The following is a 48,915-nucleotide window of genomic DNA, read 5'->3' on the forward strand; positions in this document are numbered from 1 at the left end:
ACCGTTGTTGACGCCGGTGCCATTGGTCGAGTTACCCGAGACGTTGGTCGAGCCGTTGCCGTCTGTAGTGATCGAGCCATTACCGTTATCTACGCCGGTACCGTTGGTGGTATTGCCCGAGATGTTCGTCGAGCCGTTGCCACTGGTGTTGATGGTGCCGTTGCCGTTATCGACGCCGGTGCCGTCCGTCGTATTGCCGGAGATGTTGGTGGAACCGTTACCGTCGGTGGTAATCGATCCGTTTCCATTGTCGACACCCGTTCCGTTGGTGGAATTCCCGGAAATGTTTGTCGAGCCATTTCCGCCGGTGTTGATGGTGCCGTTACCGTTATCCACCCCGGTGCTGTTGCCGGAACCACCCGAGATATTCGTCGAGCCATTGCCGCCGGTGTTGATGGCGCCGTTGCCGTTGTTGACGCCGGTGCCGTTCGTCGAGTTACCCGAAACGTTGGTCGAGCCATTGCCGCCAGTATTGATGGTGCCGTTGCCGTTATCGACCCCAGTACCATCGGTCGTATTGCCCGAGATATTCGTCGAGCCATTACCACCGGTGTTGATGGTGCCGTTACCGTTGTTGACGCCAGTGCCATTGGTCGAGTTACCCGAGACGTTGGTCGAGCCGTTGCCGTCGGTAGTGATCGAGCCATTACCGTTATCTACGCCGGTACCGTTGGTGGTATTGCCCGAGATGTTCGTGGAGCCGTTGCCACCGGTGTTGATGGTGCCGTTGCCGTTATCGACACCGGTGCCGTCCGTCGTATTGCCGGAGATGTTGGCCGACCCGTTGCCGCCCGTATTGATCGTACCGTTGCCGTTATTGACGCCGGTGCCGTTCGTCGAGTTGCCCGAGATATTGGTCGAGCCATTACCTCCGGTATTGATGGTGCCGTTGCCGTTATCGACACCGGTGCCGTCCGTCGTATTGCCGGACACGTTGGTCGAGCCATTGCCGCCCGTGTTGATCGAGCCGTTACCGTTGTTGACGCCGGTGCCGTTCGTGGTGTTGCCCGAGATATTGGTCGAGCCATTACCTCCGGTATTGATGGTGCCGTTGCCGTTATCAACGCCAGTACCGTTCGTGGAGTTACCCGAGACGTTGGTCGAGCCGTTACCGTCCGTGTTGATCGAACCGTTGCCGTTGTCTACGCCGGTGCCGTTGGTCGAGTTGCCAGAGACATTGGTTGACCCATTGCCACCGGTATTGATCGTACCGTTGCCATTGTCTACGCCCGGGCCGCCGGTCGAGTTACCCGAGATATTGGTCGAGCCGTTGCCACCGGTGTTGATGGTGCCATTGCCGTTATCGACGCCGGTGCCGTTGCCGGAATCGCCTGTGACGTTGGTCGAACCATTTCCACCGGTATTGATGGTGCCGTTGCCGTTGTTGACGCCGGTGCCATTCGTGGTGTTGCCCGAGATATTGGTCGAGCCATTACCTCCGGTATTGATGGTGCCGTTGCCGTTATCAACGCCAGTACCGTTCGTGGAGTTACCCGAGACGTTGGTCGAGCCGTTACCGTCCGTGTTGATCGAACCGTTGCCGTTGTCTACGCCGGTGCCGTTGGTCGAGTTGCCAGAGACATTGGTTGACCCATTGCCACCGGTATTGATCGTACCGTTGCCATTGTCTACGCCCGGGCCGCCGGTCGAGTTACCCGAGATATTGGTCGAGCCGTTGCCACCGGTGTTGATGGTGCCATTGCCGTTATCGACACCCGTGCCATTACCGGAATCGCCTGTGACGTTGGTCGAACCATTTCCTCCGGTATTGATGGTGCCGTTACCGTTGTTGACGCCCGTGCCGTTGGTCGAATTGCCAGAGACGTTGATCGAACCGTTACCCTGGGTGTCAATCGTCCCGTTGCCGTTATCAACGCCGGTGCCATTGGTGGTGTTACCCGAGATATTCGTCGAGCCGTTTCCACCCGTGTTGATCGTGCCATTTCCGTTGTTGACGCCGGTTCCGTCCGTCGTATTACCGGAGATATTGGCCGATCCGTTGCCGTCGGTGTTGATCGAACCATTGCCGTTGTTGACGCCGGTGCCGTTGGTCGAGTTACCCGAGACATTGGTCGAGCCATTGCCGGCCGTATTGATGGAGCCATTGCCGTTATCGACGCCGGTGCCGTTGGTCGAGCCGCCCGTGACGTTGGTCGAGCCATTGCCGTCGGTATTGATGCCGCCGCCGTTGTCTACGCCCGAACTATTGGTCGAATTGCCGGTGACATTGGTCGAGCCATTGCCGCCGGTGTTGATCGAGCCGTTGCCGTTACCGACGCCCACACCATTGGTCGAGTTACCCGAGATATTGGTCGAGCCGTTGCCACCTGTGTTGATGGTGCCATTGCCGTTATCTACGCCCGGGCCGCCGGTCGAGTTACCCGAGATATTAGTCGAACCATTGCCCTGGGTGTCGATCGTGCCATTGCCGTTATTGACACCCGTGCCATTAGTCGATCCACCGGTAACGTTGGTCGAGCCGTTGCCGTCGGTATTGATGCCGCCACCGTTGTCTACGCCCGAACCATTGGTCGAATTGCCGGTGACATTGGTCGAGCCATTGCCGCCCGTGTTGATCGAGCCGTTGCCGTTATGGATGCCGGTACCGTTCGTCGAGTTGCCCGACACGTTGGTCGTGCCGTTGTCGGTCGTATCGATCGTCCCATTACCGTTATCTACGCCAGTACCGTCCGTGGTGTTACCGGAGATGTTGGTCGAGCCATTGCCATCGGTGTGAATCGACCCGTTACCGTTATCGACGCCGGTACCGTTGGTGGCATTGCCCGAGATATTGGTCGAGCCATTACCTCCTGTGTTGATCGTGCCGTTGCCATTACCGACACCCGTGCCATTGGTCGAGCCACCGGTGACATTGGTCGAACCGTTGCCCTCGGTGTTGATGCCGCCGCCGTTGTCTACGCCAGAACCATTGGTGGAATTGCCGGTGACACTGGTCGACCCATTGCCGCCCGTGTTGATCGAGCCGTTGCCGTTGCCAACCCCCGCGCCATTGGTCGAATTGCCCGAGATATTCGTCGAGCCGTTGCCCTGGGTATCAATCGTGCCATTGCCGTTATCAACGCCAGTACCGTTTGTCGAGTTACCCGAGACGTTGGTCGAGCCGTTGCCGTCGGTATTGATGCCGCCGCCGTTATCGACCCCCGAGCCATTGGTCGAGTTGCCCGACACGTTGGTCGAACCGTTTCCGGTCGTGTTGATAGTGCCGTTGCCGTTATCTACGCCAGGGCCACCCGCGCTGTTGCCGGAAATATTGGTCGAGCCGTTACCGCCCGTGTTGATCGAGCCATTACCATTATCGATGCCGGTGCCATTGGTCGAAGTGCCCGTGACATTGGTCGAACCATTGCCCTGGGTATCAATCGTGCCATTGCCATTATTGACGCCCGTGCCATTGGTCGATCCACCCGTGACGTTGGTCGAACCGTTGCCGTCGGTATTGATGCCGCCGCCGTTGTCTACGCCAGAACCATTGGTGGAATTGCCGGTGACATTGGTCGACCCATTGCCGCCCGTGTTGATCGAGCCATTGCCGTTACCAACCCCCGCGCCATTGGTCGAGTTGCCCGAGATATTGGTCGAGCCATTGCCCTGGGTATCAATCGTGCCATTGCCGTTATCAACGCCAGTACCGTTTGTCGAGTTACCCGAGACGTTGGTCGAGCCGTTGCCGTCGGTATGGATGCCGCCGCCGTTATCGACCCCCGAGCCGTTTGTGGAGTTGCCCGACACGTTGGTCGAACCGTTTCCGGTCGTGTTGATGGTGCCGTTGCCGTTATCTACGCCAGGGCCACCCGTGCTGTTGCCGGAAATGTTAGTCGAACCATTACCACCGGTATTGATCGAGCCATTGCCGTTATTGACACCGGTGCCATTGGTCGATCCGCCCGTGACATTGGTCGAGCCGTTGCCGTCGGTGTTGATGCCACCGCCGTTATCGACGCCCGAGCCGTTGGTCGAGTTGCCTGTGATATTCGTCGAGCCATTTCCGCCAGTGCTCACGGAGCCATTGCCAGCCACCCTAATCCCGGTACCGTTTGCTGAGTATCCAGTAATATTGCTCGTGCCATTATCGGAAATACCGATATTTCCGCCGAGGTATACGCCATCACCCTCCGACGAATTTCCGCTAATAACGGATGAACCGTTTCCACCAATATCTATTTCACCGCCCTGCCTGACGCCGTCGCCATTGACCGAACTTCCGGAAATATTCGATGAGCCATTGCCCCCAATATTGGCCCCCGAGCCCAGATCCACACCGGCACCATTAGCAGAATTACCGCGGATGTTTATCGATCCGTTTTGTGCTACATCGATGCCAAAGATGTCCCCTCCAGGCTGCACGATGCCGGAGCCATTTTGCGATTCACCGCTAATCGACAAAGACCCGCCATCACCAACGGTATTTCTTCCACTGAGATTGACTCCATTACCGTCAACCGACGTCCCCCGGACGTTTGCCGTACCATTCCCTGTGATATTTAATCCCGTCGGGACTCGCCCAGGCCTATAGAACTCCTCGACTCCAGTGCCTCCTCCAGTCGCCGTGCCATTAAGATCGAGTTTACCGTTGCCACCGACATTGATTACTGTCCCGATCGAAATCCCCGCGACATTTGCGCCACCAGTCGTACCGGTTATATTTAAGCTACCGTTGCCCGACAACGATTCAGCCGTTGTACCGTTGCCGCCTTGCAGAAAAACGCCATAGGACGATCCGGAATTTCCTTCGATATTCAGCGAGCCGTTCCCTGATATCCCAAGATTGGCGTACATCCAGACCCCAGTGTAACCGGAAGAATTGCCCGACACATTCCCACGCGCCCCGTCGGATATGTTCAGATTTGCGCCATAGTGGACGCCCTGCCGATTCCCACCGTTGCCTTGAATATCAAACGTGGCGCTTCCCGAAAACAGATGCTCGCCCGAGGTGTAGACCCCCCCCTCACGACCAGTTCCTTGCACAATTAGCGTGGCGTTGCCTGCGGCATTGACGTTGCCAATCCGGGCACCCGCATCATTCGTGGAAGTGCCGCTGATATTCAGCGCTGCGTTTCCCGTGACGTTGAGATCGAGCACATCTGCGCCCACACCATTGGTGCTCGTGCCGCTGATATTCAGCCCTACATTTCCTGTGGCGTTGAGATCACGTACATATACGCCCGAACCATTGCCGCTGGTTCCAGTAATGTTCATCCCGACGTTGTCACCGGACAAACTTACTCTTTCGATGTGAGCGCCAGTACCGTTGGCACTGCTGCCATGGATATTGATTGATGCGTTGCCTGTAGCCCGGATATATCCCCCATCATCCTCGACAAGGGGCCGCATCCACTCGACCCCCGCCTGCTGCCCTTGCGTTGCACCCCGGATATTCAGCCTGGACCCTTCGGATACGTTGATATCCGTGGCGTAGGCGTAGACGCCTTGGCCCACAACGGAACTGCCGTTCAAACTCAATGACCCACCATTGGTCACCTGAAAAGCTTGCCCGGCCCGGTAGTAAAGCCCGGTGTCCACGTTGTACCCCGAAGAGATGCCCGCCAGATTCGTGGAATGGCCTTCAAATGAAACATCGGCACCGTCGATATTCATCCTAACCAAATGGTCGATACCGAAGCCGTTTTGAGATGTGCCGCGCACATTCAGTGTCCCACCGAGCACTGCAAAATCGGCCGTGTTTGCATACAGCGTGCTCCCAATGATCACGCCATGGGCATCGACCGAAGTACCAGTAATATTCAGCGTTCCTGCCCCGGTCTTGGTGGTATTCGCCCCCCCCCAGAAAACGACACCAGCGCCAGCATTTGCGTTGCCGGTGATCTCGCCACTGCCGACCGATAAATTGCCATCGAAATACACGGCGTCGGCCGTCCCGCCCGTCGTGTTACCCGATACCCGGATATCCCCGCCGTTCAGATCGATGGTGGTACCGCCGTTCTGCCGGACCAGTCCGTTCGAGCCTCCCATCGCGGCCGTCAGATTCAGATTCAGCTGATTGGACGTCGAGGTGATATTCCCGTTCAGCGTGATGCTGCCGTTGGCGGCCAAGGTCAGGTTGGCTGCGCCGCCAGCCGTCTTGCTGATATCCGCACCGCCTTGCTGCGTGATATTTCCGGTAGCCGTGCCCGAACTGGCGGTGGTGATCGTGACGTCCGTACCGTTGTTCAGCGCGTTGTTGATCGAGGTGTTGCGGACCGTTGCCGTGTTGTTGGTGCCCGCGTCGAAACCGCCGGACAGGTTGCCGTTATAGCCGGCATCGGCACCCGTGCCGATCGTGATGTCGGTCGGGTCGATCAGCCAGTGGCCGGATTTGCCGTTCGGTGCCGCAGCGGTTACCGTGCCTTGCACGTTGAGCTTGTGGCCCGACGTTTCAACGAAACCGCCATCGCCATTGAGCGCGCCAGCGTCAACGCGCGCGCCGCTATCCACCTGCGTGAAGTTGGCGAACGCCACGCCGTCCTGCAGCAGCCTGGCCGCGTCCGTGCCGGCCAGCTTGCCCAGGCTGTCGCCGCCCAGCACCACCTTGCCGCCCGCTGCGTCGCCCTTCACATCGATCGATGCATTGCCGAACAGGCCCACACGGTCCCCGGACAGCACCACGGTGCCGCCCTTGCCGCCTGCCGCCGTGCTGGACGCATCAATGGCGCCGGTCATCGTCACGTCGCCGGTTTTGCCCGCATCTGCCACCACCGTGCCGGCGCGCACCACGCCGCTCAGGTTCACCACCGTCTTGAGCAGCGTGTCCTTGCCGCGCGCGGTCAACAGCACCGTGCCGTCCTGCGCGCGGATGTTGCCGCTGTTTTCCACCAGCGCATTGGCGGTGGCGTTAGTCAGCGTTACCGAGATGCCCTGGCCGTTGTTCAGCGCGAACGTGGCGCTGTCGCCAGCCGCCAGCACGACCTGCCCGCCAGCACCGGCATTGATCGAACCGCTATTGCGAACCTGATCGCCGATCAGCGTGACAAAGCCGGCGGCGTTGATGTCGCCCTCGTTGATGACCCCTGCCTGCTTGCCCGTTGCGCTCAGCGCCAGCGGGTTGCCCGCCATGAAGGCGTTGGCATCGATGGACTTGGTAGTGGCCAGCAGCGAGCCCACGTTGACCACCGCGCCCCGGCCGAACAGCACGCCGTTGGCGTTCTGGATCAGCACCTGGCCGTTGGCCAGCAGGGAACCCTGGATGTTGGACGGCACCCCGCCGGTCACGCGGTTGAGCGCCTGCGCCTGGGCGTTGGGCTGGTTGAACTGGACGGTGTTGCCCTTGCCGATGTTGAAGGTGTTCCAGTCGATCACGGTGCGCTGGCTGCCCTGATCGATATGCATGGTGTTGCCGTTCGGCTGGGAAATCGTGCCCTGGCCGGCCACCACGTTGCCGTTGGTCGGCAGGGCCTGTGCGAAGGCCGGGCCGGACTCCAGAATCAGCATGGCCAGCGCGATGGAGGTCATCGCGGATACCACGCCAAACTGGGCACCATTCGCGTCGCCACCCCCCTCGCCCGGGCGCTTGCCCTGGCTCTTCACGTTCTCCGCAACGGCCACCAGCATGCCGAGACGCTTGCTGAATACGCGACGATACCGATTCTTGTTCATGGACTGATCCTAAAAATTGATTGCACGGCATCCGTCCCGCGCGGCGCGGTGACGGATGAGAGCGCAGGCATTGCGGTCGGCATCGCCATGGCGATGCCCGGCAGGCAAGCTCTGCGATGTCTCGTTTCCGGGATTCGGGACCGCGGGCGCACTGGTGTGGTGGTTGCCGCGTCCATGACCTTCTGGCGTATTCGCCAGAACGCCTTTTTGCGATTCCTCGCTTCGGATCGTATGGAAGACGGCTTCGCTGCGTAATCGCAGAATTCCTAAAGTTCGGTATTGCGCGGAAAACAATGTCGTCGTGCGGGCCTTGCTCAAAGTGCAAGGCGCAGAAGATAGATCGTAATTCGACGAAATTCGGCCAAATGCCACTGCACTGCGCCAAATTCGAGTTAGTTCCATAGGCGGATATCTGTCTATTCAGCAGACTCGTCAGATTGCCTTTTCGCAGTCAGCCATTTCTGGATATGGCGCACGGATCGGGCGATCCGATTCAGCGGGAAACGGAAATGGAAGTTTTTCCATCCTGCACGGGATGCAGAAAATCTACGCTCTAATTTGCGCTGTCTGGGCAGTGGCCTCGCACGCCGAGACTTGAAAGTCGCGATCTGAGAGATCGAATACTTGCGGCGATATATCGGCGCTAGCAGTAGCCGGCCACTCCATGCAATTGGCGGATGGCGCGTTGTCGCCAGGCCAAATCACACCGGGACATTCCGGGGAATCGCACTATGACCACCATTCGCGTCATGCTGGCTGACGATCATCCGTTCATTGTGTTCGGCCTGCGCGAAATGCTGGGCAAGCGGCTTGGCTTCCGTGTGGTGGCCGAAGCGGCCAATCCGCAAATGCTGCTGGAAAAGCTGGCACGCATCGAATGCGATGTGCTGATAACCGATTTCTCGATGCCCTGTGAAAATGCGCCGGACGGACTTGCACTGCTGCATTCCATTCGCACGCGGTTTCCGAAGGTGCGGATCGTGGTGCTGACCATGCTGGAGAATCCCGCCCTGCTCGGCTGCATGCGCAAGGCCGGGGCGCTGTCGTTGCTGAACAAGCGCGACGGCATGCAGGAGCTGTCCAATGCCGTCATTGCCGCCTTCCAGGGTCGCGAGCATTTGAGTCCATCGGTCAGGCAGGCACTGGCCAAGCTCGGCACGGCAAGCCCGGAAGCCCTTGCCATCGGCCGGCTCAGTCCGCGCGAGATCGAGGTGCTGCGGCTCTATGTAGGCGGCATGACCACCTCGGACATTGCCCGCCACCTGAACCGCAGCATCAACACCGTCAGCACGCAGAAACACAGTGCCATGCGCAAGATTGGCGTGAAGAACGAGGCCGAGTTGTTCGACTACGCGATCGAGCATGGGCTCAAGGGATAGCCGATTTCTTAAAAGAAAGCGGCCACTCGAAAAAAACCCCCGAGCCGCGACGGACCGGCCTGGGGGTGGGAACGGGATACGCGGTCGAGGGGTCAGACCGCGATGCCAAAGGCCAAAGGGGCCTTCGACGCAAAGGCTACCGGGGCGGCGGCAGATCCGACATGGAAGGATTTCGAAAATCCGCGATGGATCTTCGGCAAGCCCCCGCGATGCCGCGCGCCCGGCCTGATCGATGATATGCCGCAAACGCTACATTTGAGCCGTCAACGCGCCATGCTGTAAACTACGGCCCTTCCGTCGCTACGGGCTCGGCCGTTTGATGCCTTTCAGGCACACCGGCCATCGCCATTGTCGAAGTGGTGCGGCGGAAATCGGATATTTCTCAGGGCCTTGCGCCCGCCCCTGGCTTGCCTGCGCCTTGCCCGCAGCATTCGCCTTCTGACTTCGACCCTCGATCCGGGCCCTGCGCCGCTGGCAGCATCTGGCGGCCGCAACCCGGATAACGCCCCGTGCGCCTTCGCCAGAAGGGCTGCCGCGCGGGACTGGACCCCCTCAGGTAGTTGCCTGAACCGACTCTTCCCGACGCTCGCGCGCGCCGGGCGGATCCGTATTCCGGAGGACAATTCGTGAAGAAACCAGCCAGCCTTTGGCTGCTAGCGGCCGGGCTGTTGCCTTGTGTTGCATACGCCGACCCCGGCGTGACCCTGTATGGCGTCGTCAGCTCGGCGGTGCGCTATACGTCGAATATCGACGCCCACCATCACGATCAGGTGGCGCTGGTATCGGGCGGCATGGTGGGCAGCCGTTTCGGCCTGAAGGGCTCCGAAGACCTTGGCGGCGGCAATCATGCAATCTTCCAGCTCGAATCGGGCTTCGGCAGCGATACCGGCCAGGCGGCCTACAACAGCTTCTTTGGCCGCCAGGCCTGGGTGGGCCTGAGCGGCGACTGGGGCAGCCTTACGTTCGGCCGGCAGTACAACGCGCTGAACAACATCGGCTGGGCCTTCGATCCGCTGGACCAGGGCTGGGGAAATTTCTGGTCCGATCCGCTCTACATCGGCGGCGACATCTTCTTCCAGGACTACCGCATCAACAACAGCGTGGTCTACCAGCGTACGGTGGGGCCGTTTTCGGTGCAGCTGGACTACGGCGCCGGCGAGCAGCCGGGCAGCATGAACCATGGCACCACGCTCGGTGGCGGCGTGAAGTACAGCCAGGGGCCGCTGGCGCTGGGCGTGGCCTATGATCAGCGCCGCAGCGACGACGGCAGCAATACGGTGCGCAACTATTCGGTGGGCGGCTCTTACACGATCGGCAAGGCCACGGGCTACGCCGGCCACATGGGTCGGCGCGAATCGGCCAGCGGTGCGCGCTACAACATCTCGTTCGTCGGGCTGGGATACCAGGCGACGCAGGCGCTGCACCTGTCTGGCGCCTACTACCGCTACCAGCAGTCAGGCGACGTGACCACGCAGTTCCAGGACACGCCGGTGCACCTGGGTGGCGGCAATGCCGACAGCGTGGCCTTCGTGGCCGACTATGCGTTCTCCAAGCGCACCAGCGTGTACCTGGAGACCGATGTCGTGCATGCGCGCGGCGGCACCGTGGGGCGCGAGACCGAATACTGGGCCGGCACCCCGGTGACCGATGTCAGCCGCAGTACGCGGGTGGGCGCGATGATCGGCATGCGCCACCACTTCTGAGGATCGGGCTCAGCCGCCCTGGGTGCTCTTCTCGCTGGCTTCCCTGGCGATCTCGCGGATGGCCTGCTCGAACGCCTCGACGGGCTGGCCGCCCGTCACCAGGTAGCGGTTGTTGAAGATCACCGACGGCACCGACTGGATGCCCATGCCCTGGTATTCGCGCTCCTCGTCACGGACTTCGTCGGCATAGGCATCGCTGTCCAGCACCTTGCGGGCCTCGGCGGGGTCCAGGCCCACCGACTGCACGGCCTCGATCAGCACGTCGTGGTTGCTCGGGTCCTTGCTGTCGCCGTGATAGGCCTGCAGCAGCGCCTGCTTCAGCGGCAGCTGCTTGCCCTGCGTGGCCGCCCACTGCAGCAGGCGGTGGGCATCGAACGTGTTGTAGATGAAGTTGCGCGGGCCGAACGTGAAGCCCACGCTGGCGCCGCGCTCGCGGATCATCTTCTGGGTCTCGGCGATCTGTTCCGGCGTACGGCCGTACTTGCGGGCGATGTAGTCCAGCACCGGCTCGCCTTCCGGCCCCATCTGCGGATTGAGCTCGAACGGGTGCATGACGACCTCGGCATCCACCACGTCGCGCGTGCGCTCGACGGCCTGCATCAGCGACGACAGCCCGATGGCGCACCACGGGCAGGCGATATCCGAGACAAAGTCGATCCGGAGTGATTGAGTCATGGCTTTCTTCCAGTGGGCGGGTAGGGGACAAACAGGTTGAAGGCCGACAGGGTAGCCCGATTTGCCGATGGCTGCAGGCGTCCGCGCAATCACCCCGCGCCCTATACTGGATCAGGCGCGCCCTCCATGCGCGCCAGGAGGCCTGCCATGGGACGCAAATACATTGATTGCCGCGACTATCCCAGTGATACCAACTGTACGGTCGCACTGAGCGCCGACACCGAGGACGAACTGCTGGAAGCCGCGGTGCAGCACGCCGTCCAGGTGCATCAGCACCAGGACACCCCCGAGCTGCGTTCGCAGCTCAAGACCCTGTTCAAGGAAGGCGCTCCGCCGGCCTGATCCGGCCGATGCGCCGCTGCGCCGCCGCCCCGGCTGACGCGGAACGCAAAAAAGGACAGACCGTGCGCAGGGCACGTCTGTCCTGTCAAGAAACCGGCCCCAGCCCGAGTCCGGCTACAGATGCCTCAACGGCCCGCGCCGGCCCCGGCTGGCACGGACTGCATCGGCATCATGTTCAGGTTGGCGTTGTGCATGACCCATAGCGATCCCGACACGACAATGGCGATCAGGAACACCGTGCACGCGAAGATCGCCGTGTTGCCGCGCTGGCCCTTGCGCGGCCCCAGGTGCAGGAAGAACACCAGCTGCACCAGCAACTGGGTGACGCACAGCGCCACGATCAGCGCCAGGCCCGCGCGCGGCGGCAGCACCCGGCCCATCACCGCACCGAACGACAGGAAGGTCAGCACCAGCGACAGCGCATAGCCGATCAGATTGCTGCGCAGGCTGCCGTGGGCGTGGGCGTGTTGTGGATGGGACATCAGAGGAACTCCCGCAGATAGACGACCGTGAACACGAAGATCCACACCAGGTCCAGGAAATGCCAGAACAGGCTCAGGCAGGCCAGGCGGCGGCGCACCACGGCGTCGAGCCCGAACACCTGCACCTGGTTGACCATCACGATGATCCACAGCAGCCCGGCGCTGACGTGCAGGCCGTGCGTGCCCACCAGCATGAAGAACGCCGACAGGTAGGCGCTGCGGTTCGGGCCCGCGCCTTCGTGCAGCAGTTCGCGGAATTCGTAGACCTCCATGCAGACGAAGGCCGCGCCCAGCGCGAAGGTCAGTACCAGCCAGCGGATCACGGCCTGCGGGTTGCCCTGGCCGTCGCGGCCTTCGTGCAGCTTCACCATCGCCACGCCGAAAGTCAGGCTGCTGGTCAGCAGCAGCATGGTCTCGCCCAGCACGAAGCGCAGGTCGAACAGTTCGCGGCCCGTGGGGCCGCCCGCCGTGCCGTTTAGCAGCACGCCGAACGTGGCAAACAGCGACGCGAAGATCAGGCAATCGCTCATCAGGTAGATCCAGAACCCCAGCTTGAGGGTGGATTCCGTCTGGTGGGCGTGATGGGCGTGGTCGTGGGCGGCGTCGTGCGCGTGCGCGTGGGCGTCCGGCGCTGCGCCGGGCGGCAGTGCGGCGGCGTCGCCCCGCAGTTTCAGGGTGGTGATGGTCATGATCAGTTGGCCCCTGTCAGGTTCGCGGCGGGCTGCGCGCCCAGCAGCGCAAAGCGGGCGCGCTCGATGCGCTCCACTGCGGCGGCCGGCACGTAGTAGTCCACGTCGCGGTCATAGGCGCGGGCGATGAACGTGAAGATCATCGCGGCCAGGCCAAAGCCGGCCAGCCACCAGATGTGCCAGACCAGCGCGAAGCACAGCACCAGCCCGAACACCGACACCAGGAAGCCGGTGGCCGTGTTGCGCGGCATGTGGATGTCCTCGTACTGCGTGGGCGGCACGTAGGCCTTGCCAGCTTGCTTGTTGTCCCAGTGCTGCTCCAGCGACGTGATCCGCGGCACGTGCGCGAAGTTGTAGAACGGCGCCGGCGAAGCCGTGGCCCATTCCAGGCTGCGGCCGTCCCATGGGTCGCCGGTCACGTCCATGTTCTGCTTGCGGTCGCGCACGCTGACGAACAGCTGCCACAGGATGGCCAGGATGCCGCAGCCGATGACCACGGCGCCCACCAGCGCCACGATCAGGTACGGCTGCCAGTCGGGGTTGTTGTAGTGGTTCATGCGGCGCGTCATGCCCTGCAGGCCCAGCGCGTACAGCGGCATGAAGGCCAGGTAGAAGCCGACCAGCCAGCACCAGAACGCGACCTTGCCCCAGAACTCGTTCAGCATGAAGCCGAACACCTTCGGGAACCAGAACGTCATCGCGGCCAGGCAGCCGAACACCACGCCGCCGATGATCACGTTGTGGAAGTGGGCAATCAGGAACAGGCTGTTGTGCAGCACGAAGTCGGCGCCCGGCACCGCCAGCAGCACGCCAGTCATGCCGCCCACGGCAAACGTCACCATGAAGCCGATGGTCCACAGCGTGGACGAGTGGAAGCGGATGCGCCCCCGGTACATCGTGAACAGCCAGTTGAACAGCTTCACGCCGGTGGGAATCGAGATGATCGACGTCATGATGCCGAAGAACGCGTTGACGCTGGCACCCGAGCCCATCGTGAAGAAGTGGTGCAGCCAGACGAAGAACGACAGCACGCCGATCGACGACGTGGCGTAGACCATCGACGTGTACCCGAACAGCGGCTTGCGCGAGAACGTGGAGATGATCTCCGAGAACGCGCCGAAGCAAGGAAGGATCAGCACGTAGACCTCGGGGTGGCCCCAGATCCAGATCAGGTTCACGTACATCATGGCGTTGCCGCCAAGCTCGCTGGTGAAGAAGTGCATGTCCAGGTAGCGGTCGGCGGCCAGCAGCGCCAGCGTGGCGGTCAGCACCGGGAAGATGGCGACGATCAGGATGTTGGTGATCAGCGCCGTCCACGTGAACACGGGCATTTTCATCAGGTTCAGGCCCGGCGCGCGCATGCGCAGGATCGTCACGATGAAGTTGATGCCGGTCAGCGTGGTGCCCAGCCCCGATATCTGCAATGACCAGATGTAGTAGTCCACCCCGACCGTCGGGCTATACCCCAGCCCGCTCAGCGGCGGATACGCGACCCAGCCCGTGGCGGCGAAGTCGCCGACGAACATCGACATCATGACCAGCACCGCGCCCATCGCCGACATCCAGAAGCTCAGCGAATTGACGAACGGATAGGCCACGTCGCGCGCGCCAATCTGCAGCGGCACGATCACGTTCATCAGGCCCAGGATGAACGGCGTGGCCACGAAGAAGATCATGATCACGCCGTGCGCGGTGAAGATCTGGTCGTAGTGGTGCGGCGGCAGGTAGCCGACCGCCTCGCCCACTGCAATGGCCTGCTGGGTGCGCATCATGATGGCGTCGGCAAAGCCGCGCAGCAGCATGACCAGCGCCAGGATGATGTACATCACGCCAATGCGCTTGTGATCGACCGAGCAGATCCACTCGCGCCACAGATAGTTCCACTTGTTGTAGTAGGTGATGGCGCCCAGCAGGGCCGCGCCGCCAAGCATCACCACGACCAGCGTGCCCATGATGATGGGCTCGTGCAGGGGGATGGCGTCGAGAGAGAGTTTTCCGAACATGATGATTAGCGCTCCAGGGTCGTCTGCTGCGCCGGGAGCGGCGGCATGTTGACGCCGGCAATGGCGCCGAGGGTCACCGGGCTGTCGGCGCGGCAGATGTCGCCATTGCTGGCCATGTACTGGTCCACCACGCCCTGGAATAGGCGCGGCTCGACCTTGGCGTACACCGTGACGGCGTCCTTGCTGCTGGGCTGTTCCAGCTTGCGGTAGGTGGCCGCGTCGAGCGTGTTGCCAGAGGCGCGGGCGCGTTCGATCCACGCGTCGAAGTCGGCGCGCGACGTGGCCACGGTGCGGAAGTGCATGTCGGAGAAGCCAGACCCGCTATAGGCGGCCGACCGGCCATCGAACACGCCGGTTTCGTCGGCGATCAGATGCAGCTTCGTCTGCATGCCGGCCATCGCATAGACCATGCTGCCCAGGCGCGGGATGAACAGCGCGTTCATCGTGGACTCGGCCGTGATGCGGAAATTGATTGGCGTACCCACCGGGATGGGCAGCTCGTTCAGCGACGCCACGCCGTACTGCGATAGATAAACAGCCATTTCCAGTCGAGCGCGACGACATCCACTTCCACCGGCGTCACCTTCGATTCCAGCGGCCGGAACGGATCGAGCTTGTGGGTGGTGTCCCAGATGATGACGCCGAGCAGCGCCACGATCACGCACGGGATGCCCCATACGACCACTTCGATCTTCGTGGAATGCGACCAGCGCGGCGCGTACTCGGCCTTGGTGTTCGTCTCGCGATAGCGCCAGGCAAAGACAAGCGTCAGGATGATCACGGGGATCACCACCAGCAGCATCAGCGCCGTGGCCAGCACGATCAGGTTGCGCGTCTGCACGCCGATCGACCCGCTGGGGTTCAGCAGGTCCCACGAACAGCCGGTCAGGATCAGGGGTGTGATGGCATATAGCCATGCACGGGGGGCACGCAGGGATGGGGGGCGCCGACGCGGAGGTCTGGGGTCGGCCGGTTGTTCACGCATTTCAACACCTTCTTACAGGGGCACAGGCGGGGTGGCCCAGACAACATCCCGGTATTTGTATGGATTTGCCTGAGTTGCGCGGCATGCTAAGGCAAGACAACACCCATACAAGATGAGGCTTGTCTTGCGTACAACAAATCCGTCGATGCCTTCGAACCTGGAAGACAAACCCGGCTGGATCGGCGCCTTCGCCGCTGCAGGCGGCCCGCGTTACGTCCAGATCGCCGGGTTCCTGGAACGCGCAATGGCCGATGGCGTGCTGGCCCCCGGCGACCGCCTGCCGCCGCAGGGCGAACTGGCGGCGCTCCTTGGCGTGGATCTGACCACTGTGACCCGGGCACTGGCCGAGGCCCGACGGCGCGGGCTGGTGGAGCCGCGTGGATCGCTCGGCACTTTTATTGCGGCGCCGGCGTTTGAACTGGCCCAGGCCGTGGACCTGAGCATGAACGTGCCGCCGCCGCCGGAAGGCATCGATTTCGCCGACATGCTCCGGCGCGGCCTGGCGCAGGTCACGCTGCGCGCCGATGCGAACCTGCTGATGACCTACCAGCTCGGCGGCGGCACGCTGCCCGACCGCGTGGCCGGCGCCCAGTGGCTGGCGCCGATGCTGGGCGATGTCCCGCCCGATCGCGTCATCGCCAGTCCGGGCGCACAGTCGGCACTGGCGGCGCTGATGCTGTGCCGGACCACGCCGGGTGCGGCGATTGCCGCCGAGCCGCTGATCTATCCGGGTGTACGCGGCGCGGCCGCCGAACTGGGGCGCCACGTGGTGCCCATCGCCACCGACGACGACGGCATGCGCCCCGACGCGCTGGACGCCGCCTGCAGCACCGGCAATGTGCAGCTGATCTACCTGAACCCGACGCTGCAGAACCCCACCACGCACACGATGCCCGCGGCACGCCGCCACGAGATTGCGCGCGTGGCCCGGCAGCGCGGCGTGCTGATCGTCGAGGACGACCCCTACTGGCTGCTCACGCCCGACGCCCCGCCGCCACTGGCGGCCATCGCCCCGGCGCAGACGGTCTACATCGCCACGCTGGCCAAGTGCCTGAGCCCAGGCCTGCGCACCGCCTACGTCGTGGCACCCGACCGCGATCTGCAGGAATCGATCCTGGCCGCGCTGCGCGCGATCACGCTGATGGCATCCCCCATTGCCACGGCACTGGCCACGCAATGGATTCGCGACGGCTCGGCGGCCGACCTACTGGCCGGCATCCGCACCGAAGCCGCCGCGCGGCAGCAGATCGCCCGGCAATGGCTGGCGGCCAGCGGCCCGTACGCGCCATCCGGCATCCACGTCTGGCATCCCTTGCCCAGCTACTGGTCATCGGCCGGCTTCAGCCGCGCGGCGCAGGACGAATCGCTGCGCGTCACCGCATCGGACGTGTTCTACGATGGCGCCACCCCGCCCAACGCCATCCGCATCTCGCTGGGCGGCGTGGCCGAACGCACGCAATTGTCGATGGCCCTCAAAAAGCTGTCCGGCCTGCTGGCGCGCAAGCCGCCCAATGCGTCGATGGCGGTGATTTGAGGCACGCCACCTACCCCACCACCCCCAGCAACCCCGCAACGCCGAACCCGAGCGCGGCCAGCGCGTCGCCGGCGATAAGGCCGCCGCCGATCAGCGACGTGGTGCTCATGTCGTCGGGCATGGCGGCATCCCGGGAAACCGGGCGCTCGCGGCTTGCCACCAGGCTGGAGACCATGCCCCCGACGGCCATCCAGGCGGCGGCCGGCAGGTTGACGAAACCGCCGAACGACGATGCGTAGGGCGACGGCAGGATTACCGCATCGAGCACGAAATCGCACGCGCGGCCCGTGCGGCTCTGATCGGCAAAGCGCCGGTAGCGCGCCGACGCGAAGATGGCCTTGCGCAGAAGCTGCGTGACCAGCCCGATGCCCAGGCCGATCCATACGGCCAGCCGCTGGTAGGGCCGGTCGTCGGTCATGCTGCGCAGCGCGCCGACGATCTTGTAGGTCATTGCCGATGTCCACCGGGCGGGCTGCTGATCGGCCGGCAGCACGGTCTGGTCGAGCCGCAGCACCGGATAGGCGTCCATGAACAGCCGCGCCAGCCACACCGCCAGGATCGCGCCGGCGACGACACCAGCCACCTGATAGCCGAACTGCACCATGCGGTCGGTGCCCAGGCGCCAGCCCGTGGACCGGTCCTGCTGCATGTCGCAGGCTTGCGCCGTGGACACCAGCAGCACCGTGGCCGCGATCAGGCCGATATGCGGCTGGCGCAGGCCCACGGCCGCCATCAGGATCACCGTCAGCACAAACGCCGACGAGATCGGATTCTGATCGACCATGCCGACCGAAATGCCGTTGACCAGCGCGAAGATCAGCACCAGCAGCACGGCCATCAGCTGGTAGCCCACCGGCTGGCCGAACCACGCGGCGCCCGCCGCCACGACCGCCAGCCCCCAGGCCACGACCCACGCCACGATCCAGCGTTGCGGCAGCGCCGGCGCATGGCCCGGGGCGTCCGGCGCCCTGCTCGCCGGCTGTCGGGTCCGCTGCCACGCCGTCGCCAGCAACCGCAGCACATCGACCGCCGCCGCGCCCATGATCATGCCCAGCGCAAACAGGAACGTGATTTTTCGATAAGGATCACCGGGCGCGAGCCAGCCGATCGACACGAAATACGGCGTCAGTGCCCACCCGGCCGCGCCACCCGCCAGCGCGGCGATGCCGATGCGCGCGCCAACGATCATGCCCGCGCCGAACGTTGACGCGGACAGGTCGATGGCACCGAGCCATGCGATGCGCGCGGCGCCTACGCTAGCCAGCATCCCCAGCCCCATTCCGCCGGCCAGCCGCGTGATCGACCGGCGCAGCAGCACGGGGTCGGTCAAAGCGCGCAGGATATTGGCCACCGCCAGCCCCGACGGGAACGTGAGCTGCATCCGATCGACCAGCAACGGCGTGTAGAGCATGCCCACACCCACGCCATACATGCCGATGCAGAGCATGTAGCCGATCAGCTGCCACCACGGCGGCTGCGTCATCCCCATCCAACCCATGGCCTGAATCACCACCACCATGCCGCCCATGCCGGCCACCGACGCGGCCGCGGTCTGGATGTAGTTGGCACCGTGCCGGCCCGCCGCGCCGTAGCCGGCGGTGACTGCCGAACCGAGGATGCCCGCCAGCACCTGCCCGCCCACGAAGAAGCCGAGCGACAGGTTCATATAGGCCGCCGCGATGCCGCCCAGCGGCCCGAGCACGAGCATGCCGGCCGCGCCGAGCAGCGCGTGGTATCGCCAGGTGTTGGGAATGGGCAGTCGCATGCGTGTGGAAGATTGGCGTAGTGGTGTGGATGCGTTTGCCCTCTCCCCCGGCCCCTCTCCCGCTGGTAGGAGAGGGGAGAACACCGCGGGCATAAAGGTCTCCGACGGCATTGGGGGTGAAAAATTGGCGTGATGGGCGGTGGATGCGGCTGCCCTCTCGCCCGGAAAACACCGCGGGCATCACGGTCTCCAACGGTTTGCTCCCCTCTCCCGCCACGCGGGAGAGGGGTTGGGGGAGAGGGCGGGCAGGTCAATCACCAACACGCCCAAAGCGTACCCATTTCTGCGTGATTGCCCCAGCGAAACATCGTGGAGCGTACCCGTTTCTGCGTACGCCGCCACACGGTGGGCTGGCCTCTGATAATCGCCCAGAACCGCCACGCGGTCCCGAGCAGGCCGGCCCACGCGGGCATAGAATGTGGCGTCGGCCTGGCCGACCTCCAACAACAACACCTCCTCGTCCCGCTGTCACGCATGAAGCCCGCCCTGCTCGTCCTGGTCCAGCTCGAACCGGACCATCTCGCCATTGTTTCCCAGCAATACGACGTTGTCTACGCACCCAGCGCGGCCCAGCGCACCGAGGCCGTCGCCAGTGCCGGCGGCACGTTCCGCGCCGTGCTGAGCAACGGCACCACCGGCATCACGGCCGCCGAAATCGACGCGATGCCCAGGCTCGAACTGGTCTGTGCACTGGGCGCCGGCTACGAGAACATCGATATCGCCGCCTGCCGCGCGCGTGGCATTGCCGTGGGCAATGGCGCGGGCACCAACGACAGTTGCGTGGCCGATCACGCCATGGCCCTGCTGCTGGCCACCGTGCGCCGCGTGCCGGCACTGGACCGCGCCACGCGCGACGGCGTCTGGCGCAACGCGATTCCGCTGCCGCCGAACCTGTCCGGCAAGCGGCTGGGCATCGTGGGCCTGGGCACCATCGGCCGCCGCATTGCGCAGCGTGGCGAGGGCTTCGACCTGGAAATCGGCTATCACAACCGCCGTCCGCGCGCCGACGCGCCGTTCCGGTACTTTGCCGATGTGATGGCGCTGGCCGAGTGGGCCGACTATCTGGTCATCGCCACGCCCGGCGGCGCCGAGACGCGCCATCTGGTCGATACCCCGGTGCTGCGCGCGCTGGGTCCGTCGGGCTACCTGGTCAACATTGCCCGCGGCAGCGTGGTGAACACGGCGGCGCTGGCCGATGCGCTGCGCGCCGGCGAAGTCGGCGGCGCGGGCCTGGATGTCTATGAAAGCGAGCCGAAGCCGCCGGTCGAACTGTTCGATTGCCCGAACGTCGTGCTGACGCCGCACGTGGCCGGCTGGTCGCCCGAGGCAGTGCTGGCGTCGGTGACCCAGTTCATCGAGAACGCCCGTCGGCACTTTGCCGGCGAGCCGCTGGTGGCGCCCGTGAACTAGCCCACGGCCGGGAAGACCACGCGCACGCGCAAGCCCGGCGCCGCGTCTTCCAGCGCCACGCGCGCGCCATGGGATTGCGCCACTTCGTCAACGATGGCCAGTCCCAGCCCGCTGCCGCCCGTCGGCGCATCGGGTACGCGATAGAAGCGGTCGAACACGCGGGCGCGCTCGTCGGCCGCGATCCCCGGGCCGTTGTCGGTCACCACCAGCTCCACGCCGCGCGCGGTGTGCGTGACGTCCACGTCGATGCGGCCGCCACGCGGGATGTAGTGCAGCGCGTTGTCCACCAGATTGGTCAGCAGGATGCGCAGCGCATCGGCATCGCCCCGGATCATGACGGGCCCGCTGGCGCTGTTGTCCTCCAGCCCCAGGTCGATATCGCGGTCGATGGCCGCCTGCGACATCTCGGCCACCACATCGCCCGCCAGCGCCCGCAGGTCCACGGGCTCATGCGGCGGCGGCGCGGCGCCCGGTTCCTGCCGGGCCAGCGTCAGCAACTGGGCCACCAGGTGCGTCAGCCGCTCCAGCCCCTGACGCAACTGTCCCATCGCCGCCTGCCGGGCCTCGGCGCTGGGCGCGCGCTCCACCAGCTGGGCCTGCAGCTGCAGGGCAGTCAGCGGCGTGCGCAGCGCATGCGCGGCATCGGCCACAAACGCGCGCTGGGTGTCGATGGCGTGAGCCAGCCGCGCCAGCAGCTGGTTCAGCGCATCGGACAGCGGGGCGATTTCATCGGGCATGTCGCGCACGGCCAGCGGCGCCAGCGTGTTGGCATCGCGCGCCCGCACTTCGGCGGCAATCTCGCGCAGCGGCCGCAATCCGCGTCCCACGGCCATCCACACCAGCCACGCCAGCAGCGGCAACAGCAGCAGCAGCGGCGCCACGGTGCGCAGCGCCATATGCGCGGCCAGCGTGCGCCGTGCGCTGAGCGGCTGCGCAATCTGCACCACCGCCGGCCCCAACTGCACGCTATAGATCCGCCATTCGCCCGATTCCGTACGGGCATCGGTAAAGCCCAGCTCCGCGCGCTGGGGCAACGCCGGGTGCGAATGCGACAGGTAGAGGCTGCGCCCGGAGCCATCCCAGATATGGATCACCACGTCCTCGTCGGCGTGCAGCAGGTCGGCCCCGGTGGCGCTGTCGGGCGCGAACGGCGGCGCCACCGGCGCACTGAACTGGCTCGGCAGCGCGGCGGCCACCTGCTTCATCTGGTAGTCGAATAGCGCGTTGGCTTCCTGCCGGGCCTGGCCGTAGATGAGCCCCGTGGCCACGGCGATGCCGGCCGCCAGGCCGGCCGCCAGCCACCACAGCAGCGTACGTTGAATCGATCGCATCAGTCCGGCGTTCCTTCCGCGCGGGGGGCGCCTTCCGCGCCGTCCCGGCCGTCCAGTTGCGGCATCAGGTACCCGACGCCCCGGATGTTGCGGATCAATGCCGCGCCGAACTTGCGCCGCAGCGCGTGGATATAGACCTCCACCGTGTTGCTGCCCACCTCGTCATCCCAGCCGTAGAGCCGTTCCTGCAGTTGCGGCACCGACCAGACCTTGCCGGGCCGGGCCATCAGCGCCGACAGCAGCGCGTACTCGCGCGCCGACAGCCGCACCGGCGTGCCGCCCTGCGTGGCTTCGCGCGTGGCCGGGTTCAGTACGATGTCGCCATAGCGCAGCACCGGTTCGGCCCGCCCTTCGGCGCGGCGCGCCATCGCATGCATGCGCGCCACCAGTTCCTGCAGGTCGAACGGCTTGATCACGTAGTCGTCGGCCCCAGCGTTCAGGCCGGCCACGCGGTCGGCCACGGCGTCGCGCGCCGTGACGATCAGCACAGGCGTGCGGACATTGCGCGCCCGCAGTGTCTTCAGGACGTCGAGCCCCGAACGGCGCGGCAGGCCCAGGTCCAGCAGCACCAGGTCGTAGCCGCCATCGGCGCGTGGGCCGTGCTGGTCGGACGCGGCGTCGAGCCCCGCGTCGCCATCGGTCACCCAGTCCACCGTGAAGCCCTCCTGGCGCAGCGCCACCTTCACGCTTTCGCCAATCATGGCGTCGTCTTCCACCAGCAATACACGCATGTTCGTCGGGATTCAGGATTGGGCGTGGCGCATATCGCCTTCGAGCCGGTCTGCCAGGGCACGGGCCAGCCCGGGCAGCGCCGGGAATTCGGCCACGATCACGTAGACCGGGATATCGGCCAGGTACTGGCCCATGCGGCCCTTGTCGACAAAGCGCGCGTTGAACGGCGACGCGCGGAAGGCATCGACAAAGCGCGGCACGATGCCGCCGCCGATATACACGCCGCCACGCGCCCCCAGCACCAGCGCGACGTCGCCGGCCACCGAGCCCAGCAGGCCGCAGAAGGCATCGAACGCGCGGCGGCATAGCGGGTCGTTCTGCTTCAGGGCGCCCTCCGTGACCTGCGCCGGCGTCAGCGGTTCGGCCAGAAGCGTACCCATTTCTGCGGACAAGGCGGCGTGGATGTGCGACAGGCCCATGCCCGACAACAGCCGCTCGGCCGACACCCGGCCAAGCTGGTCATGCGCCGCGCGCCAGGCAATCCGTTCGTCATCGGTGGCGGGCATCACTTCGATATGGCCGCCCTCGCCGGCCAGCGCCACGGCACCGCCGCCGGGGGCCGGCACCAGCCCGGACACCCCCAGGCCGGTACCCGGCCCGAGCAGCGCGCGCGGCGCAGTGGCCACGGCGCTGCCCGGGCGCACCTGCACCAGATCGGCCGCAGGCAGGTACGGCAGCGCCAGCGCCAGCGCGGTGAAGTCGTTGATGGCCACCAGCGTGTCCAGGCCCAGCGCCTGGCGCATGGCCTCGATCGAGAACGCCCAGTTGTGATTGGTCAGCTTGACGTGGTCGCCGGTCACCGGGTTGGCCAGGCCGATGGCCGCGTGGCCGGGCCGCTCGCCGTGCGCCAGCGTCGACAGATACAGGCGCATCGCCGCTTCCAGCGATGCATGGTCGGCCACCTTGTAGGCCGTGACCTCGCCGATGCGCATCGGCGCGGATTCCAGGGCGAAGCGGACATTGGTGCCACCGACGTCGGCAAGCAGGCGCGGATAGGTCATGGAGTAGACAGGGTTGCGGGATGGCGCGTCATTGCGCCTCGGTCCGGAAGATATCGACACCGCGCCGGTAGCGCGCCAGCACCACGCTCACCGGCAGCGCCGGCGTAGGGGCCTGCAGCGCGCGCTCCAGCACGGCGTTCTTCTTTTCGCCGGTGATCGCCAGGAACGTGCGCTCGGCCGCCAGCAGCGCGGCCAGGTTCAGCGTCACGCGCGCGTGGGGCGCCAGCGTCGGATGCGTGACCAGGTAACGCGGATCGGGCTCCGACAGCGCGGTCTGCAGCTCGGGCGCGTCGGGAAACAGCGACGCGGTATGGCCGTCCTCGCCCATGCCCAGCACCACCACATCGGGCTGCTGGAACGATGCATTGAGCCGCTGCACCGCCTGCAGCGGCGCGGCGGCCTCGGCCTCGTCGCGGATCAGCGGCACCCAGCCCGCCACGCCCGCCCCTTCGCGCAGCAGGTGGCGGCGCACCAGCGCGCCGTTGCTGTCGGGATGATCTGGCGGCACCGCGCGTTCGTCCACCAGCGTGACCGTCACGGCTTCCCAGCGGATCGGGCGATAGCGCAGCCGTTCGAACATCGGCACCGGCGATGTTCCGCCCGACACCGCCAGCACGGCCCAGCCCCTGGCCTTGATGACGAGGTCCAGTGCATGGCTGACCGAGATCGCCAGCGACTCGGCCTGGTCCATCAGCGTGGCATGTTCGAACTGGCGCATGGCGCGGGCTCCTTGTCGGTCAACGGGTGGGTGGGGCTGGGGCCGGGAGAGGCGTCAGACTTCCTCGTGCCAGAGCGCGCCGTCGCGCGACATCAGCGCGGTGGACGCCGCCGGGCCCCAGGTGCCGGCCGTGTACTGCTTGGGCGGCACGGTGCTGGCTTCCCAGGTATCGATGATCGGCTCGACCCAGCGCCACGCCTGCACCTGCTCGTCGCGCCGCACGAACAAACCCAGCCGGCCGCGGATCACGTCCAGCAGCAGGCGCTCGTAGGCGCCGGCGCGGCGCGCCTTGAACGAGTTGGCAAAGTCCAGATCGAGCGAGGTAGGCGTCAGTTCCAGCGTGTCGCCGGCCTGCTTGACCAGGAAATACAGGCGGATGCTTTCCTCGGGCTGCAGCCGGATCACCAGCCGGTTCTGCGGCGACAAACCCAGCGGCTTGGGGAAGATGGCGTGCGGCACGTCGCGGAAATGCACCACGATCTCGGCCACGCGCGACTGCATGCGCTTGCCCGTGCGCAGGTAGAACGGCACTCCTTCCCAGCGCCAGTTGGCGATCTCGGCCTTGATGGCGACGAAGGTCTCGGTGCGGCTGTCGGGGGCAATGCCCTGCTCTTCCAGATAGCCCACCACCGGCTTGCCGGCGATGGCGCCCGAGCGGTACTGGCCGCGCACGGTCTTCTCGGCCACGTCGGCCGGCTGGATCGGCTTGAGCGCCTTCAGGATCTTGATCTTCTCGTCGCGGATGGCGTCCTCGCTGAGGCTGGCCGGCGGCTCCATCGCCACCATGCACAGCAGTTGCAGCAGGTGGTTCTGCACCATGTCGCGCAACGCGCCAGTGCGGTCGTAGAAGTCGCCGCGCGTTTCCACGCCCAGTTCCTCGGCGATGGTGATCTGCACGTCCTGCACCCATTCGCGGCGCCACAGCGGCTCGAACAGCGCGTTGCCGAAACGGATGGCCATCAGGTTCTGGACCGATTCCTTGCCCAGGTAGTGATCGATCCGGTAGATCTGGTCCTCGGCAAAGTACTGCGCCACGGCCGCGTTGATGGCCTCGGACGACTCCAGGTCATGGCCGAGCGGCTTCTCCAGCACCACGCGCACGTTGGGCGTGTTCAGCCCGGTGCGGGCCAGTTGCTCGCAGATGGGGACGAAGATGTGCGGCGCCGTGGCCAGGTAGCACACCACCACTTCGGGCTTGCGGGCCAGCACTTTCTCGGCCAGCGCGTCGAAGTGGGCCGGCTGGCGCGCGTCGGCCTGCACATAGCAGATGCGGTCCAGGAACGATGCCCAGGCCTCGGGCGGCGCGTGTTCCAGGCCCGGGCGCACGGTGTCTTCCAGCATGGCCTTGTACTGCTCGGTGGTCTGCGGATGGCTGCCGGTGGCCAGGATGCGCGCCGACGGATGCAGCACGCCACAGCGATGGGCGTCAAAAAGGGACGGCAGCAGCTTGCGCCGCGCCAGGTCGCCGGTGCCTCCAAATAGCACCATGTCGAAATCGGGCATGCTCACCCTGGGCTCCTTGCGGGGTATCGCGGATTGCGTGCGGAATGCGTGGGGCAATGCGCGCCCCGGCATCTACTGAGTGCCGCCGGGCGGCGCATTGGTTCCAGTGATGTTACGTCACTCATGGCCGCTTGGACAGGCAGGGGCGCCGCCAGGCAGCACGGGCGTACCCGTTTCTGCGTGCCGCCGGTGTGACGCAAAGCCGATGCGGAACATCCCGGCCGATCATCGATCCCATCTGCTGATAGCCCATGGCGATGACACCGCAATGACGGTGGCGTCCGGTTTTTTCGGCTACGCTGAAAAGCGCCCTACAGGAGATATCCCCATGCCCCGCCACCCCGTACTGGAGAAAGTCACGGCCCGCATCGTGGCCCGCAGTGCCCCCACCCGCCAGGCCTATCTGGACCGCACGCGCGCCATGGCCGGCCAAAGGGTCGAGCGCGCCAACATTTCGTGTACCAACCTGGCGCACGGCGTGGCCGCCATGCCCGACGAAGCCAAGATCCGGCTCAAGGCGCAGGAGCGGCCCAACCTGGCCATCGTCTCGGCCTACAACGACATGCTGTCGGCTCACCAGCCGCTGCAGGCCTACCCGCAATGGCTCAAGGAAGCCGCCCTGGAAGCTGGCGGCACCGCGCAGTTCGCGGGCGGCACGCCCGCCATGTGCGACGGGGTGACGCAGGGCCAGGACGGCATGGACCTGTCGCTGTTCTCGCGCGACGTGATCGCCATGGCCACCGCCGTGGCACTGTCGCACCAGATGTTCGACGGCGTGCTGTGCCTGGGCGTCTGCGACAAGATCGTGCCCGGCCTGGTGATGGGCGCGCTGTCGTTCGGGCACCTGCCCGCCGTGTTCGTACCCGGTGGCCCGATGACCACGGGCCTGAGCAACGACGAAAAAGCCCATATCCGCCAGCTCTATGCCGAAGGCAAGATCGACCGCGCGGGGCTGCTGGAGGCCGAGACCCGGTCCTATCACGGCCCCGGCACCTGCACGTTCTACGGCACGGCCAACTCGAACCAGATGCTCATGGAAATCATGGGCCTGCACTTGCCGGGCACGGCATTCATCAATCCGAATACGCCGCTGCGCGAGGCGCTGACGCGCGAATCTGCCCGCCAGGCGCTGCGGCTGGTGCATGGCGGCGAACGCTACACGCCGATTGCCGAGGTGCTGGACGAACGCGCGTTTGTGAACGGCATCGTCGGGCTCGTGGCCACGGGCGGGTCCACCAACCATACGCTGCACCTGATCGCGATGGCCCGCGTGGCCGGCATCCAGCTGACGTGGGACGACTTCCACGAGTTGTCGGCCACCGTGCCGCTGCTGGCGCGCGTGTACCCGAACGGCAAGGCCGACGTGAACCAGTTCCAGGCGGCCGGCGGTCTGTCGCTGGTGATCCGCGGCCTGCTGTCGCTGGGGCTGCTGCATGACGACGTGAACACGGTGGCCGGCCCCGGGCTGGCCCACTACATGCGGGAGCCGGCCCTGCGCGATGGCAGGCTGACATGGGTCGACGGGCCCGAAGCATCGCTCGACGACACCATCGTGCGCACCGCCGATGCGCCGTTCGCGCCCGATGGCGGCATCAAGCTGCTGGACGGCAAGCTGGGGCGGTGCGTGATCAAGACTTCCGCCGTCAAGCCCGAGCACCAGGTGGTGGAGGCGCCGGCCATCGTGTTCCATCATCAGGACGACGTGCTGGAGGCCTTCAAGCGCGGCGAACTGGAGCGCGACTTCGTGGCCGTGCTGCCGTGGCAAGGGCCCGCCGCCTGCGGCATGCCCGAACTGCACAAGCTCACGCCCACGCTGACGCTGCTGCAGGATCGCGGCTTCCATGTGGCGCTGGTCACCGACGGACGCATGTCCGGCGCTTCGGGCAAGGTGCCCGCCGCCATCCACGTGTGCCCCGAGGCGCTGTCGGGCGGTGCCATCGGCAGGGTCCGCACCGGCGACATCGTGCGGGTGGATGCGCCGGCCGGCGTGCTCACCGTGAAGGTCAGCGATGCCGATTGGGCTGCCCGCCCCCACGAAGTGCCCGACCTGACCGCCAACCGCCATGGTGTAGGCCGCGACCTGTTCGCCGGCTTCCGCAAGCATGTGGGGACGGCCGAAACCGGGGCCTGTTCGTTGTTTGCGGACGAAGGTTAGCGGCTTCGGTTTTGCTCCCCTCTCCCGCCACGCGGGAGAGGGGTTGGGGGAGAGGGCATCGAGCTTCTGCTTGCCGACATGTCGCGATTTGAACCGCCGGGCCCTCTCCCCCTGCCCCGCTCCAGCAAGGCGGGAGCGGGGTGCAAACCCGAGCAACCGGCAGAATCAGCAGCAAGGCGTACCCGTTTCTGCGACCTCAATTTGGGCGTCCCGACCCCGGCGCACGGCCTCGATAACCCTCTCCGTGCCCCGCCTCCGCAGTCTCGGCTTCCTCCAGATCCGGCACCCGCACCTCCTGCACCGGCACCGCGATGCGGCAGCCAGCGCCCTCCACCGTGGCCTTCAGCTTCGCGTACAGCGCGAACTGCACGCTCCAGAAATCGTCGTTCGAGGTCCAGTAGCGCGCATTCAGCGTGACACCGCGCTCGGTGTAGCGCACCACCATGACTTCGCGCTTCGGCTGGGGCAGCAGGCGCTTTTCGCTGTCGAGCATGGCCGCCAGTGCGTCCAGCCCGGCCTGGATCGGGCTGTCGAAGGTCACCGTGACCTCCATGTCCATCCGGCGCGTGGGGTTCTCGCTGTAGTTCATGATCGGACTGCCCCAGATCTTGCCGTTGGGCACGCGCAGGCAGACGCCATCGAACGTCTGCAGCTCGGTCATGAAGAGCCCCGTCTCGCGCACCGTGCCGGCCACGCCCTGCGCGTCGATGTACTGGCCCACGCGAAACGGCCGCAGCAGCACCAGCATGATGCCCGCGGCGATGTTTTGCAGCGTGCCCTGCAATGCCAGGCCGATGGCCAGCCCGGCCGCGCCGAGCATCGCAATGATGCTGGCCGTTTGCACGCCGAACTGCGACAGCACCAGCACCACGGTCAGTACGCGGATCACCCATTGCACGATGCTGGCCAGCATGGGTCGCAGCGTATCGTCCACATGGGTGTGCTGCAGAGTCTGCCGCAACGCCCGGGCGGCCCGCGCGGACAGCCACCATCCGATGATCAGGATGGTCAGGGCGGCCAGGCAGTTCAGGCCCTGGCTGACGGCGAACTGGGTCAGGTAGGCCCAGGTGGCTTCCAGCTTGGCGTGATCGATGAGGTTCAGGTCCATGCGTCAGGCTCCGGGTGTCAAACCCCCGCCAGACTTGCGAAGGACGTGCCAGCCGCACCACACCTGGCGGCAAAAGCGTACCCGTTTCTGCGTGATCCCCGACGGCACAATGGCTGCCGGCGTGCGGCTCCCGGCGGGGCCTTTGGCATCACTACGGACCCCATCGGGGCCATCCATGTGCAGGATTTACAACTCGCCTGAAATTCCTGCCGCACCGCGCCATTGGCCCGGCGTGACGCCGTAGGCCGCGCGAAAGCGGTTGTTGAAGTGGCTGGCGGAGGCAAAGCCGGCGCGGCTGGCCACCTGCTGCAGGGACAGCCGCCGGTCGTCCAGCAGCGCACGCGCGCGGTCGAGCCGCGACCGCATGACCCAGGCGTGCGGCGCCATGCCGAACGACACCCGGAACATGCGCGCGAAGTGGAATTCCGACAGGCCGGCCAGTGCAGCCAGGTCGCCCAGGGTCGGATTTTCGGCGGGATGGGCGTGGATCCAGTCGGCCACGCGGCGTCTGGCCTGTGCCGACAGCCCGCCGCGCCAATCCGCCGCAGGCTGGCGCGCGCCGTGGGACAGCAGCAGATGGGTCACGGCCTGGTGCGCCATGGCGTTGCCGACCATACGGCTGTCAGGGTCCTGCCAGTCCAGCGCCACCAGTTGGCGCGACAGGGTCGCCAGCCCGGCATCCTCGACGAACAGCCGGTCCTGCAACTGCAGCGCGCGAGGCTCGGTGTCTAGCACGCGCACACAGTGCCAGGCCAGGTGTTCCGGCTGGAAGTAGAGATGCAGGAATCGCTGCGTGCCGCCCACATGCCAGGCCGATTCGTGTCCGGCCGGCAGCAGGCAAAGGCGGTCCGGGCCGCCCTTGCGATCGGGGGCATCCCGGCGATAGGTCGAATAGCCGCCTTCCAGGTACATCGACATCGTGTGGTGCCCAGGCCGGGCGTAGGCGGTGTCGTCGTGGCGGTTGCGCCAGAGCGCCAGCCCCAGGCCATCGCCCAGCACGCAGGCGCGCTCCAGAGACGCACGCGATTGCGTGAGCGCCGAAAACACGGCGTTGTCGGTGAGCGGCCGGGAGGTGTCTGCCATGGCGTGACTCTAATCCAATCCGACTGGCCTGCGGACGGATCGCGGCCACGCAGAAACGGGTACGCCCGTGCGTGCGCGCCGACATGCAAAAAGGGCGGCCAGGCCGCCCCTTCGAACGTTCGGGCCGTGCCGCATCAGCGTGCCGGCGCCGCCTTGTTGCCGGACGCGTCCGCCCCGTGAGGGCCGGTTGGATGGTCGTGCAGGCGGTCGCGGTTGGTCAGCATCGGGAACAGCTTCATCCATGCCGCCACCACCAGGATCGTGCCGGCGCCGCCCAGCAGCACCGCGCCCACCGGCCCGAGCAGCGCCGCCGTCACGCCCGACTCGAACTCGCCAAGCTGGTTCGATGCGCCGATAAATACCGAGTTGACCGCGCCCACGCGGCCGCGCATGTCATCGGGGGTATCGAGCTGCACCAGCGTCTGGCGCACCACCACACTGATCATGTCCGACGCGCCCAGCACCACCAGTGCGGCCATCGACAGCGGCAGCCACGTGGACACGCCGAACACCATCGTCGCCACGCCAAAAATGGCCACCGCGCCAAACATCACGCGGCCCACGCGGCGGTTCAGCGGATGCCGGGCCAGCCAGAGCGCCGTCACCAGCGCGCCGATGGCCGGCGACGACCGCAGCAGGCCCAGGCCCCACGGGCCGGTATGCAGGATGTCGCGCGCATAGATTGGCAACAGCGCCGTGGCGCCGCCCAGCAGCACCGCGAACAGGTCCAGGGACACGGCGCCCAGCAGCACCTGGTGGCTGCGGATATAGGCAAAGCCGGCGAACAGCGTCTTGATGCTGACCGGCGCCGTCAGGCGTTGCGCGGCCTGGCGCAGCTTCAGCGTGAACACCAGCGCCGCGGCGATGGCGAACAGCACGGCGCTGATCGCGTAGACTACCCCCGCGCCCGCCACATAGGCAAACCCGCCCAGCGCGGGGCCGATGATGATGGCGGTCTGCGCAGCCGAGCTGGCCAGCGCCACGGCGCGCGGCAACTGGCGGGGCGTGACCACGCTCGGCAGCAGCGCCTGCAGCGTGGGAGTCTCGAAGGCGCGGCAGCCGCCAATGGCCGCCACGAAGAAGAAGATGTGCTCGCTGGTGACCCAGCCCGAGAAACTGGCCACGGCCATCGACGCCGCGATCACCGCTTCGAGCATCTGGCAGGTCCGCACGATGATGCGGCGGTCGAAACGGTCGGCCACATGGCCGGACATCAAGATCAGCGCGATCGATGGCAGGAACTGCACCAGTCCCACCATGCCGAGCATGAACGGATCGCGCGTCAGGTCATACATCTGCCAGCCCACGGCGACCGTGAAGATCTGATAACCGATGGTGGTGCAGAGCCGGGCAAACCAGAAATGCCGGAAGGCGGGGTCACGAAAGACGGAATCCGGCTCGTCGGCCGGCAGCGCGGAGGCGTTGGACATGGGGCTGGAAGCGCCCTGAGGGCGCAGGAGGCAGGCAATGTACGCAGTCGCGTACAAAGCTCAGGATTCTAGCCCAGACGCCGGCATTACGCCGGGCCGGTGTTGTATCGTTGCAGACACAATGAAGTGATCAACACAGCATGCCAAAGCGGGCCCAATCCCGTCGCGGAATTGGCCCGCCATGGGCCAGCCGCAGCCGGATCAGGCGATCTCGCGCGTTTCCAGGAAGCGGATATTCGGGAAACGCTCCTGCGTGAGGCGCAGGTTGACCATGCTCGGGGCCAGGTAGACGTGATCGCCGGCACCGTCGATGGCCACGTTGTGGCCGTTCTTGTCGATCAGTTTTTCGATCTCGGCCGGATCGCCCTTGAGCCAGCGCGCCGTGGCGCATTCATGCGACTCGAAGATCGCATCGACGCCATATTCGTGCTCCAGGCGGTGCGCCACAACGTCGAACTGCAGCATGCCGACGGCGCCCAGCACCAGCTCGTTCGACATCAGCGGGCGGAACATCTGCGTGGCGCCCTCTTCGGCCAGCTGCTGCAGGCCCTTCTGCAGCTGCTTGACCTTCAGCGGATTGTTCAGGCGCGCGCGGCGGAAGAATTCGGGCGCGAACGACGGAATACCCGTGAAGCGCAGCGGCTCGCCTTCCGTGAACACATCGCCCAGACGGATGGTGCCGTGGTTCGGCACGCCGATGATGTCGCCGGCGTAGGCTTCCTCGGTCGTGTTGCGGTCCTGCGCCATGAACGTGATGGCGTTGTTGATGGCCACAGTCTTGCCCTGCGCCACGTGCAGCAGCTTCATGCCGCGGTCGAAGCGCCCCGAGCACACGCGCACGAACGCGATGCGGTCGCGGTGGCGCGGGTCCATGTTGGCCTGGATCTTGAACACGAAGCCGCTGAACTTGCCTTCCTGCGGTTCGACGGTACGCGATTCGGTCGCGCGCGCCAGCGGCGGCGGCGACAGTTCGCACAAGGCGTCCAGCAGCGACTGCACGCCGAAGTTGTTGATCGCCGAACCGAAGTACACGGGCGTCTGCCTGCCGGCCAGGAAGGCCTCGCGGTCGAACGTGTGCGACGCGCCGCGCACCAGTTCGATCTCCATGCGCAGTTCGTCGGCCTGCGAACCCAGGATGCGGTCGAGTTCGGGGTTGTCCAGGCCGTCGAGCATGGCGGCGGTACCCTTTTCGCCCTTCGGATCGAACAGCTGCACCTTGTCGTCGATCATGTGATACACGCCGCGGAAGGCCTTGCCCATGCCGATCGGCCAGGTCATCGGCGCGCACTGGATCTTGAGCACGTCCTCGATTTCGTCGAGCAACTCGATCGGCGAACGGCCTTCGCGGTCGAGCTTGTTGATGAACGTGAGGATCGGGGTGTCGCGCAGGCGGCAGACGTTCAGCAGCTTGATGGTCTGGGCTTCCACGCCATTGACGGAGTCGATCACCATCACGGCCGAGTCGACGGCCGTCAGCGTCCGGTACGTGTCTTCGGAGAAGTCCTCGTGGCCCGGCGTGTCGAGCAGGTTCACGATGTTCTCCGGGGCGTCCGGGCGCGACTGGTAGGGGAACTGCATCACCGACGACGTCACCGAGATGCCGCGCTGCTTTTCCAGCTCCATCCAGTCGGACGTGGCGTGACGGTCGGCCTTGCGCGCGCGCACTTCGCCGGCCACCTGGATGGCGCCGCCGAACCAGAGCAGCTTCTCAGTCAGCGTGGTCTTACCCGCATCCGGGTGGGAAATGATGGCAAACGTGCGGCGACGCGCAATTTCGGAAACGAGCGAACTCACGGCTTCAGGAATCGGGTAAGGGGCGATGGGCGAAAGGCGCCCGGGCTGGGCGCTGGCGCCGCTGGCATACGTTCGGGCGGGCGCCAGCGGCCTGGGAGCACCCGGGACGTGTCCCGGGGATCGGATTGGGGCGCTATTTTACCGGTTCGCGGTGCCGACCGGGGGCGTGCGTTGCCGGCGGGCGGTTTTCGCGCGCTGGATCATGCCCACGCAGGCTGCCAAACTGCAACGCGTACTGCCGCGTCAGTTCGGCGCCGAAAAAGAAAATTTGTGCCGAATAATACACCCACAGCATCAGCGCCACGACCGATCCCGCTGCGCCGTACGATGACGCCACGGCACTGTTGCCCAGATACAGCCCGATCAGCCGCTTGCCCACCGAGAACAGCAGCGCGGTGATGATGGCGCCCATCAGCACGTCCCGCCACGCGATCCGCACGTTTGGCAGCATCTTGAAAATCGTGGCGAACAGCGCGGTGACCACGGCGAACGAGAAGGCGGTGGAAATCGCGTCGGCCACGGGTGCGAACCACGAGGCCGTCCAGAGCTGGCCCCAGAATCGGTTGACCACGGCCAGGGCCGCGTTGATCACCAGCGACACGAGCAGCATGAACGCCAGCGCCAGCACGATGCTGAACGACAGCATGCGTGCGCGCAGCAGCTTTTTCCATCCGGCCCCGATGGGCGGGGGGGCCTGCCAGATATCGTCGAGGCTGCTCTTGAGCTCCGCGAACGCGCTCGTGGCGCCGACGATCAGGATGCCGAACGCGATCGTCGCCGCAATGCCGCTGCCGCCGGCGCGGTGCGTGGCGGCCAGGATGCTCTGGATGGCTGCCGCACCCTGTTCGCCCACCAGTCCGTTGAGCTGCGAGAAGATTTCACCGCGCGCGGCTTCGGCCCCGAAGAACAGGCCGGCAATGGAGATGACCAGCACCAGGATCGGCGCCATCGAGAACAGCATGTAGAACGACAGCGCCGCGCCCTTGCTGGCCGCGCGGTGATCGAACCACGCCATGATGGCGGCCGATACCACGCGCACGGTGCGGCTGCCGGTATGGCGATCGGGCAGCCAGCGCCCGCGCCGGGGGCTGGGCGGCGAGCGGTCGGGCTTCTCGGGCACGTGTTCTGAAGGCATGCCGGGGTGTCCTGGAGTGGGCTGGCGTCGGGCAGGTTCGGGCCGACCGGAAACGAGGCTGGCCTGGAGCCCTGGACCCTGGCCCCAAACATCGCCCCTGTGACGCATCCTGTCTGTCAGCCGAAGTCTGATGCGTGCGTTCATCATAGTGCGCTCGGGGCGCGGCCGACACGTCTGCCTGCTACAGTTGATCAAGGCACACATGCCGTACCGCCCGCGCCCGGTATATCCGCCGGGCACGCCGCGTGTCCGGCCCGAACAGGAGCCATACGTGATCTTCACCAAGAACGGCCAGCCCCAGCCCTTGACCGCTCACGCGGGCCGCGTGCCGTCCCGGCTGGTGCCGGGCCTGATGCTTTGCCTCGCGATGTTGTCGGGCTGCGAACGCAACCAGCCGCCGGGGCCGGGCCCCAAGCCGATATCGGGCAGCGCCGCGGCAACGTCCCCCGTGCCAGTCACGAACGGCGCCTCGGGCGCGCAGGCCGCGCCGCGCTGACGCACCCACCGCTGCCGACGCACTGCGGCACCCCGGCGGCGGGCTGTCGTGGCGTATCCGCCGCGCCCCCGGCGTACCCATTTCCGTACCCATTTCCGTACCCATTTCTGCGGGCCCTCGCCGGTATCAGGGATGCAACCGGATGCACGCGCGGTCGGCATCCAATTACCGGCGCGGCCGGACCTGCGGCCTTTCTATAGGCGTGGGGCAGTTCTGCCCCGAAAAGCAGACACCCCCGCAGGTTTGGCGGCCCCCAGGTTGCCTCTGTCCCACCTTGGCACCCGTGGGCGCCCCCTTGGCACCCGCTCGTGCGCGGCCGCGTTCGCGGCCGGCGCCTTGCATCCGGCAAGCCGCGTTTCACGCGTGACGGGTCCACGCGACCTGGCGTCCGCTTGTCGTAACACCGGCGTAACCGATTGCCGCCGCGGGGGCGTCATGGCGCGCGACATGCAGCGCGGCCCCTGCCGGCAAGCCTTGTAAAACAAGCGTTTGCACCCGATTGGCACGCTTGTCGCTCTGTTACGCATGGGAGAAGTCCGAGTCAAATAACAAAGAAAGTCAGAACGCAGGAGAAGACACTGCCATGCGTCATCCACCCGCCCGAATGACGGCGCGCCGCCGCGCCTATCGGCTTGCAGGCCCGCCCCCGTCCGTCAGGGAATTGCTCTCGCCGCCCCTGCTTCCGTCTCCACGGCAGGCCACGCGGCCGGTCACGTCGTTTTGCGCCACCGCCCATCGCAGTTCGGCCGCGCCAGCCAGCCGCCAGCGCAACGGGCATCCTGGCTGCTGACAGGCGCCTGACCGATGCATTTGGCCTGGCAGATGACGTGAAACAGGCTTTCGGGCACGCGCCCGTTGCTTTTTGGCGCGCCGGCACCTAAACAGGTTTACGTGCTCCGTCCCCCGGCGGGCACCTTTTTCCAGGAAGGGAGGGAGCCACCCATGTACGCCAGAGTGTTAGCCACCATCGCAGTGGCATTGCTCTCGACCGCGGCCGCGCCCGCACTGGCGGGCAACTACGCCTATTTCGACCGGCCGGAGGATGCAGACCTGAACAGTCACGCGGCCGTCAGCAACGATATCTACGTGCGGGCATTCGGCTGGGCCTGGGGCGACGTGCGGTTCAAGCCCGACCAGACGCCGGCACACTCCGCGCAACCGGCCGAACGGCAGGCGCGCGACTACATTACCGATCCCCACGACGTGTCGCCGGGGCGTCTGCAACATGACGACAGCGCACCGCCTCGTGGGCGCCGTGGCAAGGTCAGCATGAGCTAGGGCCGCTGGCCGGCCAGTTTGCGCGGGCCAAGCCGCGCCAGCCTTCCGCCGCTGTCCGGGCGAAAGGACGAAGGGGGTCCGGCGAGCGGACGTCGCCGGATCCCCCTTGGCGCCATTCACGTCCTGGCGCGTTTTCCTTTGCCGGTCTTCCGCGAAGTTGCCGCTAGTCTCCCGAAGCGCCTGGCTGCAAGTCCACGCGGATATTGTGCTTGTGCATCAGCCGGTAAAGCGTCACGCGCGACACGTTCAGTTCGCGCGCCGCCGGCACCACGTGGAAGCCATGGCTGGCCATCACCGTGCGGATGGCTTCGCGCTCGGCTTCTTCGCGAATGGCGTCGAGCGTCTTGCGCGGGACTTCCACCCCGCCATGCAGCTGCAGGTCCTCGGCCGTGATCTTGCGGTTGTCGGTCATCACGATCGCACGCCGCACGCGGTTGATCAGTTCGCGCACATTGCCGGGCCAGCTGTATTGCATCATGGCCTGCGTCGCACACGTGGAGAACCCGCGGATGCGGCGATGCGCCTCGTGCCCATGTTCGGCCAGCACGGCGTTGGCCAGCAGCAGGATGTCTTCGCCGCGCTCGCGCAGCGGCGGGATGGTGAGCGTCAGCACGCAGAGCCGGTGGAACAGGTCGGAGCGGAAGCGGCCATCGCCCTGCGCCGCCACCAGGTCCACGTGCGTGGCCGAGATGATGCGCAGGTCCAGCGGAATCGACTGGTGGCCGCCCAGGCGCGTGATGGTGCCCTGCTGCAGGAACCGCAGCAGCGCCACCTGGCTTTCCAGCGGCAGGTCGCCAATTTCGTCCAGGAACAGCGTGCCGCCCTGCGCCTGCTCGATCCAGCCGATCTTGCGCTGGTTGGCGCCGGTGAAAGCGCCCTTCTCGTAGCCGAACAGTTCGGACTGCACCAGGTGCGACGGAATGGCGCCGCAGTTGATGGCCACGAACGGCCCCTTGCGCCGGCTCGACGCTTCGTGGATGGCCTGAGCGGCCAGTTCCTTGCCGGTGCCCGATTCGCCGGAGATAAACACCGGGGCATCGTTGTGCGCCACCTTGGCCAGCGACCGGAACATGGCACGCATCGGCTGGCATTCGCCGATCATGGGTCCGCGCGTGTTCTGCTCGGGCATGCGCGCGCCGTGCAGGCTGGCCATGCCGTGGGCGTGCTTGAGCGTGTAGAGCAGTTCGTCGAACGAAAACGGCGTGCGCACGTAATCCACGCAATAGTCCCGGATAAGCCGGCGTACGCGTTCGTCCTCGAGCATGGCCGTCGAAGTAATGGCCACCCACATGACATGCAGATGCTGCAGTCCCTGCTCGAGCTGGGTCAGCTCGGCGTCGGTGTACGGCGCCTGCAGGTCGATGATGCCGGCCATCGGCGCGCTGCCGCGCACCGTGCGCTCCAGGTCTCGCACCTGTTGCACACGCCGGATTTCCCAGCCCGATCCGAACTGGGATGCACTGAAACCAAAATCCTCATAGCGCGACACGAGCACGATCTGTGCGGTGCGTGCGGGCGCCTTGCACAGTCGGTCCATGACGTTCTCCCTGACGTTGGGCTTCTTGTTGGTCGCAACGGAACCGGCGGCACGCGCGGCCGAGGGCCATTCGGCCCGGCCCGGTTCCGCCGGCTGCGCGGGCTGGCCCGCGCGCAACGTCTGGGGGATCACGGCGTGGACAAACTGCGTGATGGGTCTTCGAGCACGCTGGCACGATCGCCGGCCGCGCACAGTTCGTCGCGGATACGGCGGCGCACCATGTCTTTCTCGCGCATGAGCTCGATGCTGGGCGACTCCGGTTTCTGGCCCGAATACTGGTAATACAGCGCCTTGTACGTCAGCTGGCTCAGGATCCATTCCTGCAGCAGCAGGCGCTGGCGGCACAGTTCGTTGGCCAGCAGGCGATGGCGCTGCAACAGCCCCTCGACTGCGGCGCGCGTGCGCGGCGAGAGTTCGTGGTCTTCGGCAAGCACGGCGGCAACGTCGGTGATGGCGTAGTCCTCGTGCCCTGCATCGCTCCCTTCATGCAGCGCGATGTCTGCGGAGGCTTCTCCCAGGGCTTTCCATTGGCCCTGCGCCGGCTGGCTGCCAGGCTGGCTGATGGGCCCGACGGCGGGACGCCGGATTTCTCCTGCGGTCATGATCTGTTCCCCGTTGAACAACATCCCCCGGCACTACACGTTCGCGTTTACCACTTTCTGTTCTGGATTCGAGCTGTCTTTGTCCGGTGCGCATGGATGTTCGCGCACTCTTTCTTTCGTGGTGGCGAAGCCGTCCTGCGAGGACGGTCTCATGATCGGCTGGCCCCGTTCTGGTGCTACCGGCGGGCCTCGCCAATTTGCTGTCGCGTGCGGTCGATGCGCGTCGACGGCGCCCGGATCCCGGAGTCAACAAAGGGCGCTCTTGCGCGCCCTCAAATTTTTGCCACGCCTCTAGTTCAGTGCATTTCCCCCCTTTTGTCCAGCCCGGAATGTTGGCTGTCAGCCAAGTCTCATACTTTTGTATGAGACTTGGAAGCGGCTTTCGACTGCGCCTTACTAGGTTAATGAGCACTTACATTCGTCGCAGAAACGGGTACGTCGTCGCGCTGCCGCACATCCGTTTGATACGCAGAAACAGGTACGCGTACATTCAGCGGCAGCGCCGGATGTCATCGTTTTCATTTTGAATGTGTCAAACCACGCGCCGCAATGCAAAGGGGATGGCGTTTCGGCCATCCCCACTTGTTTCATGAAACCTTCGCGCGCTGCGCGCCGGTCAATGCCCAGGCAAGTAGTAGAACTTGAACAGGAACACCGCGGCGATGATCCATGCCATCACCGGCACATCCCTGGCGCGGCCCGTCAGCAGCTTCAGCGCGGCATACGAGATAAAGCCGAAGGCCACGCCGTTGGCCACCGAATAGGTAAACGGCATGGCCAGCGCGGTCAGGACGGCGGGCACCACTTCGGTGACATCGCTCCAGTCGATGTCGACGAGCTCGCGCAGCATCAGGCACGACACGTACAGCAACGCCGGCGCGGTGGCATAGGCCGGGACCGTGCCGGCCAGCGGCGCGATGAACAGGCACGCCAGGAACAGCACGGCCACCGTGACGGCGGTCAGGCCCGTGCGGCCGCCCGCCTGCACGCCCGACGCACTTTCGATATAGGCAGTGGTGGAAGACGTACCGAGCAGCGAACCCGCCATGATCGCGGTGCTGTCAGCCATGAGGGCCTTGTTCAGGCGGTCCATCTTGCCGGCCTTGAGCAGCCCCGCACGGTTGGCCACCCCCATCAGCGTGCCCGTGGCGTCAAACAGCTCCACCAGGAAGAACACCAACACCACGTTGACGATGCCGATCGACAGCGCGCCGGAGATATCGAGCTTGAACAGCGTGGGCGAGATCGAAGGCGGCGCCGACACCACGCCGTGGAACTGGTTGCCCGCGAAAATGAAGCTGAGCACCGTGGTCAGCAGAATGCCGATCAGGATGGCGCCCTTCACCTTGAGCCGGTCCAGCGCCACGATTGCCAGGAAGCCAATGATGGCCAGCACGGCCTGCGGCTGGTGCAGGTCGCCGATGGTGACCAGCGTTGCGGGATTGCCGGTGATGATGCCCGCACTGTGCAACGCGATGATGGCAAGGAACAGACCGATACCGGCGGTAATGGCGCCGCGAATCGCGACGGGAATGCCCTTGACGATGGCTTCGCGTACGCGGAACAGCGTCACCACGAGGAACAGGCAGCCCGAGATGAACACGGCCCCCAGCGCAGCCTGCCACGGCAGGCCCATGCCTTTGACCACGGTATAGGCAAAGTAGGCGTTCAGCCCCATGCCAGGCGCCATGGCAATCGGGTAGTTGGCATAGAAGCCCATGATCAGCGTGCCGATGGCGGCAGCCAGGCACGTGGCCACGAAGACGGCATCCTTCGGCACGCCGGCATCGCCCAGGATGCTCGGGTTCACGAAGATGATGTAGGCCATCGTCAGGAACGTTGTGACGCCGGCCAGCACTTCGGTGCGCACGTCGGTGTTGTGTTCGCGCAGGCGGAAGAGGCGCTCCACAAGGCTCGATGAGGGGGATGCGGCGGATGGATGGCTTGGCCGGGGGGCCTGTTCAGGGGTGGACATGGTGTCTCCGGGGTGCTCGGGCGGCGCGTGCGACACGCGTCGCCGGGTGCCGTGTTGACTCGACAATGCGGAAACGGCCGGATCATCCCACAAGCCGCCAGGGGCTTCCAGCCCCGGCCGGGGAATCCCTGCCTTGACGAGACCGGCAATCCCCCGTATAAATCTCCGCCAGATTCAAGCGACGAGGCAACAGTTCATTCGTTAGCCAACGTCTTGGTACTTCGGTTGTCCATGGTGTCCTTTCCTTGAGTTGGCAATACGGTGGTGTGCGCACCATCGGTTTCTTTTTTATTTTTTTTGGAAAGCAATACCATGCAAACCGGTATCGTAAAGTGGTTCAACGACGCCAAGGGCTTCGGTTTCATCAAGCCGGACGCCGGCGGTGACGATCTGTTCGCGCACTTCTCGGAAGTCCGCGCCGAGGGCTTCAAGTCGCTGCAAGAAAACCAACGCGTGTCGTTCGAAGTCAAGAACGGCCCGAAGGGCCTGCAAGCGGCTAACATCACCCCGATGTAAGTCCAGGCTGCACGCGCGCTTCGGCGTGCGTCGCGTCCAAAAAAACCCGCCATCGGCGGGTTTTTTTTCGTCCGTCCACGGCGGACAGCTCCAGGCTGCTGTTGCGGATGCGGCGTATTCGCGACACGCGGCCCCTGTCGCCTCCTGGCGTAGAACGCCGGCGTCACGGTCCGCCTCCGCACATCCCTTCTGTCCTTGCACGCTCCCGTCGGCTGCACCTCGCAGAAACGGGTACGCATTCCCCAGGCCGCCTGACTGTCGCCGCAGAAACGGGTACGCCCGTCGTGGGCGTCGGCGCAGAAATGGGTACGGACCGCGCCGTCGCGCCTTCCTTGTGACGGGATTACAACAGGTTTGTGCAACGCAGAAACAGGTACGCTTTTTTGCTTTATATGGCTTTTGAGGCACCTGGCATCGGGAGTTATCCCGCCTAATGTTTGGGCAAGGCAGTTTTCCCCGCAGAATCGGGTTCGCATGTTCGGGCGCCCATGAATACAGGGCTGCGACGCAGGCGCTGCGCAGAAACGGGTACGGTTTACGGCCACCGGCGGCCGCAGAAATGGGTACGCAACGGATTTGCAGGCACTTCCGAGTCTCCGTCCGCGTTCCCGCGATGGCCGCCAACCACGCAGAAACAGGTACGCAGGCTGCCGCAGCATGCTTGATTCGCGGTGTGCAAAGTGATGGCTGGCTCTGCGTATACCCGTTGATGCAGCGTTGACGTATACCCGCGGTCGCCGTATCACCGCGGGGGCAGCTCGCAGAAATGGGTACGGCCGGCAAGCAACGGTCCATTTTTCAGGACGCAGAAACGGGTACGCCTTGGTGGATGGGGCGCCTGTAAGTTAGGTTCCGCAGATTTGGGTACGCCGCAGAAACTGGTTCGACAGGGCAGCATGGGAGCCTCCAACCCTGTATACGCAGAATCGGGTTCGTTTTCTGGCCATCCAGGCGCAGAAACGGGTACGCAACGCACCCGGAACGCGGCGCGCGGCCGCCAGGGCGTACCTGATTCTGCGGGGATAAGGCCCTCCATCGCCCCGCGCAAGCCACGGTGACTGCCGGTTCGGCCCATGCCGCGCAGAAACGGGTACGCTTTGTGCTCGACTTTCTGTGGAAAAGCCTGTGGGATCAGTGACTTATCCCCGCAGATTTCGGTTCGCCGATTTCGCTGAAACGGGTTCGCCTGGCCGCAGATTCGGGTTCGGGGCTACGCAGAAACGAGTACGGATGGCCGCAGAAACGGGTACAGAGGGGGTCGAAAAACGCTTTGCAATCAATGGGCTTGGCGCTCCGTATACGGTTTACGAGTAGTTAACCCGTATCGGTATCGTTTACTTGTAGTGGATGAGCAGCCAACCGTGGACAACCCTGGCGGGTTGCCCACCGTGCGGCCGCCATCTCACCAATCGCCAGATACTCTGGCCAGTCAACACAAACAGCCTGCAGGACAGGCCTTGCGTTGCCCGACCGATGTCCCGACCGACGCGCTGGAGAGGGCAAACGGCATCCTCGCCAGATAAACACGTATACGTACCCGTTTCTGCGTGACAACGTATACGTGATCGCGTAAAAAGGCGGGTAATCCGAAGCCCATCAATATGTCGATCAAACGCTCTATGGCCTCCGAGGGAGAACGTGCCGTCCTGGAAGCGGACGCGGAACCGTCCCGCATCATCATTCCCGGGAACGAGAACGCCCTCGCGCCGTCCGAGAAATTCCAGCGTCTTTTCGACGAAGCCCAGGCCATGGAGCGCGAAGACGCGTGGCAAAGTGGCGAAGTAGGCTTCCTGAGCCGTGCAAGCGTGCAGGTCACCCTGCCGTATCGCGCACCGAAGGGCGCGCCGCCCGTCTGGACACGCACCAGCGGCAATATCTCGCTGATGATTCAGCCTGGCTACTTCACGCAGCAACGCTCCGAGCGCGCGTCGAATGGCCGGCAGAAGCTTGTCTCCGAAACCGTGTCGCTGGGATACCCGTACGGCTCCTACCCGCGCCTGATGCTTGCCTGGATCGGCAAGGAGATCATGGCCAAGAAGAAGCGCGGCGAATTCACCGGAACGGTGGAAGACCGTCGTATTTCGCTTGGCAACTCGCTGTCGGAGTTCATGTACAACCTTGGCATTCCGATGGCCACGGGGGGCAAGCGCGGCACGATGACGCTGGTACGCCAGCAGATGATCCGGCTGTTTTCGGCCACGATCGCCATCGTCCAGAACAAGTCGGTGCCAGTGCCGAATCAGGCACCGAATCATGAGCCTCTGTCGATCGATCGGGTCGGTTATTTGCTGGCCGATCAGCTGTCGACCTGGTGGGATCCGATGCAGCCTGGGCAGGGCTCGATGTTCGAGAGCTTTGTCGTGCTGTCGGAGCCGTTCTTCAATGAGCTGGTCAACCGGCCTGTTCCGGTCGACATGCGCGCCCTCAAGGCGCTGAAGCAGTCGCCGTTCGCGCTCGACGTGTATTCCTGGCTTACCTACCGGTTCTTCACGATCCAGCGGCGGACGGAGATCCCGTGGGAAGCGTTGCAGATGCAGTTCGGGACCGAAACGGAGAGCGAACGCAAGTTCCGGGCGCTGTTCCGCAAGGCGCTCAAGGACGTGCTCGTTGTCTATCCCGGCGCGAAGGTCGATGCGGACTCGTCCAAGGCGCTGATCCTCCAGCCGTCGCGTACGAGCGTGCGCAAGCTCGGATAAGGGCTTGTAGCAGGGGCCAGCGCGGCGTGGCGTCCCAGGCGGGGGGACGGGCCGGCTGAAAAGCAGGAAGGGCAAGCATGCGCTTGCCCTTCTTGCTTACCGGTCAGTCATCTCGACGACCGCCGGGAAACTGCAGCGGTTCGCTTCAGGCCGGCTTGATCGCAGAAGCCTGGAGGCCCTTCGGACCTTGCTTGACTTCAAACGTCACGCGCTGACCATCCTTCAGGGTCTTGAAACCCGAGCCCTGAATCTCCGAGAAGTGGGCAAACAGGTCTGCGCCGCCATCGTCGGGAGTAATGAAGCCGAAACCCTTGGTCTCGTTGAACCACTTGACCGTACCGGTTGCCATAAGAAAGTCCTTTCGAAGCAAGTTCGTTTTACACAACGCAAACAACCGTTCAAGCACGCTGGGGTCTCGTAGATACCGAACGGAAGTCAACGAGTTGACACGACTTGACTCGACTGTAACGGGCATCATAACCACATTGTGTTGCGGTGTCATGTGCGCGGTAATGCGCACTACCTTTACTTTAGGCGGATTCTGTACCGCTTTTCAAGAAGAAGAATCCCCAAAGTTGATATAGGCGGTTTGTCCCACCAACGCACTTCCAGCGCGCTGACGCGCCCTCGCTGCCGCTTTGCCCAACGCTTCCAATTTATTTAAATTTTCGAAAATGGGTTGTAGCGCACTGTGGGATTGGCTAAAGTTTCGCCTTGATTGAACACCCATCATTCGCGCTTTCAGCGCTGAAAGTGAGGCCCCAAGTGGCAGCAAAAATCATCACCGTTTTCAACCAGAAGGGCGGCTGCGGCAAGACCACCGTCAGCATGCATCTCGCTGGCACATTGGGACTCCGTGGCGCGCGCTCGATGCTTGTCGACATGGATGAGCAGGGCACCGCCACCAGATGGGCAGCGCAGGCCAGCGATGAACGGCCCTTCCCGGCTTCTGTCATCGGGCTCGCGCCCTCTGGCGGCGCCATGCATCGGGAAGTGCGCAAGTTTGTGCATGACTACGACTACATTCTTGTCGACTGCCCGCCGGCCGTGCATTCGGCGGCGCCGTCCAGTGCGCTGCTGATTTCCGACCTGGCGATTATTCCCGTGGTCCCGTCGCCGCCCGATTTGTGGGCCGCCGTTGCGGCCAAGACATTGGCGCAGCATGCGCAGGTACAGAACGAGACCCTGCAGATTCGCGTCATGGCGAACATGGTCCAACGACGCGTTTCCATCGCGCGACAGGCTATCGAGATTCTTGGCGACGACGGTGACGTGCCCCTGCTGAATTCGATGATCGGTTCGCGCTCGGCGTTTCGCGAGTGCCAGGCGATCGGCTGCACGGTCCATGGAGTTCCGGGTGCGCGGGAGGCGATCCAGGAAGTCGACATGATGGTGGACGAGGTCCTGTCCTTGATTGAGTAATACGAATGGCAACGAAACTGAAAAGCCTGAAGGCCGGCATGCTCGCCGGCATGGCCGCGGAAAAGACCCGCAGCGATGCGATCGACCGGTTCGCACGTGCGGAAGCCGCGCTGTCCGAACATCCGAATGGCCTTTTGCAGAACCAGCGCCCCCCGCAGGCGTCGGCGACTTTCAGCGCTGAAAGTGCGGTCGCCAATGCGGAAGGTCGGCTGCTGATTCGCGTGCCCATCGCGAACCTGCACGACAACCCCTTCAACGCGCGACGCATTTACGATCCTGCCGTGGTGCAGGAGCGCGCCGCATCGATCGCCACGCATGGCCAGAAGACGCCAGGTCTGGCTGCCCCCGATCCTGCGCGGCCAGGGCAATACATCCTGATCGACGGTCACTATCGAAAGCGCGCCCTGGCATCCGCCGGCAAGCTGGAGATGGAGTGCTTTATCGAGGACGATCTTAGCGACCTCGATTTTTACCGGCTCTCGTTCCTGCTTAACGAGCAGCGATCGGACCAGTCTGCACTGGACAACGCCATTGCCTGGCGCCAACTGCTGGACGAAGGCAAGGTCCAGAAAGAAGAAGAGATCTGTGAACTGACCGGGATGTCCGCTGGCACGGTCAACAAGACGCTGGCGCTACTGAAGTTGCCTGAATCGGTGCTCGCTGTCATGCGCGAGCGGCCCAGCGCCATCGGCATCTCGGCCGGCTACGAGTTGACCCTCTATTGCAAGATCGCTGGCGAGGATCGCACGCGCGAGCTGGCCACGCGGATCATGAACGACGGGCTGTCGAGCCGCGAGGTGGAATCGATCCGGAAACACGCGCAAGAAGGCAAGTCTCGCAAGGTCAAGGAAATCAGCCGCCAGTACAAGATTCGCACCGAGGCGGGTCAACTGCTGGGGACGATCAAGGAATGGGATTCCGGACGCATCATGCTCGATGTCCAGCTGACCGACCGCAACGCTCGGGAAGATCTGCTGGAAGTCCTGAAGGCCCGCTTCGGCCTGGACAAGACGCTACTCTGATCTCGGGAGCCTGAGCTGGCGGGGTGTGAACGCCGCCGGCACATCGTCACGCGCGGCGGCGAAGCGCCGCCAGCTGACGCGGAGCAGCCGCTCCAGCCCGCTCGAAGAATAGCCGGCTGCGGTCTGGGACCGCTTCGCGCGACCCCGTTCGGTGTCAGGGAAATCAACCGGTGCGAGCAAGGCGGCGTCGGGACGCTCGCCCGAAAAACTGCCGTCCCATTCCAGCTCGCGATCGCCCCAGTGCATCCGCAGCGCCTGCCACACGTCGGCGTCCAGCGAGATATCTCCCGCCCTTGCGGCACTCTTTGCCGCCAATGCCAGATGGACGCCGGCGACACCGGGAGCCAAATGCGCGAGGCGAAGCGTAGATAGTTCTGTTACGCGAAGTCCGTGCCGTGCAATCAGCAAGGCCGCGGCCCGTGCTGCGCGCTGCTGGGGCGACGGCGTATCGTTCGCAAGCCAGTCCAGGAAGCGATCGACCGGAATCGTCGACACCGCGCGCAGCGTGTCGGGCGAAGTCGGTGGCACCTCCACCACCGAGGTGTCTGCCGACAAGGCCTGCGGCGGGGTGAGCGCATCGTACGCATCCAAAGGAACTGACTCGCGTGCCTGTCGGCCGCGTTTGCGCGGCACTTCGTTATGAAGCGCGCCAAGTAGCGACCGGACTACGCGCAGGGCAGCTTCGCAGGAACTGGTACGCAAAGGCCCTTCGAATGGCCGCCAATGCACCTTGTCGCGTGCGCTGGCGGGGCCGCACCAGAAGTCAGCCGGTTGGGGGTCGCCGAGAAACGACTGGTACGCCGCCAGGTCTGCGGCGGACAGCGCGCGCAGTGAACGGCCCTGTCGCGCGGCCCACAGCAACAAACGTTCGGCCTCGCGCCGATAGCTCTTCCAGGTGTTCGGCGATGATTTCTTTGTCGTCAGCCAATGCCGTACCAGGCGCAGATCTTCGGCCAGTTCCCTTTCGAGGGCAGTGCGCCCGCCGTCCATGCGCATCCATTCCAAGGGGATGGGCACGCGCATGGCCGGAGATAACGGGGCCGGTAAAAGCGCCTTTCGCGCCACAAAATCATCGGGTAAAAGTACAAAATCCCGCAGCTTGATGTCGGACGTTGCCTGCTGACCGGCCAGCCAGCGCACCACGGTTTCGCAGGATCTTCTACCGATTCGGGGGACGTGACGCCACCAACTGCTACCTCGCCGATTGGCCAATGTCACGAGATCGGCGATGGTATGGATGTCCGCGGCCATCAGTCGCCGGGCCAGGCTGGGTCCGAACCACAGCGTTACACGGTGGGACGGCAGAGGCCGCCCCTGACCCAGCTGTTCGATCGACGACAGCGCCTCGACCCGGCGGGACATGCCTGTGTCTGACCGGCCGCGCAGCGCCTCGAACATCTCGGCGATATCCGGGCGGTCGTGCTGGAGGGCAAACTGCACCAGCCGATCGCGCAGCGACAGAATGCGTTGGATCGCCTGATGCTCGGTCAGATCATCATCGTCATCGGGATCCAACAGATAGCGGTTGGCGATATCGATTGGGCGCATGCCCTGCGCATACGCACGGACCACCGCGAATTCGGTGCGGGTCAGCTTTGTCGCCGCCAGGGTGTCGTGATCAGCGGACACGCTTGGGCTCCAGATACTGTGCCGTTAGAAGCACATTAATACCTTGAATCGGTCGCTGTTGTCGACTTCCCACGGCGTCCGTAGCAGCCTCGTGGCGGAGCGGAGCGCCGAAACCGCCGCATATGGGCGTAGCTACGTAAGTGACTGATTTGCAACCGAAAGTTTTCATCCCCAATCCTGACCGGCCCATTCTGCACATCAAAGTGCAATGCAAATTATTTTAATGCAAGCTGGCGCACATGGGGAAATTCAGGCGGAGACAAGGTGACAGCAGCACGGCGACCGATTTGAAGGGCTGAGGGCCCATATGGCCGAAGATCTCGCCTGGCATGGACGATACCAGAAGCCAGGCGGCCCCATGGCGCCTTAGCGGCTGGGTAGGGCGCGAGTACGGCCAGGGAGGCCAAGCGCCGTCGCGACAACAAGGTTTCAGGGCCCGCCAAGCGGGTGCTTGGAAAGATGCCTGTGGCACGCTCCCTGCCCCCGCGCGGCATCTCCGCATGCCGGACGTGCGCCTCAAATCCAGCTAACGAATGTGAGCCCGGTTTCAGCGGTGGCCTTCATTCGTGCCGCGTGCGAACGCGGCGAGGACCGGGGCAAGACATCCGCCGCTCGATGCGCTTCGCCTACAGCGGGCCAACGCGTCCTTGGGGCCACTGAGAGTGCGCAGCAGCCGCTTTCGGGTAATGGATCGCGGGTTGCCGCAGTGCCCTCCAGCGAGAAAATCGCGTCGTTGCTAGTGTCATTCCGCAGCGTTGATTTAAAAGGAATTTCATACGCAGCAGTGAGTACGCTTTGGGTCCGGCGACGTGGTTATCGACGCATGGAAGTGCAGGGCGAGCGAGTCTCTCGAAGCGCAACGGGCGTATACGTATAGGCGTATACGCATTCCGCTACCGGCTTGCCTCCCGGTTCCGTCACGGCGCACCCAGCGGAAAAAACCGCAAAATACGCATCATTCGTTCGAATGATTTTTCCCTGGCTCAAGAGCGATCGCGTCACTAATCCACCGAATAAATTGCGTCGAACGAACACGGGCACGCGAGCGCCACCCCGGTGGGTGATGGCGCTCGCGTGCCCGCGTCTTGTGGGAGGTGTTGGAGGTCTTCGATCAGTACTCGATCACCGGCGCATGCACCGGCGCGATCGACGGATGAGCGCTTTGCGTGCGCTG

Annotated in this window: 33 protein-coding genes and 1 pseudogene; 12 read left to right on the forward strand and 22 right to left on the reverse strand. The window is 64.8% G+C overall.

What is annotated here, in order from left to right; all coding sequences use genetic code 11:
* Positions 1 to 7,611 (reverse strand): ESPR-type extended signal peptide-containing protein (locus AC3G88_RS28080; protein ID WP_488894359.1); only part of this gene is annotated, 7,611 nt, incomplete at its 3' end.
* A 731-nt stretch (positions 7,612 to 8,342) separates the two neighbouring features.
* On the opposite strand from AC3G88_RS28080, the gene AC3G88_RS28085 reads away from it, so the two are divergent.
* Positions 8,343 to 8,990 (forward strand): response regulator, encoded by a 648-nt coding sequence (locus tag AC3G88_RS28085; RefSeq protein ID WP_488774187.1) that lies wholly within the window; start codon positions 8,343 to 8,345, stop codon positions 8,988 to 8,990.
* Positions 8,991 to 9,616: 626 nt separating this feature from the next.
* The gene (locus AC3G88_RS28090; RefSeq protein WP_488774186.1) at positions 9,617 to 10,693 is read left to right on the forward strand and encodes a porin; all 1,077 of its coding nucleotides are present in this window, start codon (positions 9,617 to 9,619) and stop codon (positions 10,691 to 10,693) included.
* 9 nt (positions 10,694 to 10,702) lie between these two features.
* Here the strand turns inward: AC3G88_RS28090 and AC3G88_RS28095 are convergent, their stop codons facing one another.
* Positions 10,703 to 11,368, reverse strand: a complete 666-nt coding sequence (locus tag AC3G88_RS28095; protein ID WP_488774185.1) for a DsbA family oxidoreductase — start codon at positions 11,366 to 11,368, stop codon at positions 10,703 to 10,705.
* A 147-nt stretch (positions 11,369 to 11,515) separates the two neighbouring features.
* On the opposite strand from AC3G88_RS28095, the gene AC3G88_RS28100 reads away from it, so the two are divergent.
* On the forward strand, positions 11,516 to 11,710 hold the full coding sequence (locus AC3G88_RS28100) for a DUF1059 domain-containing protein (protein ID WP_029051378.1): 195 nt from the start codon (positions 11,516 to 11,518) through the stop codon (positions 11,708 to 11,710).
* A 125-nt stretch (positions 11,711 to 11,835) separates the two neighbouring features.
* On the opposite strand, the gene cyoD is transcribed toward AC3G88_RS28100, so the two are convergent.
* The 4 genes and pseudogenes from cyoD to cyoA form a co-directional block, all read right to left on the reverse strand.
* Entirely contained in the window at positions 11,836 to 12,192 is a 357-nt protein-coding gene (gene cyoD / locus AC3G88_RS28105; RefSeq protein ID WP_488774184.1) for a cytochrome o ubiquinol oxidase subunit IV, read from the reverse strand.
* Positions 12,192 to 12,881: a cytochrome o ubiquinol oxidase subunit III gene (gene cyoC, locus AC3G88_RS28110; protein WP_488774183.1), complete on the reverse strand. Its 690-nt coding sequence runs from the start codon at positions 12,879 to 12,881 to the stop codon at positions 12,192 to 12,194. Before cyoC ends, cyoD begins: the two co-directional genes overlap by 1 nt.
* A 2-nt stretch (positions 12,882 to 12,883) precedes the next feature.
* Positions 12,884 to 14,884 (reverse strand): cytochrome o ubiquinol oxidase subunit I, encoded by a 2,001-nt coding sequence (cyoB, locus tag AC3G88_RS28115; RefSeq protein ID WP_488894360.1) that lies wholly within the window; start codon positions 14,882 to 14,884, stop codon positions 12,884 to 12,886.
* Between the two features lie 5 nt (positions 14,885 to 14,889).
* Positions 14,890 to 15,869: pseudogene (cyoA, locus tag AC3G88_RS28120) on the reverse strand (ubiquinol oxidase subunit II).
* 145 nt (positions 15,870 to 16,014) lie between these two features.
* Between cyoA and AC3G88_RS28125 the strand changes: the two are divergent.
* Positions 16,015 to 17,403, forward strand: coding sequence for an aminotransferase-like domain-containing protein (locus AC3G88_RS28125; protein ID WP_488894361.1), 1,389 nt, complete (start codon positions 16,015 to 16,017; stop codon positions 17,401 to 17,403).
* Positions 17,404 to 17,413: 10 nt separating this feature from the next.
* Here the strand turns inward: AC3G88_RS28125 and AC3G88_RS28130 are convergent, their stop codons facing one another.
* On the reverse strand, positions 17,414 to 19,168 hold the full coding sequence (locus tag AC3G88_RS28130) for an OPT/YSL family transporter (RefSeq protein WP_488774180.1): 1,755 nt from the start codon (positions 19,166 to 19,168) through the stop codon (positions 17,414 to 17,416).
* Positions 19,169 to 19,642: 474 nt separating this feature from the next.
* Between AC3G88_RS28130 and AC3G88_RS28135 the strand changes: the two genes are divergently transcribed.
* A complete protein-coding gene (locus AC3G88_RS28135; protein WP_488774179.1) occupies positions 19,643 to 20,578 on the forward strand; it encodes a 2-hydroxyacid dehydrogenase in 936 nt (311 codons plus the stop codon).
* Here AC3G88_RS28135 and AC3G88_RS28140 read toward each other — a convergent pair.
* The 5 genes from AC3G88_RS28140 to zwf are packed head-to-tail and all read right to left on the reverse strand — an operon-like array spanning position 20,575 to position 25,863.
* Complete coding sequence (locus tag AC3G88_RS28140; protein ID WP_488774178.1) at positions 20,575 to 21,909, reverse strand: sensor histidine kinase; 1,335 nt, start codon at positions 21,907 to 21,909, stop codon at positions 20,575 to 20,577. The two genes, AC3G88_RS28135 and AC3G88_RS28140, sit on opposite strands and share 4 nt — an antisense overlap.
* The gene (locus AC3G88_RS28145; protein ID WP_488774177.1) at positions 21,909 to 22,640 is read right to left on the reverse strand and encodes a response regulator transcription factor; all 732 of its coding nucleotides are present in this window, start codon (positions 22,638 to 22,640) and stop codon (positions 21,909 to 21,911) included. Before AC3G88_RS28145 ends, AC3G88_RS28140 begins: the two co-directional genes overlap by 1 nt.
* Before the next feature lie 12 nt (positions 22,641 to 22,652).
* The gene (locus AC3G88_RS28150) at positions 22,653 to 23,642 is read right to left on the reverse strand and encodes a glucokinase (RefSeq protein WP_488774176.1); all 990 of its coding nucleotides are present in this window, start codon (positions 23,640 to 23,642) and stop codon (positions 22,653 to 22,655) included.
* A gap of 28 nt (positions 23,643 to 23,670) precedes the next feature.
* A complete protein-coding gene (gene pgl / locus AC3G88_RS28155; protein WP_488774175.1) occupies positions 23,671 to 24,360 on the reverse strand; it encodes a 6-phosphogluconolactonase in 690 nt (229 codons plus the stop codon).
* A 54-nt stretch (positions 24,361 to 24,414) separates the two neighbouring features.
* Complete coding sequence (zwf, locus tag AC3G88_RS28160) at positions 24,415 to 25,863, reverse strand: glucose-6-phosphate dehydrogenase (RefSeq protein WP_488774174.1); 1,449 nt, start codon at positions 25,861 to 25,863, stop codon at positions 24,415 to 24,417.
* A 328-nt stretch (positions 25,864 to 26,191) separates the two neighbouring features.
* On the opposite strand from zwf, the gene edd reads away from it, so the two are divergent.
* Positions 26,192 to 28,018, forward strand: a complete 1,827-nt coding sequence (gene edd / locus AC3G88_RS28165; RefSeq protein WP_488774173.1) for a phosphogluconate dehydratase — start codon at positions 26,192 to 26,194, stop codon at positions 28,016 to 28,018.
* Positions 28,019 to 28,214: 196 nt separating this feature from the next.
* Here edd and AC3G88_RS28170 read toward each other — a convergent pair whose 3' ends face one another.
* From AC3G88_RS28170 to AC3G88_RS28190, 5 genes are all read right to left on the reverse strand, one after another.
* Positions 28,215 to 29,126 (reverse strand): mechanosensitive ion channel family protein, encoded by a 912-nt coding sequence (locus AC3G88_RS28170; protein WP_488774172.1) that lies wholly within the window; start codon positions 29,124 to 29,126, stop codon positions 28,215 to 28,217.
* A gap of 186 nt (positions 29,127 to 29,312) precedes the next feature.
* On the reverse strand, positions 29,313 to 30,209 hold the full coding sequence (locus tag AC3G88_RS28175) for a helix-turn-helix domain-containing protein (protein ID WP_488774171.1): 897 nt from the start codon (positions 30,207 to 30,209) through the stop codon (positions 29,313 to 29,315).
* Between the two features lie 134 nt (positions 30,210 to 30,343).
* On the reverse strand, positions 30,344 to 31,639 hold the full coding sequence (locus tag AC3G88_RS28180) for an MFS transporter (RefSeq protein WP_488774170.1): 1,296 nt from the start codon (positions 31,637 to 31,639) through the stop codon (positions 30,344 to 30,346).
* Positions 31,640 to 31,840: 201 nt separating this feature from the next.
* Positions 31,841 to 33,433, reverse strand: coding sequence for a peptide chain release factor 3 (locus AC3G88_RS28185; RefSeq protein WP_400393454.1), 1,593 nt, complete (start codon positions 33,431 to 33,433; stop codon positions 31,841 to 31,843).
* Between the two features lie 133 nt (positions 33,434 to 33,566).
* Positions 33,567 to 34,568 (reverse strand): YihY/virulence factor BrkB family protein, encoded by a 1,002-nt coding sequence (locus tag AC3G88_RS28190; protein ID WP_153950236.1) that lies wholly within the window; start codon positions 34,566 to 34,568, stop codon positions 33,567 to 33,569.
* A 271-nt stretch (positions 34,569 to 34,839) separates the two neighbouring features.
* Between AC3G88_RS28190 and AC3G88_RS28195 the strand changes: the two genes are divergently transcribed.
* Positions 34,840 to 35,064 (forward strand): hypothetical protein, encoded by a 225-nt coding sequence (locus tag AC3G88_RS28195; protein ID WP_488774169.1) that lies wholly within the window; start codon positions 34,840 to 34,842, stop codon positions 35,062 to 35,064.
* A gap of 942 nt (positions 35,065 to 36,006) precedes the next feature.
* Positions 36,007 to 36,342, forward strand: a complete 336-nt coding sequence (locus AC3G88_RS28200; protein ID WP_153950239.1) for a hypothetical protein — start codon at positions 36,007 to 36,009, stop codon at positions 36,340 to 36,342.
* A gap of 163 nt (positions 36,343 to 36,505) precedes the next feature.
* On the opposite strand, the gene AC3G88_RS28205 is transcribed toward AC3G88_RS28200, so the two are convergent.
* The 3 genes from AC3G88_RS28205 to AC3G88_RS28215 form a co-directional block, all read right to left on the reverse strand.
* Complete coding sequence (locus AC3G88_RS28205; RefSeq protein WP_488774168.1) at positions 36,506 to 37,879, reverse strand: sigma 54-interacting transcriptional regulator; 1,374 nt, start codon at positions 37,877 to 37,879, stop codon at positions 36,506 to 36,508.
* Between the two features lie 128 nt (positions 37,880 to 38,007).
* Positions 38,008 to 38,481, reverse strand: a complete 474-nt coding sequence (locus tag AC3G88_RS28210; protein ID WP_488774167.1) for a hypothetical protein — start codon at positions 38,479 to 38,481, stop codon at positions 38,008 to 38,010.
* 616 nt (positions 38,482 to 39,097) lie between these two features.
* Entirely contained in the window at positions 39,098 to 40,456 is a 1,359-nt protein-coding gene (locus AC3G88_RS28215; protein ID WP_488774166.1) for an NCS2 family permease, read from the reverse strand.
* Between the two features lie 312 nt (positions 40,457 to 40,768).
* Here AC3G88_RS28215 and AC3G88_RS28220 point away from each other — a divergent pair, with 312 nt between their 5' ends.
* Both AC3G88_RS28220 and AC3G88_RS28225 read left to right on the forward strand, forming a co-directional pair.
* Positions 40,769 to 40,972, forward strand: coding sequence for a cold-shock protein (locus tag AC3G88_RS28220; RefSeq protein WP_029051093.1), 204 nt, complete (start codon positions 40,769 to 40,771; stop codon positions 40,970 to 40,972).
* A 1,601-nt stretch (positions 40,973 to 42,573) separates the two neighbouring features.
* Positions 42,574 to 43,668, forward strand: a complete 1,095-nt coding sequence (locus AC3G88_RS28225; protein WP_153950243.1) for a replication protein RepA — start codon at positions 42,574 to 42,576, stop codon at positions 43,666 to 43,668.
* 145 nt (positions 43,669 to 43,813) lie between these two features.
* On the opposite strand, the gene AC3G88_RS28230 is transcribed toward AC3G88_RS28225, so the two are convergent.
* On the reverse strand, positions 43,814 to 44,017 hold the full coding sequence (locus AC3G88_RS28230; protein WP_006159056.1) for a cold-shock protein: 204 nt from the start codon (positions 44,015 to 44,017) through the stop codon (positions 43,814 to 43,816).
* A gap of 416 nt (positions 44,018 to 44,433) precedes the next feature.
* Between AC3G88_RS28230 and AC3G88_RS28235 the strand changes: the two genes are divergently transcribed.
* Positions 44,434 to 45,090: an AAA family ATPase gene (locus AC3G88_RS28235; protein WP_343656984.1), complete on the forward strand. Its 657-nt coding sequence runs from the start codon at positions 44,434 to 44,436 to the stop codon at positions 45,088 to 45,090.
* A gap of 5 nt (positions 45,091 to 45,095) precedes the next feature.
* Positions 45,096 to 46,112 (forward strand): ParB/RepB/Spo0J family partition protein, encoded by a 1,017-nt coding sequence (locus AC3G88_RS28240; protein ID WP_487522551.1) that lies wholly within the window; start codon positions 45,096 to 45,098, stop codon positions 46,110 to 46,112.
* Here AC3G88_RS28240 and AC3G88_RS28245 read toward each other — a convergent pair.
* Complete coding sequence (locus tag AC3G88_RS28245; RefSeq protein ID WP_488774165.1) at positions 46,104 to 47,741, reverse strand: phage integrase family protein; 1,638 nt, start codon at positions 47,739 to 47,741, stop codon at positions 46,104 to 46,106. The genes AC3G88_RS28240 and AC3G88_RS28245 overlap by 9 nt on opposite strands.
* Between the last annotated feature and the right edge of the window lie 1,174 nt (positions 47,742 to 48,915).

Source organism: Cupriavidus sp. 86D6, from assembly GCF_057815095.1.

Bases quoted from the DNA above. Each gene is read 5' to 3' on its own strand.
- AC3G88_RS28085 (WP_488774187.1), top strand. From the start codon at position 8,343: ATGACCACCATTCGCGTCATGCTGGCTGACGATCATCCGTTCATTGTG.
- AC3G88_RS28095 (WP_488774185.1), bottom strand. From the start codon at position 11,368: ATGACTCAATCACTCCGGATCGACTTTGTCTCGGATATCGCCTGCCCG.
- AC3G88_RS28100 (WP_029051378.1), top strand. From the start codon at position 11,516: ATGGGACGCAAATACATTGATTGCCGCGACTATCCCAGTGATACCAAC.
- cyoD (WP_488774184.1), bottom strand. From the start codon at position 12,192: ATGTCCCATCCACAACACGCCCACGCCCACGGCAGCCTGCGCAGCAAT.
- cyoC (WP_488774183.1), bottom strand. From the start codon at position 12,881: ATGACCATCACCACCCTGAAACTGCGGGGCGACGCCGCCGCACTGCCG.
- cyoB (WP_488894360.1), bottom strand. From the start codon at position 14,884: ATGTTCGGAAAACTCTCTCTCGACGCCATCCCCCTGCACGAGCCCATC.
- AC3G88_RS28125 (WP_488894361.1), top strand. From the start codon at position 16,015: ATGCCTTCGAACCTGGAAGACAAACCCGGCTGGATCGGCGCCTTCGCC.
- AC3G88_RS28130 (WP_488774180.1), bottom strand. From the start codon at position 19,168: ATGCGACTGCCCATTCCCAACACCTGGCGATACCACGCGCTGCTCGGC.
- AC3G88_RS28135 (WP_488774179.1), top strand. From the start codon at position 19,643: ATGAAGCCCGCCCTGCTCGTCCTGGTCCAGCTCGAACCGGACCATCTC.
- AC3G88_RS28140 (WP_488774178.1), bottom strand. From the start codon at position 21,909: ATGCGATCGATTCAACGTACGCTGCTGTGGTGGCTGGCGGCCGGCCTG.
- AC3G88_RS28145 (WP_488774177.1), bottom strand. From the start codon at position 22,640: ATGCGTGTATTGCTGGTGGAAGACGACGCCATGATTGGCGAAAGCGTG.
- AC3G88_RS28150 (WP_488774176.1), bottom strand. From the start codon at position 23,642: ATGACCTATCCGCGCCTGCTTGCCGACGTCGGTGGCACCAATGTCCGC.
- pgl (WP_488774175.1), bottom strand. From the start codon at position 24,360: ATGCGCCAGTTCGAACATGCCACGCTGATGGACCAGGCCGAGTCGCTG.
- zwf (WP_488774174.1), bottom strand. From the start codon at position 25,863: ATGCCCGATTTCGACATGGTGCTATTTGGAGGCACCGGCGACCTGGCG.
- edd (WP_488774173.1), top strand. From the start codon at position 26,192: ATGCCCCGCCACCCCGTACTGGAGAAAGTCACGGCCCGCATCGTGGCC.
- AC3G88_RS28170 (WP_488774172.1), bottom strand. From the start codon at position 29,126: ATGGACCTGAACCTCATCGATCACGCCAAGCTGGAAGCCACCTGGGCC.
- AC3G88_RS28175 (WP_488774171.1), bottom strand. From the start codon at position 30,209: ATGGCAGACACCTCCCGGCCGCTCACCGACAACGCCGTGTTTTCGGCG.
- AC3G88_RS28180 (WP_488774170.1), bottom strand. From the start codon at position 31,639: ATGTCCAACGCCTCCGCGCTGCCGGCCGACGAGCCGGATTCCGTCTTT.
- AC3G88_RS28190 (WP_153950236.1), bottom strand. From the start codon at position 34,568: ATGCCTTCAGAACACGTGCCCGAGAAGCCCGACCGCTCGCCGCCCAGC.
- AC3G88_RS28200 (WP_153950239.1), top strand. From the start codon at position 36,007: ATGTACGCCAGAGTGTTAGCCACCATCGCAGTGGCATTGCTCTCGACC.
- AC3G88_RS28205 (WP_488774168.1), bottom strand. From the start codon at position 37,879: ATGGACCGACTGTGCAAGGCGCCCGCACGCACCGCACAGATCGTGCTC.
- AC3G88_RS28210 (WP_488774167.1), bottom strand. From the start codon at position 38,481: ATGACCGCAGGAGAAATCCGGCGTCCCGCCGTCGGGCCCATCAGCCAG.
- AC3G88_RS28215 (WP_488774166.1), bottom strand. From the start codon at position 40,456: ATGTCCACCCCTGAACAGGCCCCCCGGCCAAGCCATCCATCCGCCGCA.
- AC3G88_RS28220 (WP_029051093.1), top strand. From the start codon at position 40,769: ATGCAAACCGGTATCGTAAAGTGGTTCAACGACGCCAAGGGCTTCGGT.
- AC3G88_RS28225 (WP_153950243.1), top strand. From the start codon at position 42,574: ATGTCGATCAAACGCTCTATGGCCTCCGAGGGAGAACGTGCCGTCCTG.
- AC3G88_RS28230 (WP_006159056.1), bottom strand. From the start codon at position 44,017: ATGGCAACCGGTACGGTCAAGTGGTTCAACGAGACCAAGGGTTTCGGC.
- AC3G88_RS28240 (WP_487522551.1), top strand. From the start codon at position 45,096: ATGGCAACGAAACTGAAAAGCCTGAAGGCCGGCATGCTCGCCGGCATG.